Genomic DNA, 54,163 nt, shown 5'->3' with positions numbered 1-54,163 from the left:
TTCATGGCGGAGGACCCCCTCCAACGTATAGGGCGGAATGCTCCCGAAGGCGCTGGCGTCGATGAGGACGTTGCGGTTCGCGCGGACGTCGTCAGGGAAGAAGGCTCGCGCCAGATAGTCCTGGCCCGAGACAGGGCTGACGTCGAAGACGACGTTGGGATTGCTCGCGCCGCAGTTGCTGTCCTCGGCCTGGACGTGGATGAAGTCGACGTTGGCCGCGCTTTCCCAGGCATTCGCCGCGCGTGACATGGCCTCGACGACCCTGGCATACCGCGAGCCGAAGCCCGTGCTCACGCAGTACCGGAGGTCGAGCTTCTGGGCGTTGCTCCATGTCGCCGTCACTCCGTTCACGGTACGGACGATGAGCGCGCCGGGCTTCGAGAGGCCGTCGTAGTACTCCCGCAGTTCATCGAGGTCCGACATCGGCATGTCACCGTCGACGATGTAGATGCCGGTCTCCGGTTCGCGATACGTGCGCCTCTCGAACTCCTCGAAGCTGAGCCGTTGGGTGCTGACAGGCTCCTCGTCAGAGGCCTCTGGCGCCACTCCGGCGCCGCATCCCGCCGACCCCAGGAGGGCCATGAGCCGCAAGGCATGACAAACCCAGACGTTTCGCTTCAGGGTCATTCTTTTCATGTGCGTGAGCTCCAGCCAATGCCTTGGGCAGACATGGCGTTTCCAGGCCCGAGGGAGCGAGGAATTGGCTCACGGAACGTATGGGAACCTGCTGGGAGCCGGCATCACCCATAGGGGTGACGCTGCCCGCGAGCTGTGCGGGCAATCAGTCTACGAGGCCGTGAAGGGCAGGGCGGCCACCGTGACGGTGACCGCGCCTTCGCCCCGCGTCAGCTCCGTGCCGGACGCCACGTCCTTCTCACCCAGCAGCAGCCCCGCCAGCGCGTCCCGGTTCTTGAACATGATGAAGGCGCCCATCACGACGAGGAAGAGGGAGAAGGCCCGCTTGAGGGCCGCCTGCGAGACGTAGTGGGTGGCCCAGGTGCCGACGAGGATGCCCGCCACGGCGATGGCCGTGAAGATGCCCAGGGAGAGCCAGGGCACCTGGACGTGGCCGAGGTAGCCGGCGAAGCCCACGAAGGAGTTGAGGGCGATGACGAGCAGGCTCGTGCCCACCGCCTGCTTCATCGGGAGGCCCACCAGGAGCACCAGCGCCGGGACGATGAGGAAACCGCCGCCCACCCCGACCAGCCCCGTGAGCCCACCCACGCCGAGCGCGGCCAGAGCCATGACGGGGAAGGATGCCTTGCGGGGCTCGGGCACGGGCGCGGACTCCTGGCGCGCGGCGAGCGCGGCCTCCTTGCGGCCGTTGCGGAACATGAAGAAGGCGGCCACGAGCATCACCGTGGCGAAGAGCAGCAGCTGCACGGCGCCCGAGACGAAGACGGACAGGCGCGCCCCCGCGTAGGTGCCCACCATGGCCACCGCCCCGAAGACGAAGGCCGCCCGGAGCCGCACGTTGCCCTTGCGCCAGTGGCCCGCCGCTCCGAAGAGGCTGGTGACGCCCACCACGGCCAGCCCCATGGCGATGGACTCCTTGGCCCCGAAGCCCAGGACGTACACGAGGATGGGGACGGTGATGATGGAGCCGCCGCCGCCGAGCAGGCCGAGCGACAGGCCGATGAGGGCCGCGAGCGAGAAGCCGAGGATGGGCATGGGGTCCGTTTCCGCTAGCCCTGGGGCGCGCGGGGTTCGCGCACGGCGAGCATCCCGCCCGCCAGGTTGTAGAGGTGCTTGAAGCCACGCTGGGCGAGCGCCTGCGCCGCCTTCGCGGAGCGCCCACCCGAGCGGCAGATGAGCAGCAGCGGTTGTTCCCGCGGCCACGACGCGGCCGCCGCCTCCAGCGTGCCCAGCGGGACGAGCTCCGCTCCGGGAAGGTGGCTCAAGGGTCCCGTGAACTCGTCCGGCTCACGCACGTCGATGCGCCGCACCTCGGAGCCGAGCGTGTCGAGCTGCGAGGGCGTGAGGTCCTGATAGGGGTGATGGGGTGTCATGGCTTGCTCCTGTTGGGAAGGGCAGGGGACTTCAGGCCCCCCGCGGAGAAGGCGCCGTGTGCCCACAGGCGCGGTTGGCTGGGACGGCGACGTCGATCTTCCTGGGCTTGGGCAGGTGGAGGTTGTTCATCACCTCGATGAACTCCTCCCGGCTCCTGCCCGCGACGCGCGGGTTGTGTCGCTTCTCCTCGCCGATGCTCGTCACCAGGTGACCGTGGTAGTCGTGCGCGGGGTAGACGAGCGTTTCATCCGGCAGGCGGAAGAGGACGCGGGTGAGGCTGTCGTAGAGCTGGCTCGCGTTCCCGTTCTGGAAGTCGGTGCGGCCGTTGCCGCGCACGAGCAGTGCGTCCCCGGTGAAGACGCGGTCGCCCAGCAGGTAGCTGACGCTGTCGTCCGTGTGCCCCGGGGTGGCGAGCACCTGGAAGACGCGCTGCCCGACGCGCACCTCGTCTCCGTGGCCCACCTGGACGTTGGCGCAGGCGGCTCCTCCCTTGCTCCCCACCACCGTGGCCTGCGTGCGCTCGCGCAGCACGCCGGACGCGGTGACGTGGTCCGCGTGCACGTGGGTATCAAAGACGTGGGTGAGGGTGAGGCCCAGCTCGCCCACCAGTTTCAGATCCCGGTCGACCTGCTCGATGACAGGGTCGATGAGGACGGCCTGCCGCGTGGTCTCGTCGCCGAGGAGATAGGTGTAGGTCGAGGACTCTGCGTCGAAAAGCTGGCGGAAAATCATGTCGAAGCCTCCTGTCCTTGAGAGCCAGGGGGCGGACAAAAGGATTCAGGGCCTTCCCCTGGCGGAATCCTCCGCCTCCGAATCTGGCTCTTACAGGACATGATTTCCTCCCTCCTCCCTCCCCTCCTGGGTGGGGCGCTCATCGGCCTGAGTGCCTCCTTGCTCCTGTTGGCCAATGGCCGGGTTGCCGGCATCAGCGGCGTGGTGGGCTCGCTGCTGGCCCCCGTGCGCGGGGATGTCGCCTGGCGCGTGCTCTTCCTCGCCGGACTGCTCACCGGGGGCCTGCTGCTGGCGTGGCTGCGCCCTGGCTCCTTCCCGGCCCCCACGTCCTTGAGCGCGGGCGGCGCCTTGCTGCTGGTGGGGGCCGGACTGCTGGTGGGGTTCGGCTCGCGGCTGGGCAACGGCTGCACCAGCGGGCACGGCGTCTGCGGCATCAGCCGCGGCTCGGCCCGCTCCATCGCGGCCACGCTCACCTTCATGGCCACCGGCGTCCTCACCGTCTTCCTGATTCGCCACGTCCTCTAGGGAAAGCCCTCCATGCGTTCAAACATCAGTGCGTTTCTCAGCGGCCTCCTCTTCGCTATCGGCCTGGGCATCAGCGGCATGACGGACCCGGCCAACGTCCTCGGCTTCCTCGACCTCGCGGGGGATTGGGATTACCGGCTCGCGTTCGTGATGGGCGGCGCCATCGCCGTGCACGCGGCGCTGCGGCCCTTCATCCACAAGCGCGAGCGGCCCCTGTTCGCCGCGACGTTCCCCTCCTTCTCCGCCAGCGGGGTGGACCGCAGGCTCCTCGTGGGCGCGGGCCTCTTCGGCGTGGGCTGGGGGCTCGGCGGCTACTGCCCCGGCCCCGCGCTCGCCTCGCTCGCCACCGGTGCGACGCAGTTGCTCGTCTTCGTGCCCGCCATGTTCGCTGGCATGGCCCTCGCGCAGGTGCCGCGGGCGCGACGGAGCGCGAGCGCGGGCACTCCGGTCCCGGGCGCATCGCCCACTCCGTAGCCCCTCGGGAACTTTTCGCGGCCGCCACCGTGTCCTGGAGGAACGTGAGCAGCCGGTCCTTTATTGAACGTGCCCTGGAGCACCTGCCAGCCCTGCGACGGGTGGGCCGCCGCCTGACGGGCAGCACCGCCGAGGCGGATGACCTGGTGCAGGAGACGGTGGCGCGCGCGCTGGAGCGGCACGACGAGCTGCGCGACCCGGAGCGGCTCAAGGGATGGCTGCTCGCCGTCCAGCGCGCCGTCTTTCTCAACTCCCGGCGGGGCCTGCGCCCCCGGCTGGAGGTGCTGGAGGGCGGTCTGGGGAAGGATGCCGCTCCCGAGCCTTCCGCGGACCTGGAGGCGGAGCTGCACGCCCACACGCTCAGCTCGGGCATGAAGGCGGCGCTGGAGTCGCTGGCCCCCGAGTGGCGGGATGCGCTGTGGCTGCGCGAAGTCGAAGAGCTGAGTTACGAGGAGATCGCCCAGGTCCAGGGCTGTCCAGTGGGCACCGTGCGCTCGCGCCTCGCGCGGGCCCGGGGGGCGATGCTCGACCTCCTGGAGAAGGAGAAGTCACATGGAAGCCTGTAGCCCGGCGTGGCAGGAACGTCTCTCCGCGTGGTTCGATGGGGAGGGCCCGGCGCACGAGCGGCAGGCCGTGGAGCAGCACCTGGCCCGGTGCGTGGGCTGTGCCCGGGAGGCGGCCCGCTATGCCCCGCTGCGCGAGGCGCTGAAGGCCCAGGCCGCCACGGAGAATCACGTGCCGCTCGAGCTGAGGGCGCGTGTCTCCCGCCTGGCTCCGCGCTCCCGCCCCGCCTTCCGGCGGCGGTGGACGGTGGGCCTGGCCGCGGCGGTCGCGTCCGTGGGCATCCTCTGGACGTCGTGGCCCGGTGGCATGAACGACGCGCTGGCGATGGACCTCGAGCGGCACCACCTCAAGGCCTTCTCGCGCGCCACTCCCTGCGAGTTCGAGTCCTCGGATCCGGCCGCGGTGAAGGCCTGGGTGGCGCGGGAGGTGGGCTACGCGGTGGACGTACCGGTGGTACCCGGCGCGACGCTGCTGGGGGCCCGCCGCTGCCGGCTGCATGGACAGCTCTCCGCCTCGCTGCTGTACCGGCACGAGGGGGGCACGGCGATGACGCTCTTCCTGCCGCCGCCGGGCTCCCCCGCGGCGCGGGAGGCGGCGAGCTTCGCCGGAGAAGGGACGCGCTGCACGCAGGGCCCCATCGGCGAGCGCATCTGCGTGGCGCCGCGCAGGGGCGGGCAGGCCGCGCTCGCCGTCTCCGAGCTGGAGCAGCCGGTGCTCGCCGACGCCTTGGCCCGTCTGGCGCCTTGAGGTCACGAGGCCGAGAGCTTTCGAGCTTCCCGGCCGTGTCCTCGGGGCATGCGTCCCGGTCTCTCCGGCAGCTTCCTCGAGGGCATGCTGACGTTCCACCCCGCTGTACCCCGTTCCCCTGGGCCCAGCGGGCCTCTGGGCCCGGTTGGAGCCGCTCCATGAAGTCCGTTCTCGTCGTCGCTGCCCTGTTCGCCGGTCCGTTCCTCGTCTCCTGTGCGCACCAGCGCTCCACCGGGGCCGAGGCCCACCAGCGGGTGGAGGCGGGCGCCACGCTGGTGGATGTCCGCACGCCGGAGGAGTTCGCCGCCGGGCACCTTCCCGGGGCGGTGAACATCCCCGTGGATGAGCTGCCCCAGCGGCTCGCCGAGCTCGGCTCGCCGGAGAAGCCCCTCGTCCTCTACTGCCGCAGTGGCGCGCGCAGCAGCCGCGCCGAACTCCTCCTGAAGGAGCGTGGATTCCAGGACGTCTTCAACCTGGGCCCCATGTCGGCCTGGGAGTGAGGGGAGGGGCGCGGCCGGGGTGCCGGCGCGCCGCGGGAACTTCGCGCGGCACACCTCGTGTCCCCTCCGCAGTCTCTCTTCTTCAAGGTGCTTCATGACGATGATGCCTCTGCTTTCCCTGCTCGGCGCGCTGTTCTCGCTGGGCGGCCTGGGCTCCGGCTGTGCCCTGACGCGGCCGGGAGCCATCACCCCACCGGCCGACAGCGTTTCGTCCCAGCGCAAGCAGCTCACCGTCCTCTACGTGGCGGATCTGCACGCGCAGCTGCGCGCCCACCCCGAGCTGTTCTGGCACGAAGGGAAGGAGCGCATCGAAGAGGCCGGCGGCTTCGCTCGCGTGGCCGCCGCCATCCAGCGGATCCGCGCGGAGCGCGGCGGTGACGTGCTGGTGCTCGATGCCGGTGACACGATTCAGGGCTCGGGCGCGGCGGCGCTCACCGAGGGCGAAGCACTCATCGCGCCGCTCAACGCGCTCGGGCTGGACGGCGCGGTGCCCGGCAACTGGGAGGTGGTGTACGGCCCCAGGGTGCTGCGCCAGCGCGCCCGTGAGCTGAAGCATCCGCTCGTCGCCGCCAACCTGCGCGATGCGGCCAGCGGTGAGCGCCTCTTTCCGCCGTACTTCATGAAGGAGGTGGGCGGGGTGAAGGTGGCCGTCGTCGGCTTCACGGATCCGGATGTCCCGCGCCGCCAGCCTCCCGGCTACAGCCAGGGCCTGCGCTACGACGGCCCGGAGGAACTGCCGGCGCTCGTGCGCGAGGTGCGCGAGCGTGAAGGCGCCCAGGTGGTGCTGCTGATGACGCACGTGGGGCTCGCCAAGGCGGTGGGACTCGCCGCCCGCGTGCCCGGCGTGGACGTCCACCTGTCCGGCGACACGCATGAGCGCACCTATGCACCCATCGAGAAGGCCGGCAGCTGGGTGGTGGAGCCCGGCGCCTTCGGCTCCTTCCTCGGACGGTTGGACTTGTGGGTGGAGGAGGGCCGGGTGGTGGACCGCCGCTGGGAGCTCATCGAGCTGACCGCGTCGCGCTTCCCCGAGGACCCGAAGGTGGCCCGGCTGGTGGATGCCGCGCTCGCTCCGCACGAGGCGAAGCTGTCCGCGACGGTGGGCCACACCGACGTGACGCTCGCGCGCTACGCGGTGGTGGAGAACCCGCTCGACAACGTGCTGGCGGACGCCATCCGCGCCGCTGGTGGGACGCAGATAGGCCTCTCCAACGGCTTCCGCTTCGGCACGCCGCTGCTGCCCGGGCCGGTGCGCGAAGCGGACCTGTGGAACCTCTTCCCCATCGTCAACAAGTTGAAGACGGGCAAGGTGAGTGGCCGGCAGCTTCGCGCCTTCTGGGAGCAGGAGCTGGAGAACGTCTTCGCGAAGGACCCGCAGAAGCGCTTTGGCGGGTGGCTGCCGCGTCCCTCGGGGATGACGCTGCACTTCCGGGCCAACGCGCCCAGGGGCGAGCGCCTGCTGGCAATCGAAGTCGGAGGCAGGCCGGTGGAGGACGACCGCCTCTACACCGTGACGGCCTGCGAGCGTGAGGGCGATACCCCCGACATGGTGTGCCGGATTCCCGGCGTCCAGGAGCCGCACGTCCTGGACATCGATGCGCACGAGGCGGTGCGCCGCTTCCTCGCCGGCAAGCCGCGTCTGAACGACGCGCTGCAAGGGCGCGCCGTGGGCGAGGACCTCCCGCCCGTGCTGCGCACCCAGCAGGTGGAGTGAGCCCTGCTTCGTCCTGCCCCGGAGAACTGAAGCGCTCCCGATGCTCTTGCGGCAACTCGGCGTGGCCGAGGGAGCGCGGACACCTCCCGCCACGGCCTGACACGAAACCAAACCGGAGGAGCGCCAGGCCGGCGTGCGCGTCACCCGAGCCCATCCGCGCCCTCCCGGATGAAAACGAGAACACGACATGACTGCTCCTCTCGCTACACCCTCCACCCCCGTCGCACCTCCACCGGGAGGCGTCTGGCGTCGGCGTTTGCCGGGCCTGGGGCTCGCCGCGGGGTTGGCGGTGGCCAGCTACTGGCTTGCCACGCTTCCAGGCCTCAAGGTGGTAGGGCCGCTCACGGTGGCGCTGCTCATTGGAATCACGCTGCGCACGGCCCTGGGGCTGTCTGCTGTCCTGGTGGAGGGCACGCGCTACTCGGCGCGCACGGTGCTGCGGTTGGGCATCGTGCTGATGGGGGCGCGGCTCGACTTCGGGCTGGTGGCGAAGGTGGGCCCACGCGTGCTGCTGCTCGCCCTTGCCGTCATCGTCGGCGGCATCCTGGGGATCCGCTGGGTGACGAAGCGCTTCGGCGTCCCGGAGAAGCTGGGCACGCTGCTGGCCGTGGGCACCTCCATCTGCGGCGCCAGCGCAGTGGTGGCCGCCAGCTCCGTCACCCGCGCCGACGAGGAGGACACCACGCTGGCGGTAGGCCTGTGTGGAATCCTCGGCACGGTGGGCGTGCTCTTCTATGTCTTCGTGGGGCCGCTGCTGGGGCTGAGCACCGCGCAGCTCGCCATCCTCTCGGGCGCCACGCTGCACGAGGTGGCGCAGGTGATGGCCGCGGCCTTCACCTGGGGCACCTCCGCGGGTGACCTGGGAACGCTGGTGAAGCTCACCCGCGTGGTGCTGCTGGCCCCCGCGCTGGTGGTGCTGGGGCTCGCCTCCGGCGCGGGCGGGAAGGTGCGCTACTCGCTGAAGGAGCCGCCCATTCCCTGGTTCGTCATCGGCTTCCTCGCCGTGGGCGTGCTGGGCTCGGTGGGCGTGCTGCCCACGGCCGCCAAGGCCGGGCTCTCCACCGCCAGCGTCTTCCTCATGGTGATGGCCATGGCGGCCATGGGGTTGGGCACCCACCTGAGCATGGTCCGCCGCGCGGGCATGCGCGTCGTCTACGCGGGCCTCGCCGGCTTCGCGGCTCTGGCGCTGTCCGCCTGGGGCCTCATCCAGTTGCTGTCCATCCAGTAATCCTCGGCCTGATTCGGAGCTCCTCGAATGAATCGCTTCCTGTTGCTGCTCGTCACCGCGCTCGTCACCGCTCCACTGGCCACGCTCGCCGCGCCGCCGTCCCAGTCTTCCCAGGCCACCGAGAAGAAGGCCCCCGCGCGCCAGGGCAAGCTCGTCTTCGTCTCCACCACGGGCCTGGAGGACATCGGCACCCTCTCCAGCTCCTTCCGGCACGCGAAGACGGCCAAGGAGTCCGGCTACCTTTCGGACGTGGTGTGGCTCACCTACGGCCGCGCGGTGGTGGCGTTGGACCCGACGGTCAAGGCCGTGCCGGAGTCGGTCCGCAAGGAGGCCCAGGCCGCGAAGGCCGCGGGCGTCCGGCTGGTGGCCTGCGGCCACGCGCTCGCGAAGTTCGGCATCGACCCCAAGAAGCTCCAGCTGGAGGCGGAGGTGGTGGACAACGGCGTCGCGGAGCTGTCACGCCTGGTGGCCGAGGGCTATCAGGTCATCCGCTACTGATTCGAGCGCCTCAGCCGTCCCATGCCGGGTCGCTCGCACCCATGAGGCGGCTCTTGCGTGACCCTTCAGCACCGGCGCCAGATTCCCGCTATGCATCCTCATGAGGATGGCCCGGGTGGCATCCTGGCGACCGGGCGCTCTGCGTCTCGGGCGTGACGGAGACATGTGGAGGAGGCGACCGGGTGATGTCGACGCGAACCGATGAGCAGCTGATGGAGGCCGCGCGCGCTGGCGACGACAAGGCGCTGGATGAGGTCCTCGCCCGCCACGAGAAGCAGGTGTACCGCTTTGGCCTGCGCATGTGCGGCTCGGAGGAGGACGCGAAGGAGGTGCTCCAGGAGACGCTGCTCGCGGCCTTCCAGGGCATCCACTCGTTCCGGGGCGACGCGGAGCTGTCCACGTGGCTGTATCAGGTGGCCCGCACGCACTGCCTCCGCCTGCGCCGCAAGCGCGCCGGAGCACCCGAGGAGTTCCAGCCCCTCGACTCTCCCGCGGCCACCCACGTCGCCGCGGAGGCTGCCACCCCGGACGTGGTGTCCCATGCGCGGCAGATGGGGGAGGTGTTGCAGGCGGCCATCCTCGCGCTGCCGGAAGCCCACCGGGAGGTGCTCATCCTCCGGGACGTGGAGGGCCTGCCGGCGGAGGAGGCGGCGAAGGTGGTGGGCATCGAGGTGCGGGCGCTCAAGAGCCGGCTGCACCGCGCGCGGCTCCAGCTGCGCGAACACCTCTCCACGCTGATGGGGGAGGGCTCCGAGGAGCAGGCCCCGGCGTGCCCGGAGCTGGCGCGGGAGCTCTCCGGGTTCGCCGCGCAGGAGGTGGACCAGGCCACCTGCGTGCGTCTGGAGGACCATCTGTCGCGCTGCCCGCGCTGTACCGAGGCGTGCGACTCGCTCAAGCGCACGGTGTCCCTGTGCCGGCGCATTCCAGGGGATGCGGTGCCCGCGCCCGTGCGCGCGGCGGTGCGCCAGGCGTTGTCTCAGGCTACGAGGCCGTGAAGGGCAGGGCGGCCACCGTGACGGTGCCCGCGCCTTCGCCCAACGTCAGCTCCGTGCCCGGCTCCAGCGAGTCACGGTGCACGTAGCCCAGCGCCACCCGCTGACCCTTCACCGGGGACGTCACCACGCTCGTGACCCAGCCCACCTTCTTCTCCCCGCGGCGCAGCTCCGTGCCGGGCGCCACGTCCTTCTCACCCAGCAGCAGCCCCGCCAGCTTGCGCTTCATGTGCCCGCGGAAGGTGGCCCGGGCGATGACCTCCTGCCCGATGTAGCAACCCTTGTTGTAGGAGATGGCGTTGGTGAGGTTCGCCTCCAGCGGGATGGTGGTGTCCACCATGTCCTGCCCGTAGCGCGGCACCCCCGCCTCCACCCGCACCCGCTCCAGCGCGTCGAACCCCAGCGGCTTCAGCCCGTGCGCCCCGCCCGCCTGGACCAGCGCCGCCCACACCGCCTCCAGCCCCGCGCGAGGCACCAGCACGTCCACGCCGGACAGCCCGCCCGGCAGCGCCGTCCCCAGGAGCAACACCTCCTGGCCAGCGAGGGTGGCCTTGCGGCTGGACAGGGGCGCCGGAAGCTCCGAGGGGCCGCCCGGGACGGCGGCCAGCACCTGGGCCGTCCGGGGGCCGAGCAGCTTGAGCCAGCCCCATTCCGGGGTGCCGTCGTGCAGCTCCGCGTCCTCGGAGATGAGGTATTTGTCCAGGAACTCCCGCACCTTGGCGCCCAGGCCGGGCTCCAGGTCCAGCAGGAGGTCGTCCTCCCGCTTGAGGATGCGTGCATCTCCCACCATGGCGCCCTTCACCGTGATGAGGGCGGCATAGGCGGCCGAGCCCACCGGGAGGTTCTTCACCTCCTGGGTCACCATGCCGTGGAGGAAGGAGGCGCGATCCTCCCCCGTTATCCGGAGGATTTCGCGGTAGGACGCATCGTGCAGTGCCACTGCGTCACGGGCCGCGCCATACTCCGCGCCCACGTCTCCATACCCGGCCACGACCTCGCGGCCGCCCACCGAAATGAAGCGGGCACCCACCTGCTCGTGAACAAAATGCAGCGTCAGCGGTTCCATGCCCGTCGCTATATAGAGGCGCAGGAGCGGATGCCACGATGGATGTGAAGCAGCTTTCGGCCTTCCAGGGCTTCTCCTTAGAGAAGCTCCAGAAGCACTCCGTCTTCCAGTCGGGTCGCTTCTTCCTCGACGTCTACTGCCTGGCCCCGGGCCAGGCGCAGAAGCCCCACCGGCATGCCACGTCCGACAAGGTGTACCTCGTGCTGGAGGGAAGCTGCCGCTTCCGCATCGGCGACGAGGAAGCGGCGCATGGCCCCGGCTCCACCCTTTTCGCCCCCGCGGGCACCGAACACGGCGTCGTCAATGACGGCCCGGACAACGCCCGCCTCCTCGTCCTGATGACCCCCCCTCCGGAGCACGCATGAGCAAGAAGGCCCCGACCCCGGCCGCCCCCGTTCCCACCCGTGGCGCACTCGCGCTGCTGGCGCTGGGACTCGTCACCAGCGGGCTCGCCGTCTATCAATGGCTGGAGTTGCTCACGGTGCGCGCGGGCGGCTCCACCGCCTGCAGCATCAGCGAGACCGTCAACTGCGCCACCGTCTGGAACTCGGACTTCGCCAGCGCCGTGCACGACACGCTGGGCATCCCCATCGCGGGCCTGGGCCTGGTGTGGGGCCTGGCCGCCGTGGGCCTCTCCGCGCTGTACCTCGCGTGGGCCAAGGCGGGCCGCGATGTGCGCCCGGCCACCAACGGCCTGCGCCTGCTGGCGCTCGCGGGCGTCGTCTCCATCATCGTCTTCGCCGCCGTCAGCGCCCAGCTGGGCGTGGTGTGCCCCACCTGCATGGGCACCTACGCGCTGGTGCTCGTCTTCACCGGCGTGGCGTGGCGCGGCCTGCCCGGCCCCCTGATGCCCCAGGCGGGCGAGTGGGGCGACACGCTCAAGTGGACCGTGGGCATCTCCGCCGTCGCCTTCGTGGCCATGCAGATGCCCGGCCGGGCCACGCCGCACGCGCCGAAGGCCGGCGCCTTCCTGCCGCCGGTGGCCTCCACGCAGGCGCCGAACACGTCCGGCTCCAACTCCCCCATGCCGCCGCCTCCGCCCGCGCCGCCCGCGACGCTGGGTGAGTTCATCGCCAGCCTGGATCCGCAGCAGCGCCAGTTCCTGTCGGATGCGCTCGCCGTGTACCGGGCGGCCACGCCGAAGCTCGCGGCCTATCCTCCGCGCGCCCTCTACGGCCCGGCGGACGCGCCGGTGAAGGTGCTGGAGTGGACCGACAGCAAGTGCCCCCACTGCAAGATGCTGGTGGAGGAGCTGGCCGCCATCAAGCAGCACGCGCCCCAGGGCATGCTGTCCGTGGAGGCGCGGCAGTTCCCGCTGGACGGCCAGTGCAACCCGGCCATCCCCAACCGTGGGCCGGACGCGCTCAGCGTGCGCTGCGCCGCGGCCCGGGCCACGGTGTGCCTGGAGGGCGCGAAGGACTTCTGGACGCTGCGCGAGAGGCTCTTCGCCGCGCAGGCCTTCCTGGACACCGACAAGGTGATGGAGATCGCCAGCTCTGGTTCCGTGGCGCGCCCGCAGCTGGAGGCGTGCATGACGGCGCCGGAGACCATCGGGAAGCTGCGCCAGGATGTCGAATACGCCATGCGCTTCAACATCCAGGGCACGCCGCTGGTGCTGGTGAACGGCCGTGAGGTGCCGCCGTTCGCGCCCCTCATCTACGCGCTGGTGCTGGCGAGCGGAAACCCCGACGCCCCCGCCTTCAGCGCCCTGCCGCCTCCGCGCTCGCGTGGCACCGGCTCCCCCGGCCACGAGGGCCACGCCCACCCGTAAGGGGACAGGAGCGCGAAGGACGCCATGGGCAAGCGCGACAAGAAGGACGAGGCCCCGCCGGCGGGGCCCTTCAACAACCCCTTCGCCGCCCTGTCCGCGCAGCGGGAAGCGCTGCCCGCCGGGCCGCCTCCGCCCCCGCCCCGGGAGAAGCCGGAGCCCAAGGGCCCCGCGCGCGCAGTGGTGCGCATGGAGCGCAAGGGCCGGGGCGGCAAGGAGGTGACGGTGGTGGAGCAGCTGGGGCTGCCCGCCGCCCAGCTGGACACCTGGCTCAAGGCGCTCAAGGGCGGCCTGGGCTGCGGTGGCGTGGTGGAGGAGGACGCGCTGGTGTTGCAGGGCGACCAGCGCGAACGGCTTCCCGCGCTCCTGGAGGCTCGGGGCGTCCTCAAGGTCACCGTCGGCTGAAAACACGAAGGGGGCCGGAGGAAATCCTCCCGCCCCCTTGGCTTTTGCAGCGGTACCGCGCCGCGCGCCGAGGACTACAGCGCGGCGATGATGGCGTCGGTGAACTCGCGCGTGGTGGCGCTGCCGCCCAGGTCGCCGGTGCGCACCTTCGACTCGCCGCCGTAGACCTTCTGGATGGCGTTGGCCATGCGCTGGGACGCCTCACGCAGGTCCAGCCACTCCAGCATCATGACCGCGGACATCATCAGCGCGGTGGGGTTCGCGATGCCCTTGCCCGCGATGTCCGGGGCGGTGCCGTGCACGGCCTCGAAGACGGCGGTGCGCTCGCCGATGTTGGCGCCCGGCACCATGCCCAGGCCGCCCACCAGGCCCGCGCACAGGTCGCTGACGATGTCGCCGTACAGGTTCTCCAGCACCATCACGTCGAAGCGGGTCGGGTCCTTCACCAGCTGCATGCAGAGGTTGTCGACGATGACCTCGTCGTACGCGACCTCCGGGAACTCGCGGCTCACCTTGCGGCAGCAGTCCAGGAAGAGGCCGTCCGACAGCTTCATGATGTTCGCCTTGTGGATGGCGGACACCTTCTTGCGGCCGTTCTTCTTGGCGTACTCGAAGGCGAAGCGGGCGATGCGCGTGGACGCCTTCTCCGTGATGACCTTGATGGCCTCCACGACGCCCGGCACCACGATGTGCTCCAGGCCCGCGTAGAGGTCCTCGGTGTTCTCACGAACGACGACCAGGTCGACGTTCTCGTAGCGCGTCTTGACGTTGGGGACGCTCTTCACCGGGCGCAGGGACGAGTACAGGTCCAGCCGCTTGCGCAGGCCCACGTTCGCGGAGGGCAGGCCGCCACCCACGACGGTGCCGGTGGGGCCCTTGAGCGCCACGCCGCTGCGGAGCACGGCCTCCACCGTCTCGTGGGGCAGGTTGGTGCCGAACTTGGCCACCACCTCCGTGCCCGCGTCCTTGAACTCGAACTCCAAGGGGACCTTGAGGGCTTCCAGGACGCGGATGGTGGCCGCCGAAACCTCGGGACCGATGCCGTCGCCGTTGATGACCGTCACAATGCGCGTGTTCGCCATGGGGGCGGTTCACACCACAAATCCGGGAGGGCCGGAAGGGCGAAAGCACCCGGGATTCACCCCTGGGCATGGCCCCCATCAGCCCGGGTGGTCCGTCCGGCCGCCCGGCAGGGGGACATGGGGGACCCGCCCGGGGCGTGACGGCGGGGGGCCGGCCCCCGCGGAGGGTGCGCCCAACGCATGTGTCGAACGTGTATCGCGCCCCCAAGCCCAGGCGTCTGTCGTTGCCTTCGGGGCAACGGCTGAACTTGCCGTTTGTGGTCTGCGCGTCCTCACGGCGCCAGGCGCTCCCTCGACGTCCCCTCTGAGGCGCGGGGTGAAGAGGCCCGGCACGCATCGTGCTCATGGGCTGCGGCGTCCGGGCCCTGCTGGCCCGTGCGTTCCCCGAGATGAGGCTTTCATGAGTTCGCGCAGAACCCCTGTCCGGCTGCCGCACCCCGTGCGCTGGGCCATGCTGTCCACCCTGTCGCTGGCGGCCCCCCAGGCGCTGGCGGCCCCCTGCACCCAACCCACGCTGACCGAGTGCTCCAACGTGGACTACCGCGCGTCCTCGTGCGGCCAGGAGAACGACTCCTATTGCCAGGGCCTGATGGAGTCCGAGTGGAAGGCCCGCTACACGACCGCGTCCAAGCGCACCGCGCTGCTGCCCGAGAGCATGGGCGGCGGCGTGGAGTCCGTGGCCGTGCAGCCCAACGCCGTGCTCGACACGCTCTTCTCCGGTTCGGATGAGTCCGTCGTGGGCCAGGTGCAGCGCGGCCAGGTGCTGGCGCGCAAGGGCTACAAGAACCTCACCAAGGTGGAGCAGGCGTACGACAAGCAGCGCCAGGAGTGGGACGCCAACGGCGTGCTGGAGCGTTCGTGCCAGGAGTACGTGCATGAGAAGCACTACGACTTCAGCCGCTTCGAGCAGAACGCGGGCCGCTTCGGCGACGACTTCCGCGCGGTGTTCACCGCGGCCTACGGCGCCGGGGGCATCGCGGAGCGCACGCTGTTCAGCAAGGACGGGGTGAAGCAGGCGCCCCTCTGGGACGGCAAGACGCGCGTGGAGAAGAACGCGTACTTCCGCTTCGTGCCGGGGCCGTACCCCAAGGGCACCAAGGGCTACGTCTTCACCTCCGAGGCGGCGCTGAAGGCGAACAACGCCGAGGCCCGCCAGGCGGTGCTGCCCTCGGACGCGTGGCACCAGGCCCTGAGCAAGTCGCTGAGCAAGGTCGCCGACGACGTGCTCAACGATTCGCAGCAGCGCCAGGAGGCCTTCGCGGCCCTGCTGGAGCGGCGCAACGCCGCCTACGCCAGTTGGCAGCGCGAGTCGGAGATGCTGCGCAGCCGCGACTTCAGCACGGTGGAGCTGGATGAGAAGACCGCCGAGCAGCTGTACGGCCTGGACAAGGCCCTGGAGGCGTCGCTGGAGAAGGCGGACGCCGAGGGCTGCCTCGTCACGGACAAGACCACGGCGTGTGATTGGAGCCCCCGCCGCTACAAGGCGATGGTGGACGCGGTCATGGTGCCCCGCCGCGAGGCGGACCTGCGCCAGTGCCTCACCGTCACCGGCAACGACTTCGGCGCGGAGAGCTTCATCCGCAACGCGGACCGGCTGAAGATCAAGGGCCTGGACCAGAAGGACTACACGCTCAACCCGACGCTGGTGGCCGCGTACTCCCGAATCCTGGCGGAGTACCTGGCGCAGCAGGCGGCGAATCAGCAGCCGCCCACGAACCCGGTCACCATGACCAAGCGCCAGGGGCAGGACTTCTCCGCGGGAGGCTACGCGGGTGACAGGAACTTCGGCGGGGGCTATTCGCTGCGCGCCGGCTGGGAGCTCAGCACGCCCGGCTCCGCGTTCAACGGCAACTGGTGCGACACCAACGCCGCCATCTTCAGCGAGCTGGGGCTCTACGCGAACGTGTTCACCTCGACGCGCACGGAAGTCGCCTACCTGACGGGCCGCGCATCCACGCAGCCCTCCGCCATCCGGGCGGAGCTGAGCGCGCGCGTGCTGGGCAACCCCGTCTTCACGTTCGACCAGTCCTACCCGGCGCGCTTCACCTTCGTGGAGCGCAAGCCCTTCGTGGACAAGGACGCGGCCAAGGCGAGCGCCACCTTCATGGTGTGGTTCATCCCCGTGACGGTGAGCGGCGGCCTGTCCGTGGAGGTGGGGATTGTCGCCTCGCTGGGCGGCGCCATGGGCCGTGACTGCACGCGCAACCTCATCACGCTGGACCTGCTGGGCAACATCGGGCCCTACGCGTCCGCCAACGGCTTCGTGTCGCTGGCCATCGGCATCCCGGGCCTCCAGATTGGTGTCCGCGGCACGCTGACCCTCGTGCGCTTCGAGCTGCCGCTCCAGGGCCGCATCGGCGTGGCGCTGAGCTCGCCGACGCACCCGACGAACCCCAACACGCTGTTCCTGGGACTGGGCACCAGCCTGAACTTCACGCTGCGCTCGCTGGACGGCCGGCTCTCCCTGTTCGCGGAGCTGGGCTTCCTGAAGGCGGAGTTCCCCATCGTGTCGTGGCCGGGCTTCGGCACCAGCGCGCAGCTCTTCAACGACCAGCATTACCTGCCGCTCGCGCAGCTCTACTAGCCGCGCTCGCATGACCCCGGGGCCGCCTTCAACGGCCCCGGGGAGTGGTTCCCTACCTTCTTCGGCTTTTCTTTTTGCGGGAGTGTTTCATGCGTCGCTCGACCCTCGTTCGTGGCGTGGCCGGCCTGGGTGCCCTGGTGTGCCTGGGAGCGTTGCCCTTCTGGCTGTCCGAGTCGTCTCCGTCCGCCGCGACGGTGGAGGCCTCCGCGTCCGTCCACCGGCTGCCGCTGTTCCGCTGGCGCGTGGGCGAGGCGCACACCTTCCACCTCGTCTGGGATGACCTGACGCGCGTGGCGCTGCCCATGCCGGCGCAGGACGCGAAGGCCCAGGAGCTGGAGGGCGTGCTGCACCTGGATGGCGAGCTGATGCTCCAGGCGCTGGAGACGCGCGCGACGGGCACCCGGCTGCGCCTGACGCTGCGCCGACTGGCGCGGCACGAAGCCACCCTCTCCGGACAGGCGCTGCTGCCCGACGCGGCGGCGCTCCAGGCCCACCTGCCGGACACCGCCAGCGCGTGGCTGGAGTTGGATGCGCGCGGCGCGCTCCAGGCGGTGCGCTTCTCCGAGGCGGAGCCCCCGCTGTTCCGCCAGTTCGCGCAGACGCTGGCGGCGGAGCTGTTCCCCTCCGAGCTGCGCGACGCGGCAGCCTGGACCGCCACGGAGTCCACGCAGACGGGCGACGTGGAGTCGGCGTTCGCCTTCGAGCCCGGGGACACCTCGCGGCTGACGCGCCGCAGGACGCGCTACCAGAGCCTGCGCGCGGCGGGCGCGGCGACGGTGGCGAAGCAGGAGCTGGGCTCGCTCACGACCTTCGACCGGGACGCGGAAGGGCGCCTCGTCGCCATCAGCCAGGACGAGGTGCTGGACGCGCTGGGCACGGACGGCCGCGTGCTCCTGTCCAAGCGGCTGCGCCTGAGGCTGACCTACCAATCGCGGGAGATGCAGCCCCTGCCGCCGTCGGGCGAGCAGAAGCTGGTGATTCGCACGCCGTCGCAGATTGCCTTCGAGATGGATCCGGAGACGGCGGCGCTGCGCGGTCAGGCGGACGGGATGACGGTGGACGAGCTGCTGGAGACGCTGGAGGACGCCAGCGGTCCGGAGGCCATCGCGGGGCTGGACGTGTTCGCGCGGCGGGCCATCGCGGCGCTGACGCTGGAGCCGAAGCGCTGCCAGGAGCTGGCGCGGCTGTTCCTGAAGCCGGGCACGAAGCCTGGCATGCGCGAGCTGATGCTGGACCTGCTGGTGGGCGCGGGCCACGCGCAGGCGCAGGCCACGCTGCGCACGCTCCTCCAGTCGCCGGAGGCCCGGGAGCACGCGGGCGCGTACGTGATGATGGTGCAGCGCGCGGGGTTCCTGACGAAGCCGGAGCCGGAGACGGGTGTGATGATCAACGGCCTGCTGGAGCGCGCCCGGACGGAGCACGACGTCCCGGTGGAGCGGGCCACGTCGTACGCGTTGGGGGTCTGGTCGTCGCACCTGAACCCGGACTCCGTGGAGGCGCGCGCCGCGGTGCGGACGCTGGAGACCGCCGTGTCCCAGGCCTCGGGGGACGAGGCGCGGGCGCACGCGCTGCGCGCGATGGGCGGCACGCGGGCGGAGCGGCTGATGGACGTGGTGCCGCCGCACCTGCGCGCGGAGTCCCCGGACGTGCGGGCCGCGGCGGCGGACGCGCTGCGCGCCGCCCCGCAGGAGCTGGCCACGCGGCTGCTCCTGGACGCGCTGGAGACGGAGAAGGACCGGGGCGTACAGCGGGCGCTGCTGGACGCGCTGAACACGCGGCCTCTCGACGCCGGTGCGCTGGAGCACCTGCGGGCGTGGGTGGTGGCCGGAGGGCTGGCGGCGGGTGAAGAGCCCGCGCTGCTGGCGGTCGCGGCCCAGCACCTGGAAGGGGGCACGCCCGTGTTCCAGATGCTCCAGGCGATCGCGCTGCGGCCGGACCTCCAGGCGCCCACGCGCGCCCGGGTGATGTCGCTGATGGCGCAGGTAGGCGCGCAGCTCGGCGGCTAGCGTCAGTGGTCGAACGGGGCGGGCGGGCGCGGCGCGTTGGCGCGCGCGCCCGGGGGCCGCGGGCGCTTGCGGCGCTGGATGGCGTAGGGCCGGTAGAAGGCCTCCCACATCGCCGCCCGGCGTCCGCGCGGCCGGGTGCGCAGTTCGCCCAGCGGCGACCGGATGAAGAAGGACGCGGTGAAGAGGTACGCCGCCGCCACGGTGAGGAACAGCAGCGCGGCCATCACCACCGGCCCTGGAATCCAGGCCACGTGCGCCCGCTCCACGAAGTCCCCGAAGTCGCGCGGCGGACGCGGGTGGCTGTAGACCTTGAAGAACCAGGTCACCAACAGGACGATGAGGATGGGCCCGTACGCGCGGTTGAGCCGCGTCGCGATGGCGGACACCAGCGACAGCTGGATTTGCGGCCGGGACATCTCCACCGCCAGCTCCCGCAGCGCGTCTGGATCCACCGGCTCGCGCCGCAGCATCGGCGCCCACCAGCCGTCCTCCAGCAGACGCACGCGGCGGTTCCACAGGTCGTAGTAGCGGTAGCGCCGCGCCTCGATGAGCAGGAAGGACACCACCATCCAGATGCCCACCAGGAACGTGACGTGCGAGCTCTCCGGCGACGCGAAGCCGAAGGAGATGACCGCCGCCGTCGTGGTGAGCGCCCAGTTCGTCGTCGTGTCCAGCCGCGTGCGCCACGTGTCCGAGCGGCTCAGCTCGCCACGGAAGAGCTGCGCCATGGCCTGCTGAGATATCTCAGGCTGTTCCAGGTCGTTCTTCCTGTGCTCCTTCGTGCTCATCCGTGCCTGGAAAGGTGGGGACGACCGCTCGCCTTGGCCAGGGCGGCCGGACAGGCGGGCGCTCGGGGCCCCTGATGGAGGTGTTCATGTGGAACGCCTGACATTGCGGCACCGCGAGGAGACGGGGGGCGGGTGGCTGGACGCCTGGAGCGTGCGCATCGTGCGCCCTTGAGCGTGCCTTCTTCCAATACCGCCATCACCGCGCTGTCAGGACTGCTCTCGGACGAGGGCGAGCGCATCACGCGCCTGTGGTCCAAGCGCCTGCGCGCGGAGACGTACGAGGTGGAGGTCCCCGGCCGGGACCTGCGCGCGCCGCTGCGCCATCTGTTGGACGAGCTTGCCCGGCTGCTCGAGGACCGGGGCGAGGACGCGGTGCGGTTGTGGCCGGAGGTGGTGCGTTCGCACGGGGCCTTCCGGTACGACCAGAACTTCGAACCCGAGGACCTGACCCGCGAGTTCAAGTCGCTCCAGGAGGTGATGCTCTACGTCTATGCGCGCCGCAACGGAGGCGTCATCCACGCGGACGTGGCGGAGCTGGTGTCGGAGCTGGTGTGGGAGGCGGACGCGTCCGCGCAGGCCTCCTACGCGCGCGTGCTCAAGACGGAGGAGGTGCGCTTCCGCGAGGCGGCGGTGATGGAGTCGGTGCTCAACCACGTGGAGGTGGGCATCCTGCTGGCGGAGACGGACGGCATGGTGTCCTTCGCCTCGCCGCCGGTGAGCCGCCTGATGGGCGTGCCCATGCGCGCGGTGGTGGGCGCGCGCGCCGCAGGCTCGCTGGGGCCCGTGCTCACCCAGGTCAACGCGCGGCACCCCACGGGCGAGCCCTTCAAGGTGCAGGACATGCCCTTCCTGCGCGCGCTGCGCGAGAAGGGGCCGGTGCGCGGCGTGATGATGCAGGTGGAGCGCCCCGGCGGTGGGGACGCCACGCTGGAGATGAGCGCCACGCCGGTGTGGGAGGAGGACCAGGTCCTGGCGGGCGTCATCCAGACCTTCAGCGACCGCACAGAGGCCGCGGTGAAGACCAAGGCCCTGGAGAACGCGCACGACGAGGTGCGCAGGCTCCAGGGACAGCTCCTGAGGCGCACCCGGCAGCAGGCGCTGGGGCAGCTGGCGAGCGGAGCCGCGCACGCGCTCAACAACTTCCTCAACGTGCTGCGGCTGCGCATCACGCTGTTGCAACGCGAATACAAGCCCGAGCACGTCGACGCGCTGGACAAGACGGTGCGCAACATTGGCGAGTTGGTTGCGCGGCTGCAGGAGTTCAACGTGCAGCGCACCGAGGAGCACCTGGGCAACGTGCCGGTGGACCAGACGGTGCGCGAGGCGTTGGAGCTGGCCCGGGGCGAATTGGAGCAGCGCGAGCACCCGGTGCACACGGAGCTGGACCTGGGCTTCCCGTGGGGCGTGAACGCGGACGCGGGCTTCTTCCGAGAGCTCATCGTCAACCTGATGCTGTCCGCGCGCGACCGCATGGAGGGCGGCGGCACGCTGGTGATTCGCTCCCGTCCTGCGGCGGAGGACTGGCTGGACCTGCGCATCGAGGACGGGGGAAAGCCCTATGCGCAGGATGAACTGGCGGGCCTGTTCGACCCGCTGCGCAGGGACCCGGGGGCGCCGCAGTTCTCGTTGTTCCTGGCGGTGGCGCGCACGCAGGTGCAGCGCTGGGGCGGAGAGCTGACGGTGGAGAACCGGCGCGACGGCTCGGGCGCGAGCTTCCTCGTGCGGCTGCCGCGCTTCCGTGACGTTTCGGCCGGCGCGCCCGAGCCCACCGAGCAGCCACCCGCGCAGGCGCCGGGACGCATGCCGCGCATGCCCGGGCGCGCGCGCCGCGTGCTGGTGGTGGACGATGATTTGGACAACGCGCGGATGATGGCGGAGGTGCTAGGCGAGGAGGGCTACGAAGTGCAGGTGGCGCACAGTCCGGACGTGGCCCTGCGCATCTGGGAGAAGCACCCCTACGACGCCGCGCTGCTGGACGCGGTGATGCCGGAGATGACGGGCTGGGAGCTGGCGCGCGAGCTGCGGCAGCGCACGCCCCATGCGCTGCTGGCCATCGTCACCGGCATGGACGTGCGGGGACAGAACCGCGCGAGCCTGGCGCAGGTGGATGCGGTGTTCCGCAAGCCCATCGACGTGGGCGCGCTGGACGACTTCCTCTCCCAGAGCCGGAGCGAGGAAGAGCCCTCCGAGCAGGAGGGCACGCACGACACAACGCATTGACGGGCCTGGAGCTCCGGCGGCTTTTCACTTTGTCGTCCCGCGCCTCAATCCATCGAAGTGAGGAGGTCGGAGGGGGTAGAGTCCGCGCGTGATTTCCCCGGCGGAACTGGAGCGCCTGCGCCGCAAGGTGGAGGCGGGTGAAGTGCTCAGCGGCGCGGAGCTGGAGGCGCTGCGTGACGAGGCCGCGCGCACGCCTGGACCCACGCTGCGTCTCACCGTGGCGCATGCGCTGGTCAACGCGGACGCGCAGCGCGAAGCCCTGCCGTTGATGCAGGCCCTGCGGCGTGACTTCCCCAAGGACCTCCAGGTGCGCCTGGGGCTCGCGCGAGCGCTGCTGGGCCTGGAGCGGCACCGGGAGGCGGAAGCCGAGCTGCGGGAAGCGCTGGTCCTGAGCCCCGGCGACCCGGAGGCCCTCAAGGTGCTGGCCGTGCTCGCGCTGCGGCAGGGAGAGGGTGCACGCGCCCGCGCCTACGTGGCGGAGGCCGTGGAGCGGGACCCCTTCGACGCGGAGGCGAAGCTGCTGCGCGCGGAGCTGGAGGCCGCGGACCTGCCTCCGCCGCCCGCGCCCGAGGAGCAGGTGCTGCGTCCGGAGTTCACCGCCGCGCTCACCGCCGCGTTGGGCCGCGCGGGCGTGGCGTTCCGGCGCCAGGGCCGCGACCTGTTGGTGAAGCTGGCCTCGGGTGGCGTGGGCCGTGTGGACGTGGGCTCGCTGTATGCCGCGTATCAGGAGGCACCGGGCACGCAGGGGCTCACCGCGCACGTGGAGGCGCTGGCCTCACGGCTGGGCGGATTGTCCTCGGGCGTGGGGCCTGCGGGGATGTCATTGGACGCGCTGCGCCCGGTGCTGCGGCCCCAGGGCTTCGTGGCGGGGACCCAGGGCGCGCTGTTTCGTCCGGGGGCCGCGGGGCTGGAGGTCTTCTACGTGCTGGAGGACGCGGAGTTCGTGCGCTACCTGCCGGCCTCCGCGCTGAAGGAAGCAGGGCTCACGCTCGAAGCGGTGGACGCGGCGGCGTGGCACAACCTGGAGCTGCGACCCGCGGACGTGCGGCCCGTCGTCATCGACCAGGGCGAGGTGCGGCTGGCGGAGGCGTTCTCCGGCATCTGGGCGGTGGCAGGCGGCGACGGGCATGACGGCGCACGGCTGCTCACGAAGGCACAGCGCCGCAGGCTGGATGCCGCCACGGGCGGAGGACCGCTGCGCGTGAGCCTGGGCCGGCGCGAGGTGGCGCTCCTGTGCCGCGACTCGGATGGTGAGTCGGTGCGGAGGCTCGCCACGTTGGGGCACGCGCCGGACGGGGTGCCCGGGTCGTTCGTACTGGAAGGTGATGTGTTGCGGAGCGCGTGACCTACGCGCCGAGTGCCCGCTGATACGCCTTCAAGTCCTGCTCGCTGAAGAGGACCACGGTGACGCGCTCCAGCTCTGGCCGCCGCGCCAGGGCCGCGCGGATCTCCCGCAGGGCAATGGGCGCGGCCCGTTCAATGGGGAAGCCGTAGGCGCCCGTGGAGATGGCGGGGAAGGCCACCGTGCGCAGCCCGTGCTGCTCCATCAGCGCGAACGTGCTCCGGTAGCACGAAGCCAGCAACTCATCCTCGCCGCGATCCCCGCCCCACCACGAAGGACCCACCGCGTGGATGACGTGGGCCGCGGGCAGCCGGTAGCCCTTTGTGATGCGGGCCTCTCCGGTGGGACAGCGGCCCACCGTGCGGCACTCCGCGACCAGCTCCGGACCCGCCGCGCGGTGGATGGCACCGTCCACGCCGCCGCCACCCGACAGGCCGGAGTTCGCCGCGTTCACGATTGCGTCCGCCGTGATGCGCGTGATGTCTCCCTGAATCAGCTCCAACCGTTCCGTCATCCCGCGCTCCCCACCGGCAAGGTCTCCACGAACCGCACCTCACGGAAACCCAGCGTGAGCAGCAGCCCCCGCAGCGAGCGCTCCGCGGACTGACGCGCCTTCTCCTGGAGGCGCCGGTCCTGCCGCACCTCTTTTTCAAACGCCAGACGCGCCTTCTCCAGCAGCTGCGCCGTCTGCGCGCTGTCCAGGTTGGAGTCGATGATCTCCGTCTCACCGGGCCGCAAGGCCACCGTCACCTGCATCGGAGGCAGCAGCACGTCCACTCGCGTGCCCACGGCGCGCAGGTGGCTCGAGTCGAAGCGCTGGAAGTCGAACCCCAGGTGCGCGTCCGCGAACACGATGGCGCGGCCGTGCGGGTTCTGGAGCGTGTAGCTGGCCCAGAGCAGCACGTCCTTCCACAGCGCATCCGTGGCCTGGGGCTCCGGCGTGAACGTGACCTTCTTGTAGAGGGACACGTCCAGCGTCTCCAGCCGGGCCACCTCCCGCATCTGCTCCACCACCGCCGCCGTGTCCGGCAGCCGGGGGGACGTGGGGCGTAGCAGCACCCAGGCCCCCAGCGCGCCGAGCGCGACCGCGGCGAGGAGGGAGAGGGCTCGCGTGACGTTCTTCGCCATGGGGGAAAGTCTACCCGCTTCCGGAGCGGGGGCATCCTGGTGCAGCGTGTCGGACGCGGGCTTCCGGACAGGGACTCGCGAAGGAGTCACGCAGGATGGAGCTGACGGACGTGGAGGCGGAGGCCCTGGGTTCCCAGGGATACTTCGTTCGGGACGCCTTCCTTGGCGAGGCGCGAGCGCTGGCGGCACGGGCCGCGGCGCTCGCGCGAGTGGAGGCCGGGATGCTGAAGCCCGCGGGCATCCGGCGCGGCGCCAATCACACGTTCGATACGTCCGTGCGTGGCGACCACATCGAGTGGGTGCTGCCCGGCGCCGCCCCCGAGCTCGAAGCCCTGCGGCTTCGCTTCCAGTCGCTGGGGGAGGCCGTGTCCGCGGGTGCGTACCTGGGGCTGGTGCGCTTCGATTTGCAGCTCGCCTGCTACCCCGGCGGCGGTGCGCACTACGCCCGTCACCGCGACGCGTTCCCGGGCCAGTTCAATCGCCGGCTCACCGCCATCTGGTACGCGAACGCCGATTGGAAGCCGGAGCACGGGGGCGTGCTGCGCCTGTTCCCGGAGGACACCGGCGCCCCGGTGGAGGTGGCGCCGGTGCTGGACCGCCTGGTGGTGTTCCTGAGCGAGCGGCTGGAGCACGAGGTGATGCCCGCTCATGCGACCCGCCTGGCCCTCACCGCGTGGTTCTACGGCCGGGGCACCTGAGCGCTACAACGCCTCCACGCGTTCTATCCCGCGTCGAACGCGCTGCCCGCGTCGAACGCGCTGCCTGCGTCGTAGAACGGCCCCGCATCGAACGGACCGGGGCCCGCGTCGTAGCCCGCGTCCTGGGACGGACCGGTGCCCTCCAGCGTGCCGATGATGTAGATGTCGCCCGTCCCGGTGCCTGGGCAGTTCTGCTGATTGCGCTTCAGCTGGAGCTGCGCGTACGCCACGGAGCCCTGGTACACGTCCACGGCCGTGCTGCCGGCGTACACCTCCAGCCCCGCCCGGTTGTAGGCCCTCACCTCCACGACGCGCCGGGGCCCGACAGGGATGTTGCTCAGGTAGCCTTCGATGTAGCCGTTCCCCACGTAGAGGGATTGGGGGTACGAAGGCGGGAGGTCCTGCGCGCTCACGGTCGCCGCGGCTGACGTGACGCCGCACGCGTCACCCGCGAGCGAGATGCTCATCTTCACGGACTCGGTGCCCTCGGTGTTTTCGAAGTCCTCGGTGCCGGCGCCGCAGGCCGCGACCATCAGCGCGCAGCTCGTCCCCAGCACGAATCCCCATCCGGTTCGCTTCATGTGGTCCCTCTCCCTGGTGGCGCGTCGTTCGCGCGACCTTGAGACACGCACCCCGTCCGGGTTGGGACATGCCCCGTGACGAAAGTGCGGGACGGCAACGGCGCGGAGAGGAAATGGGGCCCAGCCTGCCTGCTCCTCGGCCGGCCCGGTCGCGGGCGGATTCCAGAGGCAACGGCGGCGTCCGTGGCACCTGTCGCGTAGCGGGGGCGTGTCTAGGTTCTTCCCCAGTCATCTTCGTACGGGGGATCGAGAGCATGTTCCAGAACAGGACGAAGCGTCACTGGGTGGTGGGACTGGCGTTGGGGGCGTCCATGACGTTCCTCGCCGGCTGCGGCAGCTCGAAGGCCGCGCGAGTGGACGACGCGATGATGGCGCGCGTCCCCGAGGACCAGCTGGGCGCGGTGCGTGACGCGCAGCTGGCCCGCACCAAGGCCGCCGACAACGTGACGCGCGCCGAGGTGGCGGTGCGTGACGCCGAGCGCGCCTCGGAAGTGGCCCGCCGCAATGGCGACGCCGCCAAGAGCCGCATGGAGGCGGAGAAGGCCGCCGTGAAGGCCGCCGAGGCCACCGGCCAGCAGAGCCCCATCGCGTCGGCGAAGATCCGGCTCCAGGGCGCCGAGGCGGGGCGCGTCGCCGCGGACGCCGAGGTGGCCTGGCACGACCGCAAGACGGACACCGCCAAGGCGGAGAAGGACCTGCGCGCCGCCGAGCTGAAGGTGGCGGAATCGGAGCTCAACCTGGCCCAGTTCAAGGCGCTGGAGCGCAGCGGGGACGTGCGCGCCAAGAACATGTCCGAGGCGAACTTCATGTCCGTCGTCGCGGAGACCAAGCGCGAGGTGGAGGACGCCCGGCGCCGCGTGGACGAGCAGAAACGCGTGGAGCAGGACGCCCGCGCCGAGTGGCAGCGGCTGCGCTCGGAGGCCCCGCAGGGCTACGGCGGCAGCGGCTCCGCGGACTGACGCTCCAGCGTGAAGCACGGAAGGGAAGGCCCCGGGCACTCGTGAGGGTGCCAGGGGCCTGTCCCGTGCGTGGAGCTACTCCACCTTCAGGGTGGCGGCGCCCTTCAGGTCGCGCTGGAGCGTGAGCCAGAGCGCCTTGCCCTCCGCATCCACGGACGCGAAGTAGTCCGTGTCCGCGGTGAGCGACTTGCCGTCCAGGGTGACCGTCGTCGGCGCCGTGGCGGCGGTGTAGCCGTGCACCACCACCATGGGTCGCGCGAGCGTGCGCCCCGCGGTGTCGAACGCCAGAGTCACGCGGTTGGAGGCGGCGTCCGCTTCCCACGTGGCGTAGACGGGGTTGTATCCGGCGACGTCGTAGGTGACGGAGTCGGTCCGGCCCACGCCGCCCGGGCCGCGCGTGCGCACGGTGCCCTCGGAGGCGGTGAGCTTCACGCCCTGCCAGGCCTCCACCTCCGACACGAGCGACAGCACGGGGCTGGCCGTGTGCGTACCCAGCACCATGAAGACGGAATAGCTCTGGTAGGGGTGGCCGGAGAGCATCACGCCGTCATCACCCAGGCGCGGGTACTGCGACAGGCCCACCGCGCCGAAGTTGCTGCCCCACGCGAGCCGGTGGGAGTTGGTGACGGAGGGCAGCTCGTACTGGTTGAGCTGGTAGGGCCAGTTGTAGTCCACGGGCATGGGGCCGTTGGCGTGGCGCGTGCCCCACTCCGGATACAGCCAGTAGCCGCCCGCGGGTTTCTGTTCCCACGTCTGGGTCTGCACCGCGCCCATCTCCGCGTCCGGCGCGGCGGTCCACATGCGCGTGTAGGGGACGACGTTGGGTTCGCGGTAGTCCCAGCCGGTGTTCATCGTCACGGGGGAGGACAGCGTGACGAAACGATAGCGGTCGCCCCAGCCCAGGCCGGCGATGTCCGTGCTGGCGTTGCCGTCGAAGGCGAGGTCGCCGTAGGGCGAGCGCACGTCGGCTTCAATCTGGTTCGCGGGGAAGCCGGAAGCGTCGTGGGTGATGGCATACAGCGGGTGGTCCCGGCCGGTGGCGAACAGGTACTGCACGGTCACCTGCACCACGCGGCCATCCAGCGACAGCGGCCACTTCAGTTCGTGCAGAGCGTGGTGCGCGCCCTTGAAGACGAAGCGGCCGGAGCCGCGCACGTCCTGCGTCCAGGCGCCCCACGTCTGGCCGTCCTTCAGGTGGCTGGTCACCATGCCCCAGCCGGGCACCTGGGAACTCTGGCCGTCGCAGGTGCGCTCGGCGCCCGCGACCTCGTAGGTGTAGCGGCGGATGTAGCCGCCGTTCCAGCCCGCGGGATCCGCCGCGTCGTTGCGCACGAGCGACACGGAGCGCACGTGACAGTCGCGGTCGCGCCAGACGTAGCGGTCGGTCTTGAAGCCGCTCAGGTCCCGAGCGCACTGCAACCGCAGGGGCGCGCACGTCCCGCTGGCCGGGTCGATGGAGTTGCTCTCCTCGCAGGGGTCGGTGACGGGGTTGGGGTTCTCATCACCGGGGCGCACGTCCTTGCCGCCACAGGCGGTGAGGCTCAGGGCCAGCAGGGCCACGGTGTGTCGAGCAGAGGGGAGGGTCATGGTTGATCTCGAAGAAGTGGGAGCGCAGGCTTGCCACCCTCACGCACGGTGATGCAAGCCCCCACGCGGAGCGCCAGCGCATTGGGTTGTTCCTGAAGCGGGCAGGCAGCCGAGCGGTGGCGGGCACGGTGGGGAGTCCCCGGGGCATGAGGGCCGTGTCCACCGTACGGGCATGGCGAACGGACGGTGGCTCGTCTCGGTGGGACTCCTGGGCCTCTTCTCGGTGCCGGCGGTGGCGGCGGAAGGGGTGCAGGGGCGGGTGCAGGAGTTCTTCCTCGGAGATGGAGCACCCCCGCAGCAGCGGGGGCAGGTGGAGCTGGGCACGGGGCTGGAGTGGACGCGTCAGGGCGATGAGACGCGCTTCGAGTTGCCGGTGCGCGGCGAGTACGGCCTGAGTGACCGCGTGCAGGTGGAAGCGAAGGTGGCGCTGACGACGCCGGAGGATCCACGCGGGTTGGATACGGCGGAGGCGGGCATCGGCCTGGCGCTGATCAATGACAGCCGGCGGGGCTTCACATTGAGCGTGGGCATGGACCTGGAGGCCACGCGCGACATGACGGACGACCGGTTCCGCCCGGGCTTCGCGCCGTACCTGCTGGCGTATCAGGACGTGGGGCCGGTGGGCTTCAACCTCCAATTGAAGGCGGAGGAGCTGCCCGGGGTGCGCGGTCTGGGGAACGAGCTGCATCCGGACTTCGCGGCCGGAGCGGTGCTGGCCTTGGGACCACTGCGGCCGATGGTGGAGGCGGGGTGGAGGGACGAGGATGGTACGTCCACCGTGCTCCTGTCACCGGGGCTGCTGGCGCGCCCGCTGAAGTCCCTGGAGTTCGGAGTCGCGGTGCCCTGGAGGTTCCACGCAGGGGGGGCTCGCGACGTGGGCGTGATCGGGATGCTGACGTGGCAGGGAGGTGGGGCGTAGCGGGTGGTTTCGCTCACGCGGGGTCCAGGGACCAGGTCCCTTCTTCCCAGCGCTTCAGTGCCTCCTTCGCTTCGAAGGGGATCAGCCCCTTGCCCTTCGCAGCCTCCTCCAACACGGCCTTGGCTTCGGCGGTGCGATACCGCAGGAGCAGTGCCGCCGCTGCCGTTCGAACATCCATCCGTGGATGGGTGAAGAGAGTTGCGAGCGCGTCCCGACCGACATCGCCGTGGGTCCTCATCCGTTTGAACGCCGCAATGGATTCATCCGCGTGCTTGTTCGCGGCGTTCGCGTCGCCTCGCCAGATGGCATCGGTTTGCGCCGCCGCATGCTGCGCGAACTTCGCGACGAGCTTCTGAAGGTCTTCCGTCACCAGGGTCCGTCTCCGAATGCTCTCCATTGTGCGGAGCCCAAACGCAGCTGTGATTATGGAAACGTCACGTTGCCCAGCGTGATGGTGCGCGGTCCGTCCTCCCAGAGCTTGAGGGAGTACGGTCCCTGGACACCAGCATCAGGAGCTTCGGCCTCGACCACGATGCTTCGGGCCTCACCCAGGGGGATGAGCTGTTGCTGCCAGACGCGGAGGACCTTCAACTCCGCTCCGGTCTTGCCCCGGAGCGTTGCTCCCTTCGTGCTCCAGGGGCGTGCGCCTGCCTTCGTCGCCAACTGGACGACCACGGCAACAGCCCCCTTGGTGCGGTAGGTCGTGACGAGGATGGCCGCCAGAGCATCGTCATGAGACGGATGGATGTCCTTGGTCACGGTCCGTGCGGTCACACCATTCTTATCAAGGGCCTGGGTGGCGAGCAGCCCCGTCAGCCCGCTGGGGGCCTCATGTTCGGCCACCAGCCGGGAGTTCTCTTCCTGGCATCGCGCCAGCTCCGCACGAACCTCTTGGACCTCCTGCTGATAGGTCTCGAGCGTTCGTGTCCCGCGATAGACTTCGACGAGGGGCTCCGCCTTCGCGGGATGCACCCGCAGGAGAAAGGTCGCGCTCACCGGTGCCGCACCGTCCTTGAAGCGCACGACCAGCCGGAAACGCTCGCCTGGAACCACGCGCGAGGACGGAATCAAGCGGAGCGTGGCCTGCCCCATGTCCACCAGGGAGAAGCGCTCCCTTCCCTCCAGCTCCATTCCGTCCCGCCTCAGGTCCGAATCGAAATAGAAGCCCGTGGAGAGGCCCGCGCTGATCATGATTTCGGAGGCGGAAGGACTCTCGTCTGGACTCAGTTCGATGCGGCGTGCGCCCGGGCCGGAGGCCAGGACCTCGGACTGCGCGAACGCCGCCGCACTTGTGAACAGGAGTCCCAGGAGTACGACGGTGGATGAAGAGGGCACTCGGCGGTTTCTCCCAGGCAATCCCTACTACTCGAACTCACGTACCGCCTTCACACCCGCGGTCGTGTAGATGCGGGCACTCGTGGGGGAGTCGTCTCCAGGCTCCCTCGCCATTCCCCGGTCTCCTTCCTCCGAGAGGAGGTCCAGGCACACCGGAAAGCTGTCACCCTTCGGCGTTGTCGCCCACGTCAGGCGCCCATAGACGCGGTCCCTCACGATGAGCCGGCCTGACAGCTCAGTGTTGCTCGGTAGATCATTCCAAGGGCCGACCAGGATCACCTGAGCAGGGCCTTCGTGGACCCGAATGATCTGCGGACTGGAGAAGACGAAGACGGCTCCGTGACTGTCCCCAGTACGGACGCCCCGTTCCTTCATGGCCTTCACCGCGCCCACCGGGCAGGGCTCTGGCGGCGGGGGTGGACGTACCTGGGGACCGGGGCATCCCAGCAACGCAGTGCAGGTGACCATGCCCGCCGTACGCGTCATGACGCTCCGGACCTTCTTCGCGGGCTTCGAGGAGAGTGGAAGATAGGGAGCTTCTGGCAGCTGCGTCGTCACGGTGGCGGCAACCTCCTGGAGCGTCGCGGGAAGTGCGACGGCCGCGGTGATGGCCTCTGTCCCGTTGGGAGCCACGGCCCGGTCAGATTGAGTCGACTTGTCAGTGGGCGCTACTTCCTGACGAAGCGTGACTGCTCCTGAAGGCCCCGCTGCCCCGCGCAGCAGCAGCGCGCCCGTGGTGATCAGCACCAGGGCCGTCACCACCACCGCCCACGCGCGCAAGGAATGTCGTGGCTTCGCCGTCGTCTCCGGCGGCGTGGCTCCGGCTGGAGTCGGTGGAGCCTCCGGCGGCGCGCGCATGCCCCGCCGGGGCCGGTGGCGGGGACGGTTCATCCACTTCTCGACGCTGTCCAGCGCGCTTTCCGTCGTCGCGGTGTCTTCACCGAACGCGTCGCACAGGGGCACGTCCCACGCAGCGTCCGCGCCCCGCAAGACTTCCTCCAGCGCGGCCACGACGGCCAGGGCGCTCGGTGTGCGAGTCTCGGGTGTCTTCTCCAGCAGCCGCAGGCACACGTCGCTCAACGCATGTGGCACGCGCTCGTTCACTTCATGCGGTGGCACGGGCGTCCGCGTGAGCACGGCCTCGATGAAGTCCGCGTCGTCCTCGCCATCGAAAGGCCTGCGCCCCGTCAGCAGCCAGTAGAGGACCACGCCCAGCGCCCAGAGGTCATCCGCCGCGCCCGCCTCGTAGCGGGCCCCGAGCACCCGGGCATACTGCCGGAAGTACCTCCACGCTTCGGGCGCCCGGAACTCCGGCGTCGCGGGTGGGAGGATGTCCACCGTCAAGTCACGCGCGCCGGTGTAGTCGCCAATGCCGAAGTCCAACAGCTTGGCCGGGCCGTCCGAGGCGCGCACCATGATGTTGGCCTCCTTCACGTCCCGGTGCAGCACCCCCTCCGCATGCGTCGCGGCGAGCGCCCGCGCCACGTCCAGCAACACCCGGGTCACCCGGCGCGCGGAGGGATTCTCCTCGTCGGCCCAGAGGTCCAACCTGCGCCCGTCCACGTACTCCATCACGATGATCGCGAAGCGCGGCTCGCGTGGGGGCCACAGCCCGTAACCCTGGAGGCTCACGACGTGGGGGTGGTGAAGCTTCAGGAGGATGGAGACCTCCCGTTCCACCCGCTCGCCTGCACGCGGCAGGTACAGCAGCTTCAAGGCGAATGGCTGTCCCGCGTTGCTCGCGAGATACACCGTGCCGAAGCCGCCCTGACCCAGCTGGCGCTCCACCGTGTAGCCCAGCACCTCCGCCCCGGGTGCCAGGATGGCGGGGGGTGGCCTCATGGCGTCCTCATTCCAGGTTCATGTGTCTCGCGCATGCGGCCTCCTCGCGAAGGCCGGAGGGGCCCCAGCGCATATCTCGGATACGCTGCGTGCCCTCCATGAATGAAGAACTCGGCATCACCATTGGCACGGCGGCGCGCGCCGCCCGCGAGCATCTGGGACTGACGCAGGCCGAAGTCGCCGAGCGCATTGGACTGGTACACCCCGTCTACAGCCGCCTGGAGCGCGGCAAGATGCTGCCCAGCGTCCCGTCCCTCTATCGCCTCTGCCAGGAGCTGCGCGTCTCCCCTGAAACGCTGTTGGGCCTGACCCCAGCGGGCGAGGTGCGCAAGGGTTCGAAGAAGCAGTCGCCCCGGGAAGACGGCGACGCGCCGGACCTGCGACGCCTGCTGCACCTCGCGCGCAAGCTGGACGCGGAGAAACTGGACGCACTCCTCCATGTCGCATCCGCCCTGGCGCGTTGAGGCGCTAATCCTCCTCCGGGCCTTCCTCGAAGAGGCCGCCCTCGCCAAACTCCACCACGTCCCGGAGCACGCGGCCCTCCGCCAGCAACCGCGCGACTTCCGCCGCGGCCTCCTGGCGCCCGTAGCCCGGGTGCCGTCTGGCCAGGGCCGAGCGAAGGGCGTCGCGCAGGTCCGCCGCGGTGGCGAACCGTTCTTCAGGCTCGGAGCGCAGGGCCCTGTGCAGCAGTTGCTTCACATCCGGTGAGAGCTGTCCCACCGCTGCCTCGACGTCCGTCGGGCCGAAGCAGGCCAGCAACACCCGCATCTGCGTCAGTGGCAGGGAAGGGAGGAACTCGATCTGCAACGGGCGCAGTCCCTCGGGCCGCCGGGGCACGTCCTGCACGTCGAAGAGATGCTTGCTGGTGAAGAGCTCCACCAGCAGTACGCCCAGGCTGAAGACGTCCGAGCGTGGCGACAGTGTCTGCCGCTCCAGGTATTCGGGAGAGGCATAGGCCACGTCGCCCCGGACCAGGTTCGCGGGTGACTCCTCGCGTCCGATGACCACCGAATAAGCCGCTCCGAAGTTCACGAGCTTCACCTCGCCGTGCATCCCCACGTAGACGTGCCGGGGATTGACGTCGCGGTGGATGATTCCCAGCGGCTTGCCCGCGTCATCCGTCAGCGTGTGCGCGTGGTGCAGCGCTTCCGCAAGCTCCGCTCCCACGTAGAGGGCGAAGGACTCGGAGACGGGCTGGCCGCGCGCCACGCTCGCGCTCACCAGTGTCTCCAATGAGGGACCGTCGACGTACTCCATGACCACGTGCAGCGAGTCCTGGTGCACCTTGCGATGGAACACCTGGGCGATGGCGGGGTGACGGAGCCGGAAGGCCAGCAGGATCTCCGCTCCCAGCCGCGTGCGGCGCGGCGTGGTGGAGGGATTGGCCAGCCGCCGCACGAAGCAGAGTCCGGGCAGGGTGTCCCCTTGTTCCGGAAAGCGGCGGGCGAGCATCAGCACCTCCCCTGTCTGCATCCGCACCAGTTCGCGAATGGCCTCGTAGCGGACGCCCTCGATGGTGAAGAGGGGTCGGGGCCGGTGGGGCGTGGGCGGCAGGGGATGGCGGAACGGTGCGACCCGGGAGCGGGCCGGCTCACTGTCAGATGGGGGCGTCGGCATGAACTCCTCGGGGCCAGGGCTCGGCGCGGCGGCGCCATCCGGGAGTCTGGACGTCATGGACCTGAAAAGTCTATTAGATTTGGACTTTAAAGGTTTGATTGGAGGTGGCGTGCGCTCAGCATGGGCATGTTCAGTCCTCCGTGAACTTCATGTTCCCGGCCCGCCACTCGCTGAGCGTCATCTCTGCGTCGAGTCGCACCACGCCCGCGGGCCCCAGGGCCAGCCGCTCCAGTTCCGCCTCCGCGAGCACGGGAGCGAATTCCAGGGCATGAGATGCGGCCCAGAGACGAACGCGAGGATTGCTATCCTGCAGCAGTCCCGTCAGGGCCGAGCGTCCGTCCTTCCCCTGCGCTCGTAGCTCCCGCCACGCGGTGATGAGCCTGGCGTACTGAGTATTGGCAGCCCGGTGCTTGCCTTCGACGGACGCCTGTCCGTGCAGCTCCGCTGCTTCTACGTAGGTTCGAACGAGTGGGTGCTGAGCCATTTTCTCAAGCAGGGTCCAGGGACCAGGTCCCTTCTTCCCATCGCTTCAGCGCCTGCTGCGCCCCAAATGAGAACAGCCCCTTGCCCTTCGCCGCTTCTTCAAGCACCGCCCGAGCCTCTGCGTTCTTGTAGCGAAGCAGGCAAGTCGCGGCGGTGGTTCGAACATCTATCCGAGGATGCGTCAGCAGCACCGCCAATGCTTCACGCCCAGGATCCCCAAGAGCACGTAACTGGTCGAATGCCGCGATGTATCGATCCGCGTGCTTGTTTCCGGTTTTCGCGTCGCCTCTCCCGATGGCGTCCGTTTGAGCGGCCACGTTCTGTGCGAACTCCTCGACCGTCTCTTCGGTGGTCATGGCAAGGTCCCATTCTTTGCATAGTCGACCATCATCAAGCCGAACTCTCTCTGCGCTGCATACGGCTGCGCACTCAACCACTGTCGCACCGTGAGGCTGTTGGAGCCTGTCATCTGAAAGCTCTTCGACGAATAGAACGCACTCACAGAGTTATGAATTGCCTTGTCGAGCGGGATGACGTTCTCCACGTTGTGGAGCGCCTGGGGCCCGAAGCGCGCCACGTTCCCGTCGGTTTGCTCCACGACGTGGTGCCACTCCTTCCCATTCCCCGCTGGCCCCATGGCCCGCTTGAACGACTTGAAGGACGAATAGCCCTTTGGCCCGCTCGGTGGCGAACCTCCACCACTTCCATCTCCCGAGCCTGAGTCATCGCCTCGCTGGATGATGATGGCCGCACCGGGAGCGCCGCTCAACACCGCCGCCGTGCGTCCCACGGGGACCGAGACGCGCTCCAGCACCAGCGCGCCTTCCGCTGAGAGCGACAGCACGGGCACCGTCGCGTCGATACCCGACGCCAGCCCCTTCAGTGTCCGCGTCGTGGCCGAGGCCGCGCCCCAGATGGCGACGACGCTCGTCGTCAGCCGGGCCGTCTCGCGGATCTGCTCGCCGGCCGTCATGTACTGGAAGCGCTCCCAGTACTCGGGCGAAGACGCGATGAGGGCCACGATACCCGCGGGAAGATTGCGCAGTCCCGCGATGCTGTCCGCGGGGCGGGAGAGGACCTGTCCCAGCGCGTGGTACAGCTCCACGAAGGCGTCCTCCGCGCCATCCAGCGAGCGGTTGACGACGTCCGCGTCGTCGTACACCTCGGCCAGCGGCCTTGAGTCCGAAGCCCGGAGCTGCGCATCGACCAGGCGGAAGACACCGCCCTTGCCGCTGTAGAAGACCCCCAGCTCGAAGTTGCCCGCGCGGAACGCGCCGTTCCTCCACGCGATGGGCGCGACCTTCTGCTGTGTGCGCCCATTGAGCGCCCACGCGAGGTATCCATCTGGGCGCAGCACCGCCACCTGCTCGCGGGCGAAGCGCGTCACCCGCCGCGCCAGCTCCTCGCGGGAGACCTCGCCGCGCTCCAACACCTCCCGCAACAGGAACCCCGCCACCATGCGCGGTGGGAAGGTTCCGAGCGTCACCGGCTTCTCCATCAGCCGGCCCAGCACCTCCACTGCGTCGTCTGGCGTGAAGGGATTGCGGTGCAGGGGCAGTTCGTCCACGTCCTCAAGCCCGGCGCGGACCAGCAACTTCTCGAAGGCGTCCACGTCCAGCAGGCCCATCTCCAAGGCCTGCCGCGAGACCTTCCCGGAAGGTGCGAGGATGACCGTCCCCACCGGCATGCGGACAGGTTGACCCCGGTGGAGTCGTTGACTGCCCTGCTCCTCGCCGGACTCATCCGATGCCTGCGGGGCGCTCTGTCGGAAGGCCCGTGAACTTCCTCTCGTGGAGGAAGCCTCCACGCCCGCGCAGCCCACCATCAGCAAGGCCGCGAACAGCGCCACGACAGCCATGCGCATCGTCTGCCTCCTGGAAGTGAGGACACTCCGGTCCGGCATGACGGCGGCATCGACGAGATGCCGCCGTCACCCTTCCGGAGGCTGCGGCCTATGGCCCCGTCAGACGGTTGAGCGTGAAGGAGGGCCGGTTCCACGTCCCGCCGGGGAAGCTCACCGCGGAGGAGGCCGCCATTCCAATGGGACTGCCCGCCGAGCCATTGACGGTGAAGGTGCCCGCGGCCGTCGCCGAGGTCGACGTCGTTCCGGTGCAACCCGGGCAGAGGTTCGTGCCGGTGATGTACGCCATCGGGAAGCTCAGCGACGTGGAGGTGCTGCTCACCACGCCCTGCAGCCACACCGGGTTGCTGCCCTGGTAGACGGTCAGGTTGACGACGTGGGTGTTGCCCTGCGTGTTGAAGCTGGTGCCCCAGCCGGGCTCCGCGCCGTTGTACCAGAGGCCATTCAGGTTCATCACGGAGCTGCCGCTACCAAAGGCCAGGAATTGGATGGGCTCGTTGCCGGAGAGCGAACCCAGCGTCCAGTAGAAGCGCCACAGTCCGCTGCTGTAGGTGATGCGCATCGTCCCCACCACGGACAACGTCGCGCTGGAGCCTGTCCAGGTGGTCTTGAGCAGATCGCCCCGCCACTCGCCGGGCTCCGCGAAGAGGTAGGCCTGGTACCAGATGGGCACGCCCGCGGACGTGTACGTGTACCAGGTGACGTGGATCTGGTCGGAGGCGAGGTGCTGGATGTCCAGGCCGTTGCCGGAGCGCGCGGGGTTGTACCAGGGGCCCTTGTCCGGGCGGGGCGGGAGGTTGGTGTAGACGGCCGCCGCCGCGTTGATGCGGCCGGTGCCGCAGTTGCTCCCGCAGCCGGAGACCGCCGTCGCGGTGGACTTGATGCGCGCGGTGACCTGCGCGGGCGTCATCGAGGGCTTCTGCGAGAGGATGAGCGCGGCGAGGCCCGCGACGTGCGGAGAGGACATGGAGGTGCCGCTCAGGTATCGGTGGCAGTAGTCACCCGCCAGCAGCGTGGCCCCCGGCTTGCCAATGGCCCAGGCCGAGAGAACCTGGTCCGTGCCGCTGTACGGGTCCGCCGTGTTGGGGTCCGCGGGGCAGCCAATGCCCTGGCCGTAGAAGCCGGCGCTGGCGGTGCCGCCTGGCGCGATGACGTCGACGCGAGAGCCGCCGCTGCTCCATGGCGCCCGCGCACCGGTCTGCGTGCTGGCGCCCACGGCGATGACGCCGGTGCAGGAGGCGGGCGTGATGTTCGCCGTCAGCAGACCCGCCACGCCGTCATTGCCACCGGCGGCGACCACCACCACGCCCTTGCCGACGGCGTAGGTCACCGCGCTCTGGATGTCGGGGTAGTTCGTGCAGGGATAGACGGCCGCGGGGGCGTTGGGGTTGTAGGCCGTCCCGAAGCTCATGTTGATGACGCGCGCGCCGTTGTCCGCCGCGTAGCGGATGGCATCGTCCACCGCGGACAGAAGGACGCCGTTGCTGGCGGTGGAGACCTTGACGGGCATGAGCTGACAACCCCAGCAGACGCCCGCGCCACCGATGCCGTTGTTCGTGCGCGCCGCGAGGATGCCGGCCACGTGCAAGCCGTGGTGGTAGGTGTTCGTGTCGTAGGGGTCCGCGTCCCCCTGTCCAAAGTCATACCCTGTCGTCCAGGCCCCGCTGAGGTCCGGATGGTCGAGCCTGCCGGTGTCGAGCACGGCGATCTTCACGTTGCCGGTGACACTGTTCCAGGCCGTGGGCAGGTTGATGGCCGGGTAGTTCCACTGCTGTGAGTACAGGGGGTCCGTTGGCGTGGCGAAGAACTCCATGTAGAGGTTCTCATGCGCGTATTCGACGTCTGGATTCCGCCGCAGCTCCGCGATGGCCTCCAGGGTGCGCGCCTCCTCCTCCGCGATGGACGTGGCGGCGGACCGCGCCTCCGCTTCCAGCGACACCACCACCGCGCCGCTGGAGAGAGGCTGGACGAGCTGGGCACGGAAGCCTCGGACCGGAGGCAGCTCGGCGTCCGTGAGGGCCCTGTCGGAGCCCTTGAACTTCACGATGGCCTGTCCCGGCACGAACCGGCGGGGATTCTTCGACGGCGCGGTCTGCGTGGCGATGGGCGCGGCCGTGGTCGCGACGGGCGCGGCGGGGACCTCAGCGCCGCAGGCATTCAGCAATAGAGATGAAAGCAGGACGGATAGAACAGACTTCTTCACTCAACCCCCCAGGTGAAAGGACTGGGGCCAGCAGGCTGCGCGGTGTGAAGATTGTCAATCTATTTTTGCTGTTACTTCTTGTTTTGGAGCTTTTGCTGGTTGCTGGAAATTCACCGCGACGGAGCAAGCAGCACGACGGAGTATCCGACCGCCGTGCGCGCGCCAGGGTTCTCGTAGGAGTGCTTCTGGTCTCCCCGGAAGACGACGACGTCGCCCGCTTCCAGCACGAAGCGCTCGCCACTGGCCACCAGCGCCAGGGTCCCAGCCTCACAGGCCAGGTACTCGCGCGTGCCGGGTGTATGGGGCACGCCGGTGATGCGCGCCTTGGGCGGCAGCTCCATCCGGTCGAACTCCATGCCCGGCAGTGGATCCGGCAGGAGCTTGCGCAGGAAGGCCGCGCCGCGCTGCTTCATCGGCAGGCTGTCTCGCCGGTAGTGCCGGGCGCTCGCCTTGGGCCGGGCGAGCAGCTCCTCCAGTGACACCTGCAGCGCCCCCGCCACCCGGTGCAGCACTGACAGCGTGGGGTTCGCCGCGCCGGACTCCAGATGCGCCCAGGTGGCCCGGGGCACGCCCGCCAGCTTCGCGAGCTGCACCTGCGTGGCCCCTCGCGTCTCCCTCAGCGTCCTCAGGTTGCGCGCCAGCCTGCCTGGAAGGTCCTCTTCGCTCATACGCTGGCATTCTGCCAATGCATTGGCGCCCATGCCATCTCGTCGGAAGCCATCCGCTATCCATGCCTCAAGGAGAGACACGCCATGGACATGCGGAATCAAGCAGTGCTGGTGACGGGCGCGAGCCGGGGTCTGGGCCGCGCCCTGATGGAAGCCTTCGCCCGGCGGGGCGCCCGGGTGGTGGGCGTGGCGCGCGACGCGAAGGCGCTGGAGGCGGCGGTGGCGCCCCTGAAGGCGCAAGGGCTGACAGTGCACGGGCTCGCCTTCGACGTAGGGGACAAGCAGGCCATCTACCCGCTGGTCGGTGCCGCCACCGCGCTGGTCGGCCCGCTGGATGTCCTGATCAACAACGCGAGCACCCTGGGCCCCACGCCCCTGCCGCTCCTGCTCGACACGGCTTGCGAGGACGTGTCGCAGGTGCTGGAGGTCAACCTGCTGGGGCCCTTCCGTCTGACGAAGGCCGTCGCGGGGAGCATGGTCGTCCGGGGCCGGGGACTCATCCTCAACATCACCTCCGACGCCGCCGTGTCCGCCTATCCCCGCTGGGGCGCTTACAGCGTGTCGAAGGCCGCGCTGGAGCACCTGACGCGCATCTGGGCCTCGGAGTTCGAGGGCAGCGGCGTGCGCCTGCTCACCGTGGACCCGGGTGACATGGACACGCGCATGCACAGCGACGCGCTCCCGGATGCCGACCCCTCGACGCTGGCGAAGCCGGAGGACGTGGCCGCGCGCATCCTCGCGCTCGTGGAGGCCCGGGACACCGCGTCCGGCCAGCGCTTCGAGGCCGCGAGATGGGAGGCCGCATGAACGCCGCACGCTGGCCCCGGGAACACCCCGACGCCGCGAGGCTCCTGCACGTGCAGCCCCGCCGCGAACGCTTCACCGACACCGTCGCCTCGGAGCTGCCGAACCTCCTGCGCGAAGGCGACCTGCTGGTGATGAACGACGCGGCCACGCTGCCCGGCTCCCTCACGGGCCGCACCGGCTCGGGCGCCGCCATCGAGCTGCGGCTCCTCTCCCACGAACCCGACGACACCTGGACGGCCGTCCTCTTCGGCGCGGGCGATTGGCGCCGGCGCACCGAGGACCGGACCCCTCCGCCCGAGCTCCCCGTGGGCGCACGCCTGGAAGTCGGCGGACTCACCGCGCGGGTGGTGGAGGTGCTGCCTCCATCCCCTCGGCTCCTGCGCGTGGCCTTCGACCTGACCGGCGCGGCGCTCTGGCAGGCCCTCTACTCAGCGGGCCGTCCGGTGCAGTACGCGTACACGGCGGGGCCGCTCGCGCTGTGGCACGTGCAGACGCTCTACGCCTCACGGCCGTGGGCCGCGGAGATGCCTTCCGCGGGCCTGCCCCTCACCGCGTCCGTGTTGCTGCGGATGAAGGCGCGCGGCGTGCGCTGGGCATCCCTCACGCACGCGGCGGGGCTCTCCTCCACGGGCGACGCGGCGCTGGACGCGGCGCTGCCCCGGCCCGAACGCTCGGACATCCCCGAGCGCACGGTGTCCTTGGTGGAAGAGACGCGAGGGCAGGGTGGGCGTGTGGTGGCGGTAGGCACCACCGTGGTGCGCGCACTGGAAGGGCGCGTGACACAACACGGGATGCTGGTGCCGGGCGAGGAAGTGACGGACCTGCTGCTTGGGCCCGGCTACGTGCCCCGGGTGGTGCACGGGCTGCTCACCGGCGTGCACGACCCGGGGAGCAGCCACCATGCGCTGCTCCAGGCCTTCGCGCCGCTTCCGCTCCTGCTCCGGGCTTCGGCGCATGCGGAAGCGGCGGGCTACCTGGGGCACGAGTTCGGCGACACGAGCCTCATCCTGGATGCGTGACGCGTCACTGGACCGTGACGCCCGGCTCCAGCTCCACCTTCACCCAGCCCGGCTTGCGCAGGTCGAAGTTGCGGTACGCGTCGATGGCGGAGGCCATGGACTTCACGTGGCTCAGGATGGCCGTGGGGTCCACCGTGCCGGAGCGCACCAGCTCCAGCAGCTTGGGGACGTACTTGCGGTGGTTGCAGTTGCCCATGCGCAGGGTGAGGTTCTTGTTCATCGCCTCGCCAATGGGGAACGCGGTCATCGTCTGCGGGTACACGCCGATGATGGACAGCGTGCCCGCCTTGGCCAGTGACTGCACCGCCCACTGCGCGGCCTGCGACGGCGCGTCGCCGGGCACCCAGTTGTCGCCGTCCGGCTTCTGCTTGGGCGCGACCTGCTCCACCTCGCGCTTGAACTCGGGCTTCTCCGCCTTGGCCTTCTTGGCGGCCGGGCCGTGGTGCGCGTGCTGCGCGTCCACACCCACCGCGTCGATGGCGCGGTCCACGCCGATGCCCGCCGTGAAGCGCTTGAGCGTCTCCACCGGGTCCTCCTGCTCGAAGTTGATGACCTCCGCGCCCTGGGCCCTCGCGAGCGCCAGACGGTCCTCGTGGCTGTCGATGGCGAAGACGCGGCCCGCGCCCAGGAGCCTCGCGCTCACGATGGCGAACAGGCCCACCGGTCCGCAGCCGAACACCGCCACGGTGTCACCGGGTTTGATTTCCGCCATCTCCGCCCCGAAGTAGCCCGTGGGGAAGATGTCCGAGACGAGGATGGCCTGGTCGTCGGTGACGCCTTCGGGCACCTTCACCATGGTGATGGCCGCGTGCGGGATGCGCGCCTTCTCCGCCTGCATGCCGTCGAAGGGGCCCGTCATCTCCGGTCCGCCGAAGAAGGCGGTGCCCGCGGCGGGGCCGTTGGGGTTCGCGTCGTTGCATTGGGCGTAGTAGCCCGCGCGGCAGTACGAGCAGTTGCCGCACGCGATGGTGGAGCAGATGACCACGCGGTCGCCCACGTTGAAGTTGCGCACGTCCTTGCCCAGCTCCTCGATGACGCCCACGCCTTCGTGGCCGAGGATGGTGCCGGGCTTCATGCCCGCCATGGTGCCGCGGATCATGTGCAGGTCCGTGCCGCAGATGGCGCTGGCGGTCAGCCGGATGATGGCGTCCGTGGGCTCCTTCAGCTTCGGCTCCGCGACGTCGTCCAGCCGGATGTCCCCGATGCCATGGAAAACGACTGCCTTCATGTTCCGCTCCTTGCCCCGCCAGGGCCTCGAAAGACGTGAAGGCCCACGGCGCCTTCGCGAAGGCACACGGGACCCGTTCGTCTGGACTCTGGGCACGGCGGTGGGGCCGGGCAGGACCGGCGCCGCGCTCCCTCCACTGGAGAGCGGGCGGAGAGGCAGTGGCCCTATCGCCCGGTCGAGTGGACCTGGATGGCGAGCCGCTTGCCGAACACCTTGCGGAAGGAGGCGACCTCGCGCTCGACGTTCCACAGCTCCAGGTCGAGGGGCTGGCGGGCGTGCAGGTGCAGCGTCACCGCCTCGCGGCCGTCCGTCACCTTGAAGTCGCGGATGGGCTGGTGGTGGCTGTGGTCCAACGCGTTCGCCAGGCGCAGCAGCGTGGCCAGCTTGCGCACGCGGCGCGCTTCGGACGGGGTGAGCCCGGCCATGCCGGAGTGGGACAGCTCCGGCGGGGAGCGCCGGTGGTAGCGGGCGACGCGCGCGATGATTTCACGCTCGCGGTCCGCCAGGCCCGGGATGTCCGCGTTGTGGATGAGGTAGTACGTGTGGCGGTGGTGGCGCTCGTAGCTGACCGCCGTGCCGATGTCGTGCAGCAGCGCGGCGACCTCCAGGTGCGGGCGCACGGACAGGGGCAGCTGGTGCAGCGAGGCCAGTCCGTCGAAGAGGGCCAGGGACAGGCGGGCCACCTGGCGGGCGTGCTTCTCGTCGAAGCGGAAGCGCTGGCCCATGACGATGGCCGCGTCCGCGAGGCTGTGGTCCTCGCGCGTTTCGTCCTGGCGGTAGAGCAGGTCCACCAGCAGGCCGTCGCGCAGGCCGCGGTTGACGACGCTGACGGACTCCACGCCCAGGTGGCGCGCGACGCCCTCCAGGATGACGGCGCCAGAGACGATGATGTCCGCGCGGCGCGGGTCGAAGCGCTTGCGGCGGCGCTCCGGCGGCATCTTCGCCAGGGCCTCCACGGTCTGGGTGAGCTGTCGCACGGTGGCATTGCCTCCGTTCTCCGCGGCGGCGAAGCCGACCACGGCGCCAATGGTGCCGGACGAGCCCAGCGCCACGCGGGGCAGGGCGGGGAGCTTCTCCGGGAGCGTCTTGTGGAGCGTCTCCTCCACGAAGCTGCGCATCAGCCGCAGCTGCTTGGGCGTCACGGCGCGCGCGGTGTCGAACACCTCCGTGAGGCGCACGGAGCCCAGGGAGAGGCTCCAGAGCTCGTCGGGCTTCTCGCCGGTGGCGATGGCCACCTCCGTGCTGCCTCCGCCGATGTCCACGAGGAGCGAGCGGGTGTTGGCGGGCTTCCTGTGCAGCACGCCCAGGCAGATGAGGCGGGCCTCCTCCTTGCCGCTGACGACCTCCAGCTCCAGGCCGGCCTCCTCGTGCACGCGGCGCACGATGTCCTGCTGGTTGCGGGCCTCGCGCAGGGCGCTGGTGGCGACGGCGCGCACCTGGGCCTTGTGGCGACGGCAGAGGGCGGCGTAGCGGCGCAGGGTGGACAGGAGGCGGTCGGCCGTCTCCGGGGGCATCTCGCCGGTGGTGAAGACGCCTTCGCCGGGGCGGATGGGGTCTCGCTCCTGGTGGAGGGTCTCAAGCGAGCCCTCGGCGTCCGGGCGGGCCAGCTCCAGGCGCACGGCGTTGGTGCCCACATCGATGGCGGCGAGGACGGGAGTCGGGGAGGGACGGGCGGGGAGGGCCATGGGCTCGCGGGCGAAAACGCCTGAAGGGGCACGGTCCTTCCGGGCCGTGCCCCTCAAGGTGGGGGCGACTCCTAGCGTAGCCGTGTGACAACCGTGTGGCGTTGGTGAAGATGGGGTTTCAGGGGGGCGAGGCGCCGGATTCATCCAGGGCGCCGTCGGCGCGGATGCGGCGGGAGCGCTCCTGGAGCTCACGCCAGTTGGCCTCGTACTGATCGCGGGCCGTCTTCCAGACATGCCCGCGCGCGTTGCGCAGGTTCTTGAGCAGCTCGCCGGAGTTCTTCAGTCCGCGCGTGATGAAGTCGAGCTCCTCGCGGGTGAGGAGCGAGTCCTCGGCCCGGCTGCGCTTGTGGGCGGCGACCCATCCGTCCATCTGCGCGCCCAGCTCCTTCAGCTCGGCTTCGCGCTGGCGGCTGTAGCCTTCGCGGAGCTCTGCCCACCGGGTGCCGGCGCGGTCCAGGTGCTCACGGAAGCGGCTGTGGGCCTTCTCCGCGCCGGCCTTGACGCGGTCCCAGTCGCGCTGGTCCGCGCGGCGGAGCGCCTGGATCTCGCGGTTGACGTCGTCGTTGAAGGCGCGGGCTCCGGTGAGGACATCGAGCGTGTCCTCACTGTCGGCCAGGTCCGCCTGGGCTTCGATTTCACGGAAGCGAGCGGTCGCCTCTCGCTGCTCGGCTTCCATCTTCTGGATGTATGCGTCCTGTTCCGTCATGGCGTCCTCCCAGGCACTTGGATGGAAGAAGCATGGGAACGTTCACGGGACGATGCAGGGCGGAGGGGAACGGGAGGTGGAGCGCTCAGTCGAGGAATCGGCGCTGCCAGCGGCGCGTCATGGTGAAGAAGTCGGAGTCCTCTGACCTGGCCTCCTGGTACAGCCAGGGTTCGAGCACGCGCGCGAGTTCCCGGTAGGCAGGCAACGTCTGGCCCTGTTCGGTGTCACCGGCCTCCGGCCATGGGCCCAGCGTGACGACAGCCCGGTCTGGACCTAGTGCTTGCACGGTGGTGTCCGGCGCGTGCAGCCGGGAGCGCAGGCCTTCCACTCCACCCAGTTCATGGAGGACCGGTGGACCCAGGAAGTTCATCCATGCCGGGGCGCGCACGCGGGTGCCCAGGTCCCGGGCCACATCGTCAAATTCCAGCACGTCCATGGCTGGATGGCGGAAGCTCAGTGCCTTCACCTCATCTCGGACGACAGATGCCAGGGGCTCGCCGTTGAATGAAAGGCCCGCATGGCCCGAACCGAAGGGGAGGACACCGGCAATCTCAATCGCCAGTGCTCGGAAGCGCTCGGGACCCTGGGCCTCCAGGAACTCCGTGGGAAAGGTCAGTCGCAGTGCGCTGACAGCGTCCGGCCAGTAGAGGTCTTCGGGGGGGCGATCGAGCGCGTACCCCACGTAATGGAACTTGTACCGGTGGCTTTCAGTGGGAGCGTCCGAGGTGGGGGCGCCCAGCAATTGAAGATGGCTGACATCTCCGTCGTGAAGCCTGTGATGGATGTGCTGCCAACTCTCCGTGTCGAGTGTCTGCCACTGGCCGTCGAGATCTCCATAGAAGCCTAGGGCGTCCTTTCCAATGGCCTTCCGATAGAGGTCGAGCGCCCGTTGTATCCGAGGCTTCAAGGCGTTGTGTGCTTGCGGCATGAAGAGACACAACTGGATGCCGTCACGCACTGCGAGGAGATCCGCCTCGAAGTCACTCCTGATGTAGAGCCGAACGCGGGGCAGGCTTGTCATCGGAGGATCCCCCATCTGGGAATGACGCGAAGAACCTGTTCAGGGCCTAGATTGAAGGCGTCCATATAGGTGTTTTTCTGTGTCGGATCGGTGGGCGAAGCGCTCTTTGAAAGGGGCCGCCACCCGGGCGCGGAGGTCGTGGCGGCGTTCGAACAGAAGAACTTGAAATCGTAGACCATGCTGACTCGGATGAGGTCACCGGTGTGGATGACAACGTCCGGTGAGACCGTCCCCTTCAGCTCGTACAGGAAGCGGGGTTGCTTGAGCAGTTCGACTTCTTCGTTACTCAAGGGCGTGAAGGTGCCGGTGCGTTGAGCAGGTCGGTAGGTCGGCTCGATGCTGAAGCGTCCTGGAATCACGGCCTCCAAGCCCTCTCCGGCGCACGCCAGCGCCACGGCGTGCATCTGTTCCCCCAGCCAGATGGCGCGGGACACGGTCTCACCCCGCGCATTGCGAACCAGCTCGTTGCACTGCGCGACCGTAGGGTCCTTCCCATCCTGGTACCGGAACAACACCTCCGACCGTGCATCATCCGCGCATTTCTTCAGCACGGACTCCACTGCCTGTTTCGCCTCCGCGTCCAGGGCCAGCTTCGCCCCCGCCATCAGCGTGGCCACTTGCGCCGCGCGTGGGACGGGCATGACTGACTCCGGCCCGGTGCACAGCGCCGGCTGGGTCCGGCAGGTGTTCGACACCGAGTCCATGCCCTGCTGCGCATACGTGCGCGGACGTGGCCCCGCGCAGCCGCTCAGCCCCACCGCCACGAACACCCACAGCCAATCCGTCCGGCGTCCCAGTCCCATGTCGCCATCCTGCCAGTCCCCGCGCCACAGGTAGGCCCCCTGGCGTGAGACAGCGACACCGCGCCTTTCCACCACACCTGTGCGAATCCACCTCGCCAGGGAGGGCCCATCGACGCATGAGACGTGAATCGATACCCTGCGACCCGTGACCGTCGCCGCCGCAGAGAAGAGTGAGAGGATCCGTCACCGCAAGATTGGCGCCTGCCGCGTGCTCGGCGAGCTGGGCCGCGGCGGCATGGCGCTGGTGTATCGCGGCCTGCACGAGCTGCTTCAGCGCGAGGTCGCCATCAAGGAACTGCTCCCTGAAGGCCAGCGCGACCAGGAGGCCCTGTCGCGCTTCCGCCGCGAGGCGCTGGCGCTCGCCGCCTTCCGCCACCAGAACATCGTCACGCTCTATGACCTGGTGGACAAGAACGACAGCCTCTTCATGGTCATGGAGTACGTGGACGGGCCCACCCTCCACGGCCTCATCAAGGACGGCCCGCTGCCTCCGGACGTCGCCGCCGTCATTGGCGCGCGCATCGCCAGTGCGCTCGACCACGCCCACTTCCGCCGCATCATCCACCGCGACCTGAAGCCCGCGAACGTCATGCTCACCAAGTCTGGTGAGGTGAAGCTCATGGACTTCGGCATCGCCAAGGACGTCAGCCTCGAAGCCCTCACCCAGCAGGGCATGGCCGTGGGCACGCCGTCGTACATGTCCCCGGAGCAGGTCACCGGCGCGCCTATCGACGCCAGGACCGACATCTTCTCCCTGGGCGTGCTCCTCTATGAGGCCCTCTCCGGCACCCGCCCCTTCGTGGGCAAGACGGCGGGAGAAGTCTTCGCCCGCATCCGCGACGGCAAGTTCACGCCGCTCCAGAAGGTGGCTCCGAACGTGCCGCCGCCGCTCGCGCGCATCGTGAAGCGCGCGCTGTCGGTGAAGCCGGAGGCCCGCTTCCCGGACGCCGCGGCCATGCGCCGCGAGCTGGACCTGTTCCTCGCCCACGAGGTGCGCGTGTCCCACCCCGCGCTGCTCGTGGCCTTCCTGCGCTACCGCGAGAAGCTCACGGAGACGGAGGCCCTGGCCCACCTCACCCAGCAGGAGCTGGGCGTGCTGGACGTCTTCGCCACGAAGAAGCCCAAGCGCGCGCCGAGCAAGCTCAAGTGGGTGCTGGCCGCGCTCACCGCCGGCATCGCGGCGGCGGGCACCGGCCTCTACCTGTCCCAGTCCCAGTGGGCGCCGCTCCTGGAGCAGCTCACCCGCTGAGAGGCACCGCTCAGGCCTGCTGCTTCTTGTCGTGCGTGACGGTGACGATGGTCCCGATGCCGCCGCGCACGAAGAAGTCACCCACCACCGTGAGCTTGCGCGGCTGGATGGCCTTGATGATGTCGTCCGCGATGGTGTTGGTCACCTTCTCGTGGAAGGCGCCCTCGTTGCGGTAGGACCACATGTAGAGCTTCAGGCTCTTGAGCTCCACGCACAGCTGATCCGGCACGTACTTGATGGTGAAGCGCGCGAAGTCCGGCTGGCCCGTCAGGGGGCACAGGCAGGTGAACTCCGGCACGTCGAAGGCGATCTCGTAGTCGCGATCGGCGGCGGGGTTGGGGAAGGTCTGGATTTCTTTGGACGGCTTGGAGGACATGCGCTGTCGTGTAGCACACGTTCGGCGCGTGTCACCGCCCTGCACAACGTCGCCTCCCTGGCTGCCAGGTGACGGCTCTGTTCGGGTTCCAACGTGCCGCGGCCCTCCGGGACAGGAGAACGTCCGGGGGCGGTTGGCGATCATGCTCGGGGATTCCTATCTCCCTCCGGCGACCCCTGTAGCGAGCGCGTCCCGCCCCTCATGCTGCCACCCAATGACGTCGAGGATGTCCTCTCGTGCCTGCCCCAAGCGCTCCTGCGCGTGGGTCCTGACTTGCGCGTCCAATGGTGCGAGGAGGGCTTCGCGGCCAAGACGGGCGTGACGCTCTCCCCGGGCGGCACCCTGCTGGAGGCCCTGGAGCCCGGCCGCAGCCTGGATGCCCTGGAGCGCGCCATCCGCGAGCACCGGGCCCACTCCGGCCATGTCATCACCCGCACGCTCCGGCAGGTGCGTGTGCAGGTGAAGCCCACCCACACGAACGGCACGGCCGGGGCGTGGTTGGTGATGGAGCCGTCCGGCGTGGACGACGAGGGAGCATTTTCACAGGCCGTGCGGGAGATTGCCCGCGCGGTGGGTGAGTCGCTGGAGGTCGACCGCGTCTGCTCGGCCGCCGTGGTGTCGCTGGTGCGGTGTGCCCAGGTGCGGCGCGCGGAGGTGTTCCTCTACGAAGAGGACGACGCGACGCTCAAGCGCATGGCGGTGTCGGACCTGGAGGGCCTGGACGCGCCCCAGGACGCGTTCGACCCGTCCGAGGACCCCTACCGTCAGGCCCTGGCCCTGCGTCAGCCGCAGCTGGGCATCCAGCGTGGCTACGGCGACGCGGTGGGCTCCGTGTTCGCGGCGGTGCCGTTGTGCGCGCCGCGCCGCACGGTGGGGCTGCTGCTCATCTACAAGGAACAGGGCGCGTCCTTCTCCGTGCGCGAGCTGGAGATGTGGAGCGCGGCGGCCAGCCAGCTGGCGGTGGCGGTGGAGAACGCGCGGCTCTTGCGCGAAGCCCAGTCCGCCCTGCGCGTGCGCGAGGAGTTCATGTCCATCGCGTCGCACGAGCTGAAGACGCCGCTCACGCCGCTGAAGCTGGGCCTGTACTCGATGGAGCGCCGCATCGCCGCGGGGCAGCCGGTGGCGCTCTCGAGCGTGCTCAAGTCCAAGCGACAGGTGGACCGGCTCGCGGGGCTGGTGGAGGACCTGCTGGACGCAAGCCGTCTGGAGCTGGGCCGGCTGGCGCTGGACTCGTCTCCGCTGGAGGTGGGGCAGCTGGTGGCGGAGGTGGTGGACCACTTCCGGCACGCCTTCGAGCGTCCCTTCACGGTGGACGTGCCGCACGACGGCGTCTGGGTTTTGGGCGATAGAGATCGGCTGGAGCAGGTGCTGGTGAACCTGCTGGAGAACGCGCACAAGTACAGTCCGGCGGGGGCGCCCATCGCGGTGCGGGTGGGGCGCACGGGCGAGTCCGCGCGCATCCAGGTGCAGGACCACGGCATCGGGATTCCGGGCGCGGATCAGGCGCTGGTGTTCCAGCGTTTCTACCGGGCGCGCAACGTGTCGCACCGCAACTTCGGTGGGCTGGGCCTGGGCCTGTTCATCAGCCACTCCATCGTGAAGATGCACGGCGGCGCGCTGGCGCTCCGCAGCCGCGAGGGCGAAGGCTCCACGTTCCTGCTGGACCTGCCGCGCATGCCCGCGCACGAGGTGCGCAGGCTGCCCCGGCGCGTGCTGGTGCTGGACGAGGACTCGAGCCAGGAGGCCACGGCGGAGCGCACCCTGAGGGCGGAGGGCTTCGAGGTCTTCACCGTGCAGAGCGGCGCGGAGGCCCTGCGCAAGGCGACGCACCTGCCGGTGGACCTCATCGTCCTGTCCACGAGCGCCACGCAGTCCCCGGTGGGCAGCTTCCTGGAGACCTTCGCCACGCTGCCCCGCGCGCGGCCGGTGCCCATCCTGCTGGCGGGGGATGCGCGGCCGTGGTGGGCGCAGGAGAACGCCGCGCTGTGTCCCCGGCCGTACCGTCCGGAGGAGCTGCTCGCGGGCGTGCGCACCGTGCTGACGCGCGAGAAGCGCCGGACGCTGACGCCGGTGGAGTCGGAGCTTCCGCTCGTCACGCCCGCGTGAAGCTGCCCGCTCGGAGGACGCTGACGCCGGTGGAGTCGGAGCTTCCGCCCGTCACGCCCGCGTGAGCGGGGCCTCGTGCAGGACGCGGTAGTCCTTGGGGCGCACTCCCGCTTGTTCCAGGGCCGTGCGCGAGTGGGCATCCACGAAGGTGGCCCGCTCCACTTCTCGCTGCACGGCGTAGCGGGTGGTGACGAGCTCGGGCAGGTGGCCTGGGTGACACATCCACTCCGTGACGCCTTCGGTGGGCAGCGCCGCCAGGGCCTGGGCGAAGCGCTCCGGGGTCCAGTACGCCGTCGCGCCGGACTCGCCCACGAAGTGGTCGTTCGTGGCCACGCCCCGGGCCCGCAGCGCGCCGCGCATGTCCGCATCGATGGAGCGCACCGGGAGGCCCGCGCGCCTCGCGACGCGTGACAGTCCCTCCAGGACCTGGGGATGCCGGTGCAGGTGCTTGTGCACGTCCAGGTGCGTGGCGGCCTGGCCCAGCAGCCGCTCCAGCCGCTCCAGTTGCGCGAGCGCCTCTGCCTCCACCACGTCCACGGGAAGCCCATCCACACGGCTGCCGTCGAGGCCTCCATCCACGGTGCACCACTCGCGTGGGAAGCCCGGGTCCACGGGCGCGCCCCGGTCCAGGTTCAGGTGCAACCCGATGGCGAGCCCCCGGGCCTGCCTCGCGGCGGACTCGGAGTCCGGCGCGTTCACCAGCAGGGTGGCGGAGGAGACGACGCCCTCGCGCAGTGCCTGGAAGATGCCCCGGGTGATGCCCGGGTCGTAGCCCAGGTCATCGGCGTTGATGATGAGTGCGCGGGGCGGCGTGGCCTGGCCTCCTTCAGGGGCGGGGTCGTGCCTGGAAGAAGCGCCACATCTGCAGGGACGCGTCCAGGTCCGGCGTGCCGCCATTGTAGAAGGGCTGGCCGGGCCATGCATGCTTGCCGCCGGTGACGGTGCACAAGCTCGCGGTGGCGCTCTCCGGCTTGCAGCCCGTATACGCCACGCAGGTGCTGTTGCCCTGCTGATACGTCTGCTGCTGGGGCCCGGTGCAGCCGTTGGACTCCGCGAAGCGCCGCACGGACTCCGACGCGGACGGGTAGGGCCTGCCGCCGACGACGGTGAGGTTCTCGCCTCCGTCGTAGTAGATGGATTCGTCAGCGGTGCCGTGGAAGTGGAGCACGGGCACGGGGCGGGACGGGCGGCAGTCCGGCAGTCCCACCATGCCCGCGACGGGAGCGATGGCGGCGATGCGCTGGGCGCGCTCGCAGGCCAGCCGGTAGGAGAAGAAGGCACCGTTGGAGAAGCCGTTGGCGAAGACGCGGCGCGGGTCGGTGCACACGCGGGTGTCCAGGTCCGCGAGCAGCGCGTCCACGAAGCCCACGTCGTCCACGTTGGCAATCTGCGCCGGGCCACAGCACGCCTCTCCGTTCCATCCCCGCGTGTCCGCTTCGCCCCGGCCGTAGATCTCCGGGAAGTTGAGGCCGCGCGGGTACACCGCGATGAAGCCCTCCGCGTCGGCCAGGGTGGAGAAGCCGGTCAGCGCCTCCTGCTCCTGCTCGGTGGAGCCGAAGCCGTGGAAGCTGAGGACGACGGGCGTGGGCTTCGTGGCGTCGTAGCCAGTGGGCACGTGGACGCGGAAGGCGCGGGTGTGGCCGCCTTGCTCGACCGTCCAGTCGTAGGTGCCAGGCGTCACGGTGAGGCCCAAGCAGGCCGTGCGGTCCGCGGGGGGCACGTCCCCCGCCGAGGTGCCCGGAAGGTCCGTTTCTTCGTCGGGCGGGGTATTGGATTCGTCCGTGGATCCGCACGCCGTGGCGGTCAGCAGCAGGCTGGACGCGGCGAGGGCGAGGAGGCGAAGGCGCATGGGGAGGAAGCTAGTTCCCCGTGCCGCACTCCGCCGCGAGCGCCTGCGCCCGGTCCGGGAACTTTTCCGCCAGCGTACGTTTCACCTCGGCCACCCGGGCGGTGTCGCCTTCGTGGACGTGCAGTTGGCAACGCGCGGTGAGGGCGCGGGGATCGTCCGGGGCCAGACGCTCGGCCTCCCGGTATTCGCGCTCGGCGCCGCGCAGGTCGCCCTGCCGGAAGAGGACGGCCCCCAGGTAGGAATGGGCCACCGCGAGCGTGGGGGCCTTGCGCTGCGCGCGCTTGAGCAGTGCGACGGCGTCGTCCAGCTTCTCCTGGCGGAAGCGCACGAAGCCCAGCTCCGCCAGGGACGCGGCGTCGTCGTGCTGGCGCGTCCAGGCGGACAGCACGGTGGCGGCCTCGTCCAGCCGGCCTCCTTGCGACAGGAGCTGGCCGTAGCGGGGAGCGACCTTCGCGGAGCCCGGCGCCTGCGCGTACGCCTTCGCGAGCGCGGTCAACGCCCCCGGCACGTCACCCTGGAGGGCCCGCAGGTCGGCCAGGGCCAGCGGTGCGCGGACGTCCTTGGGGGCCAGGGCGGTGGCCTCGTCGATGGCGCGTTCCGCGCGCTTGCCCATGCGCAGCTCGGTGGCGGCGCGCGCGGCGAGCAGGTGCGCCTCCGCCTCCTTCGGGAAGCGAGTGGTATAGGCCTCCGCCAGCGCCAGGGCCTGCGGGTGGGCGCCCGCGGCGAGCAGCAGCGCGCCCGCGCGAGCCAGCTCCTCGGCCGTGGCGCGCACGTCCTTGCCCAGCCCGTCCAGCGCGGACACCTTCGCCTCCGCCGTGGTCGCGGCTTCGGCGGCGGCGATCCGCGCGGGGGGCGGCATGTCCGGGCGCCGCAGGTACCACGTGGCCCCCGCGCCCAGTCCGCCCAGCACGAGCACGCCCCCGACGATGGCCAGGGCCTTGCGCGACCGGGGAGCGCCACGCGAAGCCGGAGCGCGAGCGCCCGCCGGAGCTTCGCCGCGCCCCTTGCTACCGGACGCCGGGGCCTGGAGTTCGCCAGAGGCCACTCCGTGCGTGGCGCCCTCCGCCGGGTAGCCCGAGGTCGCGACGGGGATCTCCGCCGTCACGGGCCGGGTCGAACCGCGAATCGACACGGTGTGGGTGCCCAGGGGCGGAAGGGGACGCGAGGCCGTCGGAGCGGAGACCGGCGGAGGCACGGGCCAGGACGGGATGCCCTGCACGCCGAACGGTGGGAGCACGTCCATGCCGGGGGTTCCATCCGCGCCTGAATTGGATGGATCCGCGAGCCTCGCGTTGCGCAGCGCCAGCCGCTTGGGGTCCCGGTCCGGCGGAAACAACGTGTCCAGGTACACGGCCACCTGCGCCGGCGCGGCGACCTCCGCGTGCCCGCCCAGCATCTCGATGGCGGCGATGAACGTCTGCAGGCTGTCGAAGCGCGCCTCCGGGTCCTTCGCGAGCGCCTTGAGACACACGGCCTCCAGCGCCTGCGGCACGGACGGGTCGAACGTGGTGGGCGGCTTCGGCCTTCCTTCGGAGATGCGCGTGAGCACCTCGTCGGTGGACATGCCGGTGAAGGGCCGCCGGCCGCACAGCTGCTCGTAGAGCATCACCCCCGCGGCGAACAGGTCCGCGCGGTGGTCCACGCTGCGGCCGGCGATCATCTCCGGCGACATGTAGAAGAACTTCCCCTTCAGCGTCCCGGGCTCCGTCCCCGCCCCCAGCGCGTCCGCCTTCGCGATGCCGAAGTCGATGACCTTCACCGCGCCGTTCGCCCCGACGTGGATGTTGTCCGGCGTGAAGTCGCGGTGGACGATGCGCAGCGGCCGGCCCGCCTCGTCCACGGCGCGATGCGCGGCGTCCAGCCCCCGGCACGCATCCACCAGCACGCGCAGGGTGATGCCCAACGGAACGCGCTGGCCTCGCTCGGCGGCCTCCTGCCGCACCTCCGCGAACGAGCGCCCCTCCAACAGCTCCATGGCGATGAAGGGCTCCCCGCCCTCCATGCCCAGCTCCAGGATGGACACCACGTTGGGATGGCGGACCTGCGCGGTGATGCGCGCCTCGTTGAGGAACATCTGCACGATGCGCCGGTCCGCGACCAGGTGCGGCATCAGCCGCTTCACCGCCACGGCCGGGCCGCGCTGGCCCTCCAGGCTGATGGCGCGCGCCAGATACACCTCCGCCATGCC

Annotated in this window: 53 protein-coding genes (2 of these 53 only partly in view); 24 read left to right on the top strand and 29 right to left on the bottom strand. The window is 70.2% G+C overall.

Features of this window, described 5'->3' with window-relative positions; all coding sequences use genetic code 11:
- From GTZ93_RS39795 to GTZ93_RS39780, 4 genes are all read right to left on the bottom strand, one after another.
- Positions 1-627 carry the 5' end (the start) of a M57 family metalloprotease gene (locus GTZ93_RS39795; protein ID WP_139923996.1) on the bottom strand. It extends 1,062 nt beyond the left edge of the window, so only the first 627 of its 1,689 coding nucleotides appear in the window; the start codon lies at positions 625-627; the stop codon falls past the left edge of the window.
- Positions 628-786: 159 nt separating this feature from the next.
- The gene (locus tag GTZ93_RS39790; RefSeq protein WP_161663333.1) at positions 787-1,671 is read right to left on the bottom strand and encodes a sulfite exporter TauE/SafE family protein; all 885 of its coding nucleotides are present in this window, start codon (positions 1,669-1,671) and stop codon (positions 787-789) included.
- A 14-nt stretch (positions 1,672-1,685) separates the two neighbouring features.
- Entirely contained in the window at positions 1,686-2,009 is a 324-nt protein-coding gene (locus GTZ93_RS39785; RefSeq protein ID WP_139922475.1) for a rhodanese-like domain-containing protein, read from the bottom strand.
- A gap of 31 nt (positions 2,010-2,040) precedes the next feature.
- Positions 2,041-2,742, bottom strand: a complete 702-nt coding sequence (locus tag GTZ93_RS39780; RefSeq protein WP_139922478.1) for an MBL fold metallo-hydrolase — start codon at positions 2,740-2,742, stop codon at positions 2,041-2,043.
- 99 nt (positions 2,743-2,841) lie between these two features.
- On the opposite strand from GTZ93_RS39780, the gene GTZ93_RS39775 reads away from it, so the two are divergent.
- The 9 genes from GTZ93_RS39775 to GTZ93_RS39735 all read left to right on the top strand — a co-directional run bounded on the left by GTZ93_RS39775 (position 2,842) and on the right by GTZ93_RS39735 (position 9,987).
- Positions 2,842-3,267 (top strand): YeeE/YedE family protein, encoded by a 426-nt coding sequence (locus tag GTZ93_RS39775; protein ID WP_120581479.1) that lies wholly within the window; start codon positions 2,842-2,844, stop codon positions 3,265-3,267.
- A gap of 12 nt (positions 3,268-3,279) precedes the next feature.
- On the top strand, positions 3,280-3,741 hold the full coding sequence (locus GTZ93_RS39770; RefSeq protein ID WP_139922481.1) for a DUF6691 family protein: 462 nt from the start codon (positions 3,280-3,282) through the stop codon (positions 3,739-3,741).
- A gap of 44 nt (positions 3,742-3,785) precedes the next feature.
- Positions 3,786-4,307, top strand: coding sequence for an RNA polymerase sigma factor (locus GTZ93_RS39765; protein ID WP_257979474.1), 522 nt, complete (start codon positions 3,786-3,788; stop codon positions 4,305-4,307).
- Positions 4,294-5,052: an anti-sigma factor family protein gene (locus GTZ93_RS39760; protein ID WP_139922485.1), complete on the top strand. Its 759-nt coding sequence runs from the start codon at positions 4,294-4,296 to the stop codon at positions 5,050-5,052. The genes GTZ93_RS39765 and GTZ93_RS39760 overlap by 14 nt, the downstream gene beginning before the upstream one ends.
- A 158-nt stretch (positions 5,053-5,210) precedes the next feature.
- Positions 5,211-5,552 (top strand): rhodanese-like domain-containing protein, encoded by a 342-nt coding sequence (locus GTZ93_RS39755; RefSeq protein WP_139922488.1) that lies wholly within the window; start codon positions 5,211-5,213, stop codon positions 5,550-5,552.
- 94 nt (positions 5,553-5,646) lie between these two features.
- A complete protein-coding gene (locus GTZ93_RS39750; protein WP_257979475.1) occupies positions 5,647-7,266 on the top strand; it encodes a bifunctional metallophosphatase/5'-nucleotidase in 1,620 nt (539 codons plus the stop codon).
- Between the two features lie 187 nt (positions 7,267-7,453).
- Positions 7,454-8,494 (top strand): YeiH family protein, encoded by a 1,041-nt coding sequence (locus GTZ93_RS39745; RefSeq protein ID WP_139922493.1) that lies wholly within the window; start codon positions 7,454-7,456, stop codon positions 8,492-8,494.
- Positions 8,495-8,521: 27 nt separating this feature from the next.
- Positions 8,522-8,992: a DsrE family protein gene (locus GTZ93_RS39740; RefSeq protein ID WP_139922495.1), complete on the top strand. Its 471-nt coding sequence runs from the start codon at positions 8,522-8,524 to the stop codon at positions 8,990-8,992.
- A gap of 185 nt (positions 8,993-9,177) precedes the next feature.
- Positions 9,178-9,987, top strand: a complete 810-nt coding sequence (locus tag GTZ93_RS39735; RefSeq protein WP_139922498.1) for a sigma-70 family RNA polymerase sigma factor — start codon at positions 9,178-9,180, stop codon at positions 9,985-9,987.
- Here the strand turns inward: GTZ93_RS39735 and ygfZ are convergent.
- Positions 9,974-11,050, bottom strand: coding sequence for a CAF17-like 4Fe-4S cluster assembly/insertion protein YgfZ (ygfZ, locus tag GTZ93_RS39730; protein ID WP_161663332.1), 1,077 nt, complete (start codon positions 11,048-11,050; stop codon positions 9,974-9,976). The genes GTZ93_RS39735 and ygfZ overlap by 14 nt on opposite strands.
- A gap of 38 nt (positions 11,051-11,088) precedes the next feature.
- Between ygfZ and GTZ93_RS39725 the strand changes: the two genes are divergently transcribed.
- Genes GTZ93_RS39725 through GTZ93_RS39715 form a run of 3 tightly spaced genes read left to right on the top strand, consistent with a single transcriptional unit; the run spans position 11,089 to position 13,223 of the window.
- Positions 11,089-11,415 (top strand): cupin domain-containing protein, encoded by a 327-nt coding sequence (locus tag GTZ93_RS39725; RefSeq protein ID WP_120600303.1) that lies wholly within the window; start codon positions 11,089-11,091, stop codon positions 11,413-11,415.
- On the top strand, positions 11,412-12,821 hold the full coding sequence (locus tag GTZ93_RS39720) for a vitamin K epoxide reductase/DsbA family protein (RefSeq protein ID WP_161663331.1): 1,410 nt from the start codon (positions 11,412-11,414) through the stop codon (positions 12,819-12,821). Before GTZ93_RS39725 ends, GTZ93_RS39720 begins: the two co-directional genes overlap by 4 nt.
- A gap of 24 nt (positions 12,822-12,845) precedes the next feature.
- The gene (locus GTZ93_RS39715) at positions 12,846-13,223 is read left to right on the top strand and encodes a translation initiation factor (RefSeq protein WP_139919890.1); all 378 of its coding nucleotides are present in this window, start codon (positions 12,846-12,848) and stop codon (positions 13,221-13,223) included.
- A 74-nt stretch (positions 13,224-13,297) separates the two neighbouring features.
- Here the strand turns inward: GTZ93_RS39715 and GTZ93_RS39710 are convergent, their stop codons facing one another.
- On the bottom strand, positions 13,298-14,305 hold the full coding sequence (locus GTZ93_RS39710; protein WP_120579115.1) for an isocitrate/isopropylmalate dehydrogenase family protein: 1,008 nt from the start codon (positions 14,303-14,305) through the stop codon (positions 13,298-13,300).
- 400 nt (positions 14,306-14,705) lie between these two features.
- Here GTZ93_RS39710 and GTZ93_RS39705 point away from each other — a divergent pair, with 400 nt between their 5' ends.
- Positions 14,706-16,889 (top strand): hypothetical protein, encoded by a 2,184-nt coding sequence (locus GTZ93_RS39705; RefSeq protein ID WP_139919891.1) that lies wholly within the window; start codon positions 14,706-14,708, stop codon positions 16,887-16,889.
- Between the two features lie 89 nt (positions 16,890-16,978).
- Positions 16,979-18,895 carry a HEAT repeat domain-containing protein gene (locus tag GTZ93_RS39700; protein ID WP_139919892.1) on the top strand — a complete coding sequence of 639 codons (1,917 nt, stop codon included), beginning with the start codon at positions 16,979-16,981 and terminating at the stop codon, positions 18,893-18,895.
- Between the two features lie 2 nt (positions 18,896-18,897).
- Here GTZ93_RS39700 and GTZ93_RS39695 read toward each other — a convergent pair whose 3' ends face one another.
- Positions 18,898-19,683 (bottom strand): DUF2270 domain-containing protein, encoded by a 786-nt coding sequence (locus GTZ93_RS39695; RefSeq protein WP_120579112.1) that lies wholly within the window; start codon positions 19,681-19,683, stop codon positions 18,898-18,900.
- A gap of 174 nt (positions 19,684-19,857) precedes the next feature.
- Between GTZ93_RS39695 and GTZ93_RS39690 the strand changes: the two genes are divergently transcribed.
- Both GTZ93_RS39690 and GTZ93_RS39685 read left to right on the top strand, forming a co-directional pair.
- Positions 19,858-21,903 carry a hybrid sensor histidine kinase/response regulator gene (locus tag GTZ93_RS39690; protein WP_139919893.1) on the top strand — a complete coding sequence of 682 codons (2,046 nt, stop codon included), beginning with the start codon at positions 19,858-19,860 and terminating at the stop codon, positions 21,901-21,903.
- An 88-nt stretch (positions 21,904-21,991) separates the two neighbouring features.
- Positions 21,992-23,248: a tetratricopeptide repeat protein gene (locus tag GTZ93_RS39685; RefSeq protein WP_139919894.1), complete on the top strand. Its 1,257-nt coding sequence runs from the start codon at positions 21,992-21,994 to the stop codon at positions 23,246-23,248.
- Between the two features lies 1 nt (position 23,249).
- Here GTZ93_RS39685 and GTZ93_RS39680 read toward each other — a convergent pair whose 3' ends face one another.
- Both GTZ93_RS39680 and GTZ93_RS39675 read right to left on the bottom strand, forming a co-directional pair.
- Positions 23,250-23,759: an O-acetyl-ADP-ribose deacetylase gene (locus GTZ93_RS39680; RefSeq protein WP_139919895.1), complete on the bottom strand. Its 510-nt coding sequence runs from the start codon at positions 23,757-23,759 to the stop codon at positions 23,250-23,252.
- On the bottom strand, positions 23,756-24,373 hold the full coding sequence (locus tag GTZ93_RS39675) for a DUF4230 domain-containing protein (protein ID WP_139919896.1): 618 nt from the start codon (positions 24,371-24,373) through the stop codon (positions 23,756-23,758). The genes GTZ93_RS39680 and GTZ93_RS39675 overlap by 4 nt, the downstream gene beginning before the upstream one ends.
- A gap of 95 nt (positions 24,374-24,468) precedes the next feature.
- Between GTZ93_RS39675 and GTZ93_RS39670 the strand changes: the two genes are divergently transcribed.
- Positions 24,469-25,071, top strand: a complete 603-nt coding sequence (locus GTZ93_RS39670; RefSeq protein ID WP_139919897.1) for a 2OG-Fe(II) oxygenase — start codon at positions 24,469-24,471, stop codon at positions 25,069-25,071.
- Positions 25,072-25,094: 23 nt separating this feature from the next.
- Here GTZ93_RS39670 and GTZ93_RS39665 read toward each other — a convergent pair whose 3' ends face one another.
- Positions 25,095-25,652, bottom strand: coding sequence for a hypothetical protein (locus GTZ93_RS39665; protein ID WP_139919898.1), 558 nt, complete (start codon positions 25,650-25,652; stop codon positions 25,095-25,097).
- Positions 25,653-25,906: 254 nt separating this feature from the next.
- On the opposite strand from GTZ93_RS39665, the gene GTZ93_RS39660 reads away from it, so the two are divergent.
- Positions 25,907-26,611: a hypothetical protein gene (locus tag GTZ93_RS39660; RefSeq protein ID WP_139919899.1), complete on the top strand. Its 705-nt coding sequence runs from the start codon at positions 25,907-25,909 to the stop codon at positions 26,609-26,611.
- Between the two features lie 75 nt (positions 26,612-26,686).
- Here the strand turns inward: GTZ93_RS39660 and GTZ93_RS39655 are convergent, their stop codons facing one another.
- The gene (locus GTZ93_RS39655) at positions 26,687-28,198 is read right to left on the bottom strand and encodes a hypothetical protein (protein WP_139919900.1); all 1,512 of its coding nucleotides are present in this window, start codon (positions 28,196-28,198) and stop codon (positions 26,687-26,689) included.
- 172 nt (positions 28,199-28,370) lie between these two features.
- On the opposite strand from GTZ93_RS39655, the gene GTZ93_RS39650 reads away from it, so the two are divergent.
- Complete coding sequence (locus tag GTZ93_RS39650; RefSeq protein ID WP_161663330.1) at positions 28,371-29,117, top strand: hypothetical protein; 747 nt, start codon at positions 28,371-28,373, stop codon at positions 29,115-29,117.
- Between the two features lie 13 nt (positions 29,118-29,130).
- On the opposite strand, the gene GTZ93_RS39645 is transcribed toward GTZ93_RS39650, so the two are convergent.
- The 3 genes from GTZ93_RS39645 to GTZ93_RS39635 are packed head-to-tail and all read right to left on the bottom strand — an operon-like array spanning position 29,131 to position 32,294.
- Positions 29,131-29,487, bottom strand: a complete 357-nt coding sequence (locus tag GTZ93_RS39645) for a DUF2019 domain-containing protein (protein ID WP_257979542.1) — start codon at positions 29,485-29,487, stop codon at positions 29,131-29,133.
- Between the two features lie 53 nt (positions 29,488-29,540).
- Positions 29,541-30,452: a DUF2381 family protein gene (locus tag GTZ93_RS39640; protein WP_139923669.1), complete on the bottom strand. Its 912-nt coding sequence runs from the start codon at positions 30,450-30,452 to the stop codon at positions 29,541-29,543.
- A 27-nt stretch (positions 30,453-30,479) separates the two neighbouring features.
- The gene (locus GTZ93_RS39635; protein ID WP_139923667.1) at positions 30,480-32,294 is read right to left on the bottom strand and encodes a serine/threonine-protein kinase; all 1,815 of its coding nucleotides are present in this window, start codon (positions 32,292-32,294) and stop codon (positions 30,480-30,482) included.
- A gap of 98 nt (positions 32,295-32,392) precedes the next feature.
- On the opposite strand from GTZ93_RS39635, the gene GTZ93_RS39630 reads away from it, so the two are divergent.
- A complete protein-coding gene (locus GTZ93_RS39630) occupies positions 32,393-32,758 on the top strand; it encodes a helix-turn-helix domain-containing protein (protein ID WP_139923665.1) in 366 nt (121 codons plus the stop codon).
- A 4-nt stretch (positions 32,759-32,762) separates the two neighbouring features.
- Here GTZ93_RS39630 and GTZ93_RS39625 read toward each other — a convergent pair whose 3' ends face one another.
- The 6 genes from GTZ93_RS39625 to GTZ93_RS39600 all read right to left on the bottom strand — a co-directional run bounded on the left by GTZ93_RS39625 (position 32,763) and on the right by GTZ93_RS39600 (position 39,126).
- The gene (locus GTZ93_RS39625; protein WP_161663335.1) at positions 32,763-33,911 is read right to left on the bottom strand and encodes a serine/threonine-protein kinase; all 1,149 of its coding nucleotides are present in this window, start codon (positions 33,909-33,911) and stop codon (positions 32,763-32,765) included.
- A 130-nt stretch (positions 33,912-34,041) separates the two neighbouring features.
- Positions 34,042-34,395 (bottom strand): DUF2019 domain-containing protein, encoded by a 354-nt coding sequence (locus tag GTZ93_RS39620; protein ID WP_139923942.1) that lies wholly within the window; start codon positions 34,393-34,395, stop codon positions 34,042-34,044.
- 4 nt (positions 34,396-34,399) lie between these two features.
- The gene (locus tag GTZ93_RS39615) at positions 34,400-34,750 is read right to left on the bottom strand and encodes a DUF2019 domain-containing protein (protein ID WP_120597046.1); all 351 of its coding nucleotides are present in this window, start codon (positions 34,748-34,750) and stop codon (positions 34,400-34,402) included.
- Positions 34,747-36,258: a hypothetical protein gene (locus GTZ93_RS39610; RefSeq protein WP_161663329.1), complete on the bottom strand. Its 1,512-nt coding sequence runs from the start codon at positions 36,256-36,258 to the stop codon at positions 34,747-34,749. The genes GTZ93_RS39615 and GTZ93_RS39610 overlap by 4 nt, the downstream gene beginning before the upstream one ends.
- Before the next feature lie 88 nt (positions 36,259-36,346).
- Positions 36,347-38,458, bottom strand: coding sequence for a S8 family serine peptidase (locus GTZ93_RS39605; RefSeq protein ID WP_161663328.1), 2,112 nt, complete (start codon positions 38,456-38,458; stop codon positions 36,347-36,349).
- Between the two features lie 110 nt (positions 38,459-38,568).
- Entirely contained in the window at positions 38,569-39,126 is a 558-nt protein-coding gene (locus tag GTZ93_RS39600; protein WP_139923263.1) for a helix-turn-helix domain-containing protein, read from the bottom strand.
- Between the two features lie 90 nt (positions 39,127-39,216).
- Between GTZ93_RS39600 and GTZ93_RS39595 the strand changes: the two genes are divergently transcribed.
- Positions 39,217-39,933 carry an SDR family NAD(P)-dependent oxidoreductase gene (locus GTZ93_RS39595; RefSeq protein WP_276528813.1) on the top strand — a complete coding sequence of 239 codons (717 nt, stop codon included), beginning with the start codon at positions 39,217-39,219 and terminating at the stop codon, positions 39,931-39,933.
- Positions 39,930-40,952 carry an S-adenosylmethionine:tRNA ribosyltransferase-isomerase gene (locus tag GTZ93_RS39590; RefSeq protein ID WP_180946192.1) on the top strand — a complete coding sequence of 341 codons (1,023 nt, stop codon included), beginning with the start codon at positions 39,930-39,932 and terminating at the stop codon, positions 40,950-40,952. Before GTZ93_RS39595 ends, GTZ93_RS39590 begins: the two co-directional genes overlap by 4 nt.
- Before the next feature lie 4 nt (positions 40,953-40,956).
- On the opposite strand, the gene GTZ93_RS39585 is transcribed toward GTZ93_RS39590, so the two are convergent.
- From GTZ93_RS39585 to GTZ93_RS39565, 5 genes are all read right to left on the bottom strand, one after another.
- Positions 40,957-42,180, bottom strand: coding sequence for a zinc-dependent alcohol dehydrogenase (locus GTZ93_RS39585; protein ID WP_139923269.1), 1,224 nt, complete (start codon positions 42,178-42,180; stop codon positions 40,957-40,959).
- 164 nt (positions 42,181-42,344) lie between these two features.
- A complete protein-coding gene (locus GTZ93_RS39580; RefSeq protein ID WP_161663327.1) occupies positions 42,345-43,865 on the bottom strand; it encodes a Ppx/GppA phosphatase family protein in 1,521 nt (506 codons plus the stop codon).
- A 118-nt stretch (positions 43,866-43,983) separates the two neighbouring features.
- Positions 43,984-44,571 (bottom strand): hypothetical protein, encoded by a 588-nt coding sequence (locus tag GTZ93_RS39575; RefSeq protein WP_139917108.1) that lies wholly within the window; start codon positions 44,569-44,571, stop codon positions 43,984-43,986.
- An 85-nt stretch (positions 44,572-44,656) separates the two neighbouring features.
- Positions 44,657-45,592 carry a DUF3396 domain-containing protein gene (locus tag GTZ93_RS39570; protein ID WP_161663326.1) on the bottom strand — a complete coding sequence of 312 codons (936 nt, stop codon included), beginning with the start codon at positions 45,590-45,592 and terminating at the stop codon, positions 44,657-44,659.
- A complete protein-coding gene (locus GTZ93_RS39565) occupies positions 45,589-46,362 on the bottom strand; it encodes a hypothetical protein (RefSeq protein ID WP_161663325.1) in 774 nt (257 codons plus the stop codon). The genes GTZ93_RS39570 and GTZ93_RS39565 overlap by 4 nt, the downstream gene beginning before the upstream one ends.
- Before the next feature lie 268 nt (positions 46,363-46,630).
- Between GTZ93_RS39565 and GTZ93_RS39560 the strand changes: the two genes are divergently transcribed.
- A complete protein-coding gene (locus GTZ93_RS39560) occupies positions 46,631-47,644 on the top strand; it encodes a serine/threonine-protein kinase (protein WP_249349098.1) in 1,014 nt (337 codons plus the stop codon).
- 10 nt (positions 47,645-47,654) lie between these two features.
- On the opposite strand, the gene queF is transcribed toward GTZ93_RS39560, so the two are convergent.
- Positions 47,655-48,020, bottom strand: a complete 366-nt coding sequence (queF, locus tag GTZ93_RS39555; protein WP_120577584.1) for a preQ(1) synthase — start codon at positions 48,018-48,020, stop codon at positions 47,655-47,657.
- Positions 48,021-48,221: 201 nt separating this feature from the next.
- On the opposite strand from queF, the gene GTZ93_RS39550 reads away from it, so the two are divergent.
- Positions 48,222-50,126, top strand: coding sequence for an ATP-binding response regulator (locus tag GTZ93_RS39550; protein WP_120577585.1), 1,905 nt, complete (start codon positions 48,222-48,224; stop codon positions 50,124-50,126).
- A gap of 51 nt (positions 50,127-50,177) precedes the next feature.
- Here the strand turns inward: GTZ93_RS39550 and GTZ93_RS39545 are convergent, their stop codons facing one another.
- The 3 genes in view from GTZ93_RS39545 to GTZ93_RS39535 are tightly spaced (at most 10 nt apart) and all read right to left on the bottom strand, a layout consistent with a single transcriptional unit that may run on beyond the window.
- Positions 50,178-51,023 (bottom strand): carbohydrate deacetylase, encoded by an 846-nt coding sequence (locus GTZ93_RS39545; RefSeq protein WP_257979088.1) that lies wholly within the window; start codon positions 51,021-51,023, stop codon positions 50,178-50,180.
- Positions 50,953-51,975 (bottom strand): extracellular catalytic domain type 1 short-chain-length polyhydroxyalkanoate depolymerase, encoded by a 1,023-nt coding sequence (locus GTZ93_RS39540; RefSeq protein WP_139917101.1) that lies wholly within the window; start codon positions 51,973-51,975, stop codon positions 50,953-50,955. Before GTZ93_RS39540 ends, GTZ93_RS39545 begins: the two co-directional genes overlap by 71 nt.
- A 10-nt stretch (positions 51,976-51,985) precedes the next feature.
- Positions 51,986-54,163, bottom strand: the 3' portion of a protein-coding gene (locus GTZ93_RS39535) for a serine/threonine-protein kinase (protein WP_139917099.1). The gene runs 24 nt beyond the window's last position; 2,178 of the gene's 2,202 nt are visible here — the last part of the coding sequence; its start codon lies beyond the right edge, outside the window — the gene reads right to left on this strand; its stop codon occupies positions 51,986-51,988.

The organism is Corallococcus exiguus (genome assembly GCF_009909105.1).
GTDB classification, from domain to species: domain Bacteria; phylum Myxococcota; class Myxococcia; order Myxococcales; family Myxococcaceae; genus Corallococcus; species Corallococcus exiguus.
The sequence above is the reverse complement of the archived record's forward strand: the minus strand, read 5'-3'. Positions and strand labels throughout refer to the sequence as shown.

Bases quoted from the DNA above. Each gene is read 5' to 3' on its own strand.
- GTZ93_RS39790 (WP_161663333.1), bottom strand. From the start codon at position 1,671: ATGCCCATCCTCGGCTTCTCGCTCGCGGCCCTCATCGGCCTGTCGCTC.
- GTZ93_RS39785 (WP_139922475.1), bottom strand. From the start codon at position 2,009: ATGACACCCCATCACCCCTATCAGGACCTCACGCCCTCGCAGCTCGAC.
- GTZ93_RS39780 (WP_139922478.1), bottom strand. From the start codon at position 2,742: ATGATTTTCCGCCAGCTTTTCGACGCAGAGTCCTCGACCTACACCTAT.
- GTZ93_RS39775 (WP_120581479.1), top strand. From the start codon at position 2,842: ATGATTTCCTCCCTCCTCCCTCCCCTCCTGGGTGGGGCGCTCATCGGC.
- GTZ93_RS39770 (WP_139922481.1), top strand. From the start codon at position 3,280: ATGCGTTCAAACATCAGTGCGTTTCTCAGCGGCCTCCTCTTCGCTATC.
- GTZ93_RS39760 (WP_139922485.1), top strand. From the start codon at position 4,294: ATGGAAGCCTGTAGCCCGGCGTGGCAGGAACGTCTCTCCGCGTGGTTC.
- GTZ93_RS39755 (WP_139922488.1), top strand. From the start codon at position 5,211: ATGAAGTCCGTTCTCGTCGTCGCTGCCCTGTTCGCCGGTCCGTTCCTC.
- GTZ93_RS39750 (WP_257979475.1), top strand. From the start codon at position 5,647: ATGACGATGATGCCTCTGCTTTCCCTGCTCGGCGCGCTGTTCTCGCTG.
- GTZ93_RS39745 (WP_139922493.1), top strand. From the start codon at position 7,454: ATGACTGCTCCTCTCGCTACACCCTCCACCCCCGTCGCACCTCCACCG.
- GTZ93_RS39740 (WP_139922495.1), top strand. From the start codon at position 8,522: ATGAATCGCTTCCTGTTGCTGCTCGTCACCGCGCTCGTCACCGCTCCA.
- GTZ93_RS39735 (WP_139922498.1), top strand. From the start codon at position 9,178: ATGTCGACGCGAACCGATGAGCAGCTGATGGAGGCCGCGCGCGCTGGC.
- ygfZ (WP_161663332.1), bottom strand. From the start codon at position 11,050: ATGGAACCGCTGACGCTGCATTTTGTTCACGAGCAGGTGGGTGCCCGC.
- GTZ93_RS39725 (WP_120600303.1), top strand. From the start codon at position 11,089: ATGGATGTGAAGCAGCTTTCGGCCTTCCAGGGCTTCTCCTTAGAGAAG.
- GTZ93_RS39720 (WP_161663331.1), top strand. From the start codon at position 11,412: ATGAGCAAGAAGGCCCCGACCCCGGCCGCCCCCGTTCCCACCCGTGGC.
- GTZ93_RS39715 (WP_139919890.1), top strand. From the start codon at position 12,846: ATGGGCAAGCGCGACAAGAAGGACGAGGCCCCGCCGGCGGGGCCCTTC.
- GTZ93_RS39710 (WP_120579115.1), bottom strand. From the start codon at position 14,305: ATGGCGAACACGCGCATTGTGACGGTCATCAACGGCGACGGCATCGGT.
- GTZ93_RS39705 (WP_139919891.1), top strand. From the start codon at position 14,706: ATGAGTTCGCGCAGAACCCCTGTCCGGCTGCCGCACCCCGTGCGCTGG.
- GTZ93_RS39700 (WP_139919892.1), top strand. From the start codon at position 16,979: ATGCGTCGCTCGACCCTCGTTCGTGGCGTGGCCGGCCTGGGTGCCCTG.
- GTZ93_RS39695 (WP_120579112.1), bottom strand. From the start codon at position 19,683: ATGAGCACGAAGGAGCACAGGAAGAACGACCTGGAACAGCCTGAGATA.
- GTZ93_RS39680 (WP_139919895.1), bottom strand. From the start codon at position 23,759: ATGACGGAACGGTTGGAGCTGATTCAGGGAGACATCACGCGCATCACG.
- GTZ93_RS39675 (WP_139919896.1), bottom strand. From the start codon at position 24,373: ATGGCGAAGAACGTCACGCGAGCCCTCTCCCTCCTCGCCGCGGTCGCG.
- GTZ93_RS39670 (WP_139919897.1), top strand. From the start codon at position 24,469: ATGGAGCTGACGGACGTGGAGGCGGAGGCCCTGGGTTCCCAGGGATAC.
- GTZ93_RS39665 (WP_139919898.1), bottom strand. From the start codon at position 25,652: ATGAAGCGAACCGGATGGGGATTCGTGCTGGGGACGAGCTGCGCGCTG.
- GTZ93_RS39660 (WP_139919899.1), top strand. From the start codon at position 25,907: ATGTTCCAGAACAGGACGAAGCGTCACTGGGTGGTGGGACTGGCGTTG.
- GTZ93_RS39655 (WP_139919900.1), bottom strand. From the start codon at position 28,198: ATGACCCTCCCCTCTGCTCGACACACCGTGGCCCTGCTGGCCCTGAGC.
- GTZ93_RS39650 (WP_161663330.1), top strand. From the start codon at position 28,371: ATGGCGAACGGACGGTGGCTCGTCTCGGTGGGACTCCTGGGCCTCTTC.
- GTZ93_RS39635 (WP_139923667.1), bottom strand. From the start codon at position 32,294: ATGAGGCCACCCCCCGCCATCCTGGCACCCGGGGCGGAGGTGCTGGGC.
- GTZ93_RS39630 (WP_139923665.1), top strand. From the start codon at position 32,393: ATGAATGAAGAACTCGGCATCACCATTGGCACGGCGGCGCGCGCCGCC.
- GTZ93_RS39625 (WP_161663335.1), bottom strand. From the start codon at position 33,911: ATGCCGACGCCCCCATCTGACAGTGAGCCGGCCCGCTCCCGGGTCGCA.
- GTZ93_RS39620 (WP_139923942.1), bottom strand. From the start codon at position 34,395: ATGGCTCAGCACCCACTCGTTCGAACCTACGTAGAAGCAGCGGAGCTG.
- GTZ93_RS39615 (WP_120597046.1), bottom strand. From the start codon at position 34,750: ATGACCACCGAAGAGACGGTCGAGGAGTTCGCACAGAACGTGGCCGCT.
- GTZ93_RS39610 (WP_161663329.1), bottom strand. From the start codon at position 36,258: ATGCGCATGGCTGTCGTGGCGCTGTTCGCGGCCTTGCTGATGGTGGGC.
- GTZ93_RS39600 (WP_139923263.1), bottom strand. From the start codon at position 39,126: ATGAGCGAAGAGGACCTTCCAGGCAGGCTGGCGCGCAACCTGAGGACG.
- GTZ93_RS39595 (WP_276528813.1), top strand. From the start codon at position 39,217: ATGCGGAATCAAGCAGTGCTGGTGACGGGCGCGAGCCGGGGTCTGGGC.
- GTZ93_RS39590 (WP_180946192.1), top strand. From the start codon at position 39,930: ATGAACGCCGCACGCTGGCCCCGGGAACACCCCGACGCCGCGAGGCTC.
- GTZ93_RS39585 (WP_139923269.1), bottom strand. From the start codon at position 42,180: ATGAAGGCAGTCGTTTTCCATGGCATCGGGGACATCCGGCTGGACGAC.
- GTZ93_RS39580 (WP_161663327.1), bottom strand. From the start codon at position 43,865: ATGGCCCTCCCCGCCCGTCCCTCCCCGACTCCCGTCCTCGCCGCCATC.
- GTZ93_RS39575 (WP_139917108.1), bottom strand. From the start codon at position 44,571: ATGACGGAACAGGACGCATACATCCAGAAGATGGAAGCCGAGCAGCGA.
- GTZ93_RS39570 (WP_161663326.1), bottom strand. From the start codon at position 45,592: ATGACAAGCCTGCCCCGCGTTCGGCTCTACATCAGGAGTGACTTCGAG.
- GTZ93_RS39560 (WP_249349098.1), top strand. From the start codon at position 46,631: ATGGCGCTGGTGTATCGCGGCCTGCACGAGCTGCTTCAGCGCGAGGTC.
- queF (WP_120577584.1), bottom strand. From the start codon at position 48,020: ATGTCCTCCAAGCCGTCCAAAGAAATCCAGACCTTCCCCAACCCCGCC.
- GTZ93_RS39550 (WP_120577585.1), top strand. From the start codon at position 48,222: ATGCTGCCACCCAATGACGTCGAGGATGTCCTCTCGTGCCTGCCCCAA.
- GTZ93_RS39545 (WP_257979088.1), bottom strand. From the start codon at position 51,023: ATGGCGGCACGCCGGACCTGGACGCGTCCCTGCAGATGTGGCGCTTCT.
- GTZ93_RS39540 (WP_139917101.1), bottom strand. From the start codon at position 51,975: ATGCGCCTTCGCCTCCTCGCCCTCGCCGCGTCCAGCCTGCTGCTGACC.